At 36.3% G+C, this 57,671-nt stretch carries 52 protein-coding genes (2 of these 52 only partly in view); 40 read left to right on the top strand and 12 right to left on the bottom strand.

Translation table 11 applies throughout. The features are described 5' to 3' along the window. The 8 genes from B3D94_RS02340 to B3D94_RS02375 form a co-directional block, all read left to right on the top strand. A protein-coding gene (locus B3D94_RS02340) for a methyl-accepting chemotaxis protein (protein WP_069482887.1) crosses the window boundary here: on the top strand, window positions 1–1,443 show its 3' portion. Its footprint begins 306 nt before the window's first position; only the last 1,443 of its 1,749 coding nucleotides appear in the window; its start codon lies beyond the left edge, outside the window; it ends in the stop codon at window positions 1,441–1,443. A 215-nt stretch (window positions 1,444–1,658) separates the two neighbouring features. Beyond that, complete coding sequence (locus B3D94_RS02345) at window positions 1,659–3,401, top strand: methyl-accepting chemotaxis protein (RefSeq protein WP_069482886.1); 1,743 nt, start codon at window positions 1,659–1,661, stop codon at window positions 3,399–3,401. Between the two features lie 78 nt (window positions 3,402–3,479). Beyond that, complete coding sequence (locus B3D94_RS02350; protein ID WP_291754266.1) at window positions 3,480–4,055, top strand: YdcF family protein; 576 nt, start codon at window positions 3,480–3,482, stop codon at window positions 4,053–4,055. Window positions 4,056–4,132: 77 nt separating this feature from the next. After that, window positions 4,133–5,830 carry a M3 family oligoendopeptidase gene (locus tag B3D94_RS02355; protein WP_291754268.1) on the top strand — a complete coding sequence of 566 codons (1,698 nt, stop codon included), beginning with the start codon at window positions 4,133–4,135 and terminating at the stop codon, window positions 5,828–5,830. A gap of 209 nt (window positions 5,831–6,039) precedes the next feature. Next, the gene (locus tag B3D94_RS02360; RefSeq protein WP_008175205.1) at window positions 6,040–7,137 is read left to right on the top strand and encodes an AI-2E family transporter; all 1,098 of its coding nucleotides are present in this window, start codon (window positions 6,040–6,042) and stop codon (window positions 7,135–7,137) included. 11 nt (window positions 7,138–7,148) lie between these two features. Next, window positions 7,149–7,772 (top strand): NUDIX hydrolase, encoded by a 624-nt coding sequence (locus tag B3D94_RS02365; protein WP_069482883.1) that lies wholly within the window; start codon window positions 7,149–7,151, stop codon window positions 7,770–7,772. A 130-nt stretch (window positions 7,773–7,902) separates the two neighbouring features. Then, window positions 7,903–8,364 carry a hypothetical protein gene (locus B3D94_RS02370; protein ID WP_069482882.1) on the top strand — a complete coding sequence of 154 codons (462 nt, stop codon included), beginning with the start codon at window positions 7,903–7,905 and terminating at the stop codon, window positions 8,362–8,364. Between the two features lie 233 nt (window positions 8,365–8,597). Next, a complete protein-coding gene (locus B3D94_RS02375; RefSeq protein ID WP_069482881.1) occupies window positions 8,598–9,206 on the top strand; it encodes an alpha/beta hydrolase in 609 nt (202 codons plus the stop codon). 41 nt (window positions 9,207–9,247) lie between these two features. Here B3D94_RS02375 and B3D94_RS02380 read toward each other — a convergent pair whose 3' ends face one another. From B3D94_RS02380 to B3D94_RS02390, 3 genes are all read right to left on the bottom strand, one after another. After that, window positions 9,248–11,359, bottom strand: a complete 2,112-nt coding sequence (locus B3D94_RS02380) for an MMPL family transporter (RefSeq protein WP_291754275.1) — start codon at window positions 11,357–11,359, stop codon at window positions 9,248–9,250. A 105-nt stretch (window positions 11,360–11,464) separates the two neighbouring features. Further along, window positions 11,465–12,481, bottom strand: coding sequence for an inorganic phosphate transporter (locus B3D94_RS02385; RefSeq protein ID WP_036121178.1), 1,017 nt, complete (start codon window positions 12,479–12,481; stop codon window positions 11,465–11,467). A 21-nt stretch (window positions 12,482–12,502) separates the two neighbouring features. After that, complete coding sequence (locus B3D94_RS02390) at window positions 12,503–13,123, bottom strand: DUF47 domain-containing protein (RefSeq protein WP_008175190.1); 621 nt, start codon at window positions 13,121–13,123, stop codon at window positions 12,503–12,505. 422 nt (window positions 13,124–13,545) lie between these two features. Here B3D94_RS02390 and B3D94_RS02395 point away from each other — a divergent pair, with 422 nt between their 5' ends. Further along, entirely contained in the window at window positions 13,546–14,232 is a 687-nt protein-coding gene (locus B3D94_RS02395; protein ID WP_069482879.1) for an ABC transporter ATP-binding protein, read from the top strand. A 1-nt stretch (window position 14,233) separates the two neighbouring features. Beyond that, window positions 14,234–15,553, top strand: a complete 1,320-nt coding sequence (locus B3D94_RS02400) for an ABC transporter permease (protein WP_193833272.1) — start codon at window positions 14,234–14,236, stop codon at window positions 15,551–15,553. A gap of 265 nt (window positions 15,554–15,818) precedes the next feature. On the opposite strand, the gene B3D94_RS02405 is transcribed toward B3D94_RS02400, so the two are convergent. Further along, a complete protein-coding gene (locus tag B3D94_RS02405) occupies window positions 15,819–16,979 on the bottom strand; it encodes a class I SAM-dependent methyltransferase (protein WP_069482877.1) in 1,161 nt (386 codons plus the stop codon). A gap of 189 nt (window positions 16,980–17,168) precedes the next feature. Between B3D94_RS02405 and putP the strand changes: the two genes are divergently transcribed. The 12 genes from putP to B3D94_RS02465 all read left to right on the top strand — a co-directional run bounded on the left by putP (window position 17,169) and on the right by B3D94_RS02465 (window position 30,725). Next, window positions 17,169–18,656 carry a sodium/proline symporter PutP gene (putP, locus tag B3D94_RS02410; RefSeq protein ID WP_069482876.1) on the top strand — a complete coding sequence of 496 codons (1,488 nt, stop codon included), beginning with the start codon at window positions 17,169–17,171 and terminating at the stop codon, window positions 18,654–18,656. 137 nt (window positions 18,657–18,793) lie between these two features. Next, entirely contained in the window at window positions 18,794–20,080 is a 1,287-nt protein-coding gene (hflX, locus tag B3D94_RS02415; protein WP_069482875.1) for a GTPase HflX, read from the top strand. Window positions 20,081–20,498: 418 nt separating this feature from the next. Further along, entirely contained in the window at window positions 20,499–21,986 is a 1,488-nt protein-coding gene (locus tag B3D94_RS02420; protein ID WP_069482874.1) for a peptide MFS transporter, read from the top strand. A 207-nt stretch (window positions 21,987–22,193) separates the two neighbouring features. Beyond that, on the top strand, window positions 22,194–23,339 hold the full coding sequence (locus B3D94_RS02425) for a M20 peptidase aminoacylase family protein (protein ID WP_036121158.1): 1,146 nt from the start codon (window positions 22,194–22,196) through the stop codon (window positions 23,337–23,339). After that, a complete protein-coding gene (locus B3D94_RS02430; protein ID WP_069482873.1) occupies window positions 23,339–24,163 on the top strand; it encodes a GNAT family N-acetyltransferase in 825 nt (274 codons plus the stop codon). Before B3D94_RS02425 ends, B3D94_RS02430 begins: the two co-directional genes overlap by 1 nt. A gap of 21 nt (window positions 24,164–24,184) precedes the next feature. After that, window positions 24,185–25,291 carry an o-succinylbenzoate synthase gene (gene menC, locus B3D94_RS02435; protein WP_069482872.1) on the top strand — a complete coding sequence of 369 codons (1,107 nt, stop codon included), beginning with the start codon at window positions 24,185–24,187 and terminating at the stop codon, window positions 25,289–25,291. Between the two features lie 40 nt (window positions 25,292–25,331). Then, a complete protein-coding gene (locus B3D94_RS02440; protein WP_069482871.1) occupies window positions 25,332–26,384 on the top strand; it encodes a hypothetical protein in 1,053 nt (350 codons plus the stop codon). A gap of 285 nt (window positions 26,385–26,669) precedes the next feature. Continuing rightward, entirely contained in the window at window positions 26,670–27,620 is a 951-nt protein-coding gene (locus tag B3D94_RS02445; RefSeq protein ID WP_069482870.1) for an ABC transporter permease, read from the top strand. Further along, window positions 27,613–28,566, top strand: a complete 954-nt coding sequence (locus B3D94_RS02450) for an iron chelate uptake ABC transporter family permease subunit (protein WP_069482869.1) — start codon at window positions 27,613–27,615, stop codon at window positions 28,564–28,566. The genes B3D94_RS02445 and B3D94_RS02450 overlap by 8 nt, the downstream gene beginning before the upstream one ends. Continuing rightward, on the top strand, window positions 28,563–29,324 hold the full coding sequence (locus B3D94_RS02455; protein ID WP_069482868.1) for an ABC transporter ATP-binding protein: 762 nt from the start codon (window positions 28,563–28,565) through the stop codon (window positions 29,322–29,324). The genes B3D94_RS02450 and B3D94_RS02455 overlap by 4 nt, the downstream gene beginning before the upstream one ends. A 65-nt stretch (window positions 29,325–29,389) precedes the next feature. Then, the gene (locus B3D94_RS02460) at window positions 29,390–30,409 is read left to right on the top strand and encodes a siderophore ABC transporter substrate-binding protein (protein ID WP_291754289.1); all 1,020 of its coding nucleotides are present in this window, start codon (window positions 29,390–29,392) and stop codon (window positions 30,407–30,409) included. Between the two features lies 1 nt (window position 30,410). Next, on the top strand, window positions 30,411–30,725 hold the full coding sequence (locus B3D94_RS02465) for an antibiotic biosynthesis monooxygenase family protein (protein ID WP_069482866.1): 315 nt from the start codon (window positions 30,411–30,413) through the stop codon (window positions 30,723–30,725). Window positions 30,726–30,828: 103 nt separating this feature from the next. On the opposite strand, the gene B3D94_RS02470 is transcribed toward B3D94_RS02465, so the two are convergent. Further along, window positions 30,829–31,368, bottom strand: a complete 540-nt coding sequence (locus B3D94_RS02470; RefSeq protein ID WP_069482865.1) for a hypothetical protein — start codon at window positions 31,366–31,368, stop codon at window positions 30,829–30,831. Between the two features lie 339 nt (window positions 31,369–31,707). Here B3D94_RS02470 and B3D94_RS02475 point away from each other — a divergent pair, with 339 nt between their 5' ends. The 8 genes from B3D94_RS02475 to zupT all read left to right on the top strand — a co-directional run bounded on the left by B3D94_RS02475 (window position 31,708) and on the right by zupT (window position 38,807). Beyond that, a complete protein-coding gene (locus B3D94_RS02475; protein ID WP_291754292.1) occupies window positions 31,708–32,610 on the top strand; it encodes a polyprenyl synthetase family protein in 903 nt (300 codons plus the stop codon). A 14-nt stretch (window positions 32,611–32,624) separates the two neighbouring features. Beyond that, window positions 32,625–32,783, top strand: a complete 159-nt coding sequence (gene comX, locus B3D94_RS02480) for a competence pheromone ComX (protein WP_069482864.1) — start codon at window positions 32,625–32,627, stop codon at window positions 32,781–32,783. Between the two features lie 71 nt (window positions 32,784–32,854). Further along, window positions 32,855–35,077 carry a sensor histidine kinase gene (locus tag B3D94_RS02485; RefSeq protein ID WP_291754443.1) on the top strand — a complete coding sequence of 741 codons (2,223 nt, stop codon included), beginning with the start codon at window positions 32,855–32,857 and terminating at the stop codon, window positions 35,075–35,077. After that, entirely contained in the window at window positions 35,052–35,672 is a 621-nt protein-coding gene (locus B3D94_RS02490; protein ID WP_008175164.1) for a response regulator transcription factor, read from the top strand. Before B3D94_RS02485 ends, B3D94_RS02490 begins: the two co-directional genes overlap by 26 nt. A 412-nt stretch (window positions 35,673–36,084) precedes the next feature. Further along, a complete protein-coding gene (locus B3D94_RS02495) occupies window positions 36,085–36,984 on the top strand; it encodes a hypothetical protein (protein WP_069482862.1) in 900 nt (299 codons plus the stop codon). Window positions 36,985–37,010: 26 nt separating this feature from the next. Continuing rightward, window positions 37,011–37,175, top strand: coding sequence for a hypothetical protein (locus B3D94_RS02500; protein ID WP_291754297.1), 165 nt, complete (start codon window positions 37,011–37,013; stop codon window positions 37,173–37,175). A gap of 48 nt (window positions 37,176–37,223) precedes the next feature. Further along, window positions 37,224–37,832, top strand: a complete 609-nt coding sequence (locus tag B3D94_RS02505; protein WP_291754299.1) for a phosphatase PAP2 family protein — start codon at window positions 37,224–37,226, stop codon at window positions 37,830–37,832. A gap of 165 nt (window positions 37,833–37,997) precedes the next feature. Beyond that, a complete protein-coding gene (zupT, locus tag B3D94_RS02510; protein ID WP_008175159.1) occupies window positions 37,998–38,807 on the top strand; it encodes a zinc transporter ZupT in 810 nt (269 codons plus the stop codon). Between the two features lie 52 nt (window positions 38,808–38,859). Here the strand turns inward: zupT and B3D94_RS02515 are convergent, their stop codons facing one another. The 3 genes from B3D94_RS02515 to thrC form a co-directional block, all read right to left on the bottom strand. Continuing rightward, window positions 38,860–39,546: an MtnX-like HAD-IB family phosphatase gene (locus tag B3D94_RS02515; RefSeq protein ID WP_291754301.1), complete on the bottom strand. Its 687-nt coding sequence runs from the start codon at window positions 39,544–39,546 to the stop codon at window positions 38,860–38,862. A gap of 121 nt (window positions 39,547–39,667) precedes the next feature. Then, a complete protein-coding gene (thrB, locus tag B3D94_RS02520; RefSeq protein WP_069482859.1) occupies window positions 39,668–40,582 on the bottom strand; it encodes a homoserine kinase in 915 nt (304 codons plus the stop codon). Then, window positions 40,579–41,631, bottom strand: coding sequence for a threonine synthase (thrC, locus tag B3D94_RS02525; protein ID WP_069482858.1), 1,053 nt, complete (start codon window positions 41,629–41,631; stop codon window positions 40,579–40,581). The genes thrB and thrC overlap by 4 nt, the downstream gene beginning before the upstream one ends. A 204-nt stretch (window positions 41,632–41,835) precedes the next feature. Here thrC and B3D94_RS02530 point away from each other — a divergent pair, with 204 nt between their 5' ends. Continuing rightward, window positions 41,836–43,065: an MFS transporter gene (locus B3D94_RS02530; protein ID WP_069482857.1), complete on the top strand. Its 1,230-nt coding sequence runs from the start codon at window positions 41,836–41,838 to the stop codon at window positions 43,063–43,065. 307 nt (window positions 43,066–43,372) lie between these two features. Then, on the top strand, window positions 43,373–44,239 hold the full coding sequence (locus B3D94_RS02535) for a MurR/RpiR family transcriptional regulator (protein ID WP_069482856.1): 867 nt from the start codon (window positions 43,373–43,375) through the stop codon (window positions 44,237–44,239). A gap of 103 nt (window positions 44,240–44,342) precedes the next feature. On the opposite strand, the gene B3D94_RS02540 is transcribed toward B3D94_RS02535, so the two are convergent. After that, complete coding sequence (locus B3D94_RS02540) at window positions 44,343–45,146, bottom strand: GNAT family N-acetyltransferase (RefSeq protein ID WP_254664335.1); 804 nt, start codon at window positions 45,144–45,146, stop codon at window positions 44,343–44,345. 396 nt (window positions 45,147–45,542) lie between these two features. Between B3D94_RS02540 and B3D94_RS02545 the strand changes: the two genes are divergently transcribed. Next, window positions 45,543–46,469, top strand: a complete 927-nt coding sequence (locus tag B3D94_RS02545; protein WP_291754306.1) for a manganese-dependent inorganic pyrophosphatase — start codon at window positions 45,543–45,545, stop codon at window positions 46,467–46,469. A gap of 469 nt (window positions 46,470–46,938) precedes the next feature. Here B3D94_RS02545 and B3D94_RS02550 read toward each other — a convergent pair whose 3' ends face one another. Further along, entirely contained in the window at window positions 46,939–48,318 is a 1,380-nt protein-coding gene (locus B3D94_RS02550; protein ID WP_069482853.1) for an FAD-dependent oxidoreductase, read from the bottom strand. A gap of 125 nt (window positions 48,319–48,443) precedes the next feature. Here B3D94_RS02550 and B3D94_RS02555 point away from each other — a divergent pair, with 125 nt between their 5' ends. The 3 genes from B3D94_RS02555 (at window position 48,444) to B3D94_RS02565 (ending at window position 52,638) form a co-directional block, all read left to right on the top strand. Further along, window positions 48,444–49,151 (top strand): DsbA family oxidoreductase, encoded by a 708-nt coding sequence (locus tag B3D94_RS02555; RefSeq protein ID WP_291754310.1) that lies wholly within the window; start codon window positions 48,444–48,446, stop codon window positions 49,149–49,151. A gap of 195 nt (window positions 49,152–49,346) precedes the next feature. Continuing rightward, complete coding sequence (locus B3D94_RS02560; protein WP_036121103.1) at window positions 49,347–49,973, top strand: FMN-dependent NADH-azoreductase; 627 nt, start codon at window positions 49,347–49,349, stop codon at window positions 49,971–49,973. 304 nt (window positions 49,974–50,277) lie between these two features. Then, entirely contained in the window at window positions 50,278–52,638 is a 2,361-nt protein-coding gene (locus B3D94_RS02565; protein WP_069482851.1) for a bifunctional 2',3'-cyclic-nucleotide 2'-phosphodiesterase/3'-nucleotidase, read from the top strand. Between the two features lie 39 nt (window positions 52,639–52,677). On the opposite strand, the gene B3D94_RS02570 is transcribed toward B3D94_RS02565, so the two are convergent. Together B3D94_RS02570 and B3D94_RS02575 are read right to left on the bottom strand one after the other, a co-directional pair. Further along, window positions 52,678–53,031, bottom strand: a complete 354-nt coding sequence (locus tag B3D94_RS02570) for a DUF2500 domain-containing protein (RefSeq protein WP_069482850.1) — start codon at window positions 53,029–53,031, stop codon at window positions 52,678–52,680. 36 nt (window positions 53,032–53,067) lie between these two features. After that, entirely contained in the window at window positions 53,068–53,595 is a 528-nt protein-coding gene (locus B3D94_RS02575) for a YceI family protein (RefSeq protein ID WP_069482849.1), read from the bottom strand. Between the two features lie 355 nt (window positions 53,596–53,950). Here B3D94_RS02575 and B3D94_RS02580 point away from each other — a divergent pair, with 355 nt between their 5' ends. The 4 genes from B3D94_RS02580 to B3D94_RS02595 all read left to right on the top strand — a co-directional run. Further along, window positions 53,951–54,256 (top strand): winged helix-turn-helix transcriptional regulator, encoded by a 306-nt coding sequence (locus tag B3D94_RS02580; RefSeq protein ID WP_004231981.1) that lies wholly within the window; start codon window positions 53,951–53,953, stop codon window positions 54,254–54,256. Window positions 54,257–54,464: 208 nt separating this feature from the next. After that, on the top strand, window positions 54,465–55,379 hold the full coding sequence (gene murB, locus B3D94_RS02585; RefSeq protein ID WP_069482848.1) for a UDP-N-acetylmuramate dehydrogenase: 915 nt from the start codon (window positions 54,465–54,467) through the stop codon (window positions 55,377–55,379). Window positions 55,380–55,432: 53 nt separating this feature from the next. After that, entirely contained in the window at window positions 55,433–56,188 is a 756-nt protein-coding gene (locus B3D94_RS02590; protein ID WP_291754330.1) for an exodeoxyribonuclease III, read from the top strand. A gap of 321 nt (window positions 56,189–56,509) precedes the next feature. Then, window positions 56,510–57,671, top strand: the start of a protein-coding gene (locus tag B3D94_RS02595) for a penicillin acylase family protein (RefSeq protein ID WP_291754333.1). Its footprint extends 1,208 nt past the window's final position; only the first 1,162 of its 2,370 coding nucleotides appear in the window; its start codon is at window positions 56,510–56,512; its stop codon lies beyond the right edge, outside the window.

Consider the following 57,671-nt stretch of genomic DNA (forward strand, 5'->3'; position numbering starts at 1 on the left):
GATCAAAAAGTTCGATTTTTAGTGGATGGTATGCCAGCAGATGACCAAGAAAATGCAGGTGTTATAGGAGAGGAGTCTTCTTCTACATTATATAAAGATATTGAAAAAGTAATGAATACAGGAAGTTATTACTCTAATATTTTACATAGCGGTTTTGGGGATTATTTGTCTGGTACAGTACCATTAAAGGATGCATCAGGAAATATTGTGGCGTTTATAGGGGTAGATATAGAGGCTAACGAGGTAAGTGCTGTAACGAATGCTGTATTGACAGCCATTTTGCCAGCATTAATTATAGTAATGTTAGTTTTAACAGGAATTGTTATGTTTATAATGTACCGTTACATAAATCAAGCACTAAAGCCATTGGCAAATTTAGGGGAAGCGGTGTCAAGTTTTGCACAAGGGGATATCGCGAAGGCAACAATGGAGGTTGAAAAAATCCAGCTAAGAGGGAAAAATGAAATTTCTATTTTTGCACGAGCCTTTCAGGAGTCCTTACAAAAATTAAAAGAAACATTCCAAACCATTCAGCAACAAACATTCGCCTTACAAAGTGTTGTGAAAAAGATTGATGAAACTACACAACATGTTGAAACATCAAATGCTCAAATTGCTGATCGTATAGTTGAAATCGCTGCTGGCAGTGAGCAGCAACAGCAAAACAATCAAGAAGTTGTCTTAACGATGAATGAAATGTCGATAGGTATTCAACGACTGGCTGATACAACTTCTGAGATTGCTGAATCATCCTCAACTATGACAGGTCTAGTGGAAACTAGCGTGAATCATTCTCAAGAAGTCATATCTCAAATTCAAAACGTGGAATCCTCCGTTTTACGAACGGCTAAACATGTTGAGGAAATGGGAGATCGATTCGGCTCTATTGAAGAGATGGTAACAATTATTACGAGCATTGCTGACCAAACCAACTTACTGGCATTAAATGCGGCGATAGAAGCGGCGAGGGCAGGGGAAGCTGGTAAGGGGTTTGCAGTCGTTGCAGATGAAGTACGGAAGCTTGCTGAACTGTCGAAAGCATCAGCGGATGAAATACATACACATCTGAAAAGCTTTAAGACCATTACAAAACGAGCATTACATGAAATGTCTGGTAGCGCGGTAGATGTACAAGCGGGTAATAGGGCTGTACAACGTATTGGTGAAAGCCTAGAACAAATATTAGAATCAGTTGTTGAGGTAAATAATAAGATTCAGGATGATTCAGCTGTGATTGAAGAAATGTCAGCGGGCTCTGAAGAAATATTAGCTACTACAGAACAGATGAATGATATTGCTCAGCATAGTGTGCAAGGAACAAAAGAAGTAGCAATGGCTTCTGACTTACAAGTAACAATGGTTTCAGAATTAAATGAAGTTGTAGCGATGTTAGATCAAACATCTAAAGAGGTAACTGAAACAATCAATACGTTCAAATTATGAGCATTGTAAACTATTTTTCTATGAGAAGAAGTCTTGTAGAAAAATAGTTTTTTTACGCTAGTTGCAGAAAAATAAAAATATAATGAGCATGTATTTGTCGAAATAAACCAAATAGGGGAATTAATTTGCGTTTTATCCATTGCGGAAACTTCCAAATCATAACATAATATAAGTTAATATACTCTTTGAACGAGAAGAATAAGGGGGGCTAAAGTATGAGGTTTTTACGTTCGATACAGGGGAAACTAGTCGTTATTTCATTGGCACTACTAATTATTCCAAGTTTAATAATTGGCGTGGTTAGTTATAGTAAGGCGAAGAATGGTATGGAGGATATAGGAGAGCAAGTAATTTATAATAGTGTTCAATCTGCTTTGCAAATAATTGAACTCGCCAATGAAAGTGTCGAAAAGGGAGATATACCTTTAGATGTAGCACAGGAACGGGTACGCGAGGCTTTCTTGGGACCTAAGGATAGTGAAGGGAAGCGGCCAATTAATTATCCAGGTGACTTGGGGGAATACGGCTATATCTATGTATTAGATGATAAGGGAACATTAACAACACACCCTACTCGAGAAGGTGATAATCTTTGGAACGATCAAGATAGTAGTGGAAATTACTTTATTCGGGAAGTAACTGACCAAGCATTGGATGGTGGAGGTTTTACTAAATACGAATTTGAGCTACCAGGCCAGAATGTATTGGCGGATAAAATTATTTATTCAGCAAAAGATCCACATTGGGGATGGATTATTGCATCAGGTACATATATGCAGGATTTTAATGCAGAGGCAAACTCGTTACTATTAGTCATTGGTTTGACGTTAGCGGGTGCTATTATCATAGGTGTTATGGTTGTTATTATAGTCTCTAGGCATTTGGCATTACCAGTCAAAAAATTATCGCAACGCGTACGTGAAGTAGCAAAGGGCAATTTAACTGTAGATATTGAGCATTTACAGCGTACAGATGAAATTGGCCAGTTAAATGAGGGCTTCAATGAAATGGTTGATCAATTAAAAACACTAATTTCAGATGTAGAAGAAGCAATTGTAGAAATTCAATCGACATCGTCAAATTTAACCGCGGTTGCTGAAGAAACAAATGCTTATGGCGATGAAATCGTTAAAGCTATTAATGAAGTATCGAATGGCGCCGTAAAACAAGCATCAGAGGCGGAAGATACAAATCGAACAGCTACTGAGTTTGCTCAACAAATTGAAGGATTGCACGATAAAAATGAATTAATGCTAGATGCATCACAACATATGCAAAAATCAAATGAAGAGGGTATCGTTAATATCGCTAGTTTAAAGAATAAGTCGCAGGAATCTTCAATGCTTATTCAGAATATTCAGTCCGTTTTTGGAAGTTTAATTGTGAAGGTACGCGAAATTGAAGGCATTGTAGGGACCATTACAGAGATTTCTGATCAAACCAATCTCCTTGCTCTAAATGCATCAATTGAGGCTGCACGAGCAGGTGAACATGGCAAAGGATTTGCTGTGGTCGCAGAGGAAGTACGAAAGCTAGCTGATCAAACATCCGTAGCAACGGAGCTAGTTCGCACTACCTTAAAGGGGATTGAGAGTGAAACAAATTTAGTCAATGATGAAATGCAGAAAACTCACGTCATTGTAAGTCAACAAAATGATTCTGTCATGGTAACAGAGTCTTCCTTCAAAGAAATCAAAATGGCTGTGGAAAAAATCATTTCAATTATTGGAGATATGACCGATGGCGTAGAATATGTAAATAGCGCTAAGAATGATATGATGAAATCCATTGAAAGTATTGCAATGATCAGTGAAAAAAATGCCGCTGCTTCTGAAGAGGTAACAGCATCGGTAGATGAGCAACAACGAGCGATTCAGCTTATTAGTGAATCTTCCAATGATTTAACAGATGAGATTACAGCGTTACAGGAATCCATTAAACGCTTTATTTTAAGATAAAATTATTAGGGGTGCTTGGTAATCAAGCATCCTTTTTTTCTGTAGTCACGTTAATAAAAGGTAAGGGAGGGTTGATTTGTGAAAAAATGGTTGATTAGAGTAGGTGTTGTTTTAATAGTTATAGCAATTGTCCTCTATATTTGGTTGGGAAAGGAAATTGAACGTGGGGTGGAAGCAAAGGCAGATGGCTCGGCTAATTATATGATCATACTGGGAGCGAAAGTAAAACCAGGAGGTGTACCATCACTTTCTTTAAAAAGTAGATTAGAGGTGGCCGTTCCATATTTAGTAAAGTATCCCCAAGCGAAGGTCATTGTGTCAGGGGGACAAGGACCAGATGAAGATCGAACGGAGGCATCTGTAATGAGAGAGTATCTCGAGCAAAATGGTATTGATGCTACAAGAATTATCGAGGAGGATCAGTCCACCTCCACGTATGAAAATTTAGTGTTTTCTAAAGAACTTTTACCAAAGGAAACAAAGAAAATTACGATTGTTTCAAATGACTTCCACCTAAAACGTGCAAAATATTTAGCCGAGTCTTTAGATTTTGAAGTAGATGTAGTGTCAGCTAAAACGCCAAAGTCGGTAGAAGCTAAACTAAAAATAAGAGAGAGAGCGGCATTACTAAAAACATATATTGTAGGTTATTAAAAAATTGTTTCTTAATAGCTAAGATTTGACATATAATAGAAATATCACGGGGTATATGACAGAAAGAGGGGACTTCAATGAAAACGTTTAAAGACTATGAGTACAACCGTCCACATGTTGCGGGGATGAAAGAGCAACAATTAGCGCTCGTCGACCAATTTAAAAAAGCGCAATCGATGGACGAACAAAGTAGCATCATTGAAAAATTAAATGCTATTAGTAATGACTTTGCTACAATGGCTAACTTAGTGTATATTCGTGCTTCGATCGATACAAACGATGAATTTTATCAAGCAGAGCGCGACTATTTCGATGAAGTTAGTCCTGAGCTAGAAGAAGTAACAACAGAATATTATAAAGCATTGATTGCCTCACCTTTCCGTGAGCAACTAGAAGAAAAATGGGGTCAACAATTATTCGATCTCGCTAACTATCAAATTAAAGGGTTCTCACCAGAAGTCATTGATTTGATGCAAAAAGAAAATAAGCTAGCTTCTGAGTATAATAAGCTTGTAGCATCTGCACAAATCGAATTTAATGGTGAGACTTTAACACTTGCTCAGCTTGGACCGTTTGCAGAGTCTACAGATAGAGCTACACGTAAAGAAGCAACAAATGCACGCTTTGGTTTCTTTGCGGAGCATGAAGAGGAATTTGATCGCTTATACGATGAACTTGTAAAAGTACGCCATGAAATTGCAGTTAAACTAGGCTATAACAACTATGTTGAGCTTGGTTATATTCGAATGAATCGTATTGATTATAATGCTGAGATGGTGAAGAAATTCCGTGATCAAGTTCGCGACTTAATTGTTCCTGTAGCGACAAAGCTGTATGAGCGTCAGGCGAAGCGTATTGGGATTGACGATTTAAAGTTCTATGATGAAGCACTGAACTTTTTATCAGGCAATGCGACGCCAAAGGGTGATCCAGAATGGATTGTGGCAAATGGTAAAAAGATGTATGAGGAGCTATCACCTGAAACAGGAGAGTTTTTCAATTTTATGATCGATCATGACCTTATGGACCTAGTGGCGAAGAAAGGAAAAGAGAGTGGCGGGTATTGTACATTTATCGAAAACTATCATTCTCCGTACATTTTCTCGAATTTTAACGGCACTTCAGGTGACATCGATGTGTTAACTCATGAAGCGGGACATGCCTTCCAAGTTTATTCAAGCCGTAACATCGGCATTCCTGAATACTTATGGCCAACTTACGAATCTTGTGAAATCCATTCGATGAGTATGGAATTTTTCACATGGCCATGGATGGAGCTATTCTTTAAAGAAGATACAGAAAAATATAAATTTACACATTTAAGTAGTGGTCTTTTATTCTTACCATATGGTGTTGCAGTTGATGAATTCCAACATATTATTTATGAAAATCCTACAATGACACCAGCTGAGCGTAAGGCAGCATGGAAGAAAATTGAGGAAACATATTTGCCACATCGTGACTATGATCACAATAGCTACCTCGAAGCAGGTGGGATTTGGCAACGTCAGGGTCACATTTATGCTAGTCCGTTCTACTATATTGATTACACGCTAGCACAAATTTGTGCCTTCCAATTCTGGAAGCGTTCACGTGAAGAATTTGAGGCGGCTTGGAAAGACTATATTCATCTATGTGGTTTAGGTGGATCCATGTCATTTACAAAGCTTGTAAAAGAGGCAGGCTTAATTTCACCATTTGAAGATGGCTGTGTCGAATCAGTTATTGGTGAGATTGAGGCATACCTAAATTCTGTAGACGATTCCTCGCTATAATAAATACTGAAATTCGCTACACTTCCACGACTAGTATAGTGGAAGTGAGCGAATTTTTTAGTTTGTTTGAAGGGAACTTTATAAGTAAACGTGAAAATCTGGTATTAAATTCGCACAGAAAAAATTGATTGAGTCAAAACATACTAGGATACTTGCGAAATGGTTAATATATCAGTAGTATCTTGAGTAACGGCGATTAAAGGAAGTGAATGAAAGTGACGAGGAAGGTTTGGTTTCAAGTAGGTGTAGGGATACTACTTACACTATTAATTATTAAATATTTTATAGAGATTCATTGGATTTTTTCACCTCTAGTTATCATTTTAAAAGCCATTTTTATCCCTTTACTACTTGGGGGTGTCTTTTATTATGTGACTGAACCGATTCAGAGATTTTTAGAAAAGCGTAAATTCCCTAGATGGGCAAGCATATTGACGATTGTGTTCGGCCTCATAGGGATTGCAGGGGTTTTTGGCTGGATTATTGGGAACCCGATTGCCGAGCAGGTCAATAAATTAGTGAAGAATGCCCCTATGATTAGTTCAAGTATTAGTACGAGTATTCAGCAATTAACAGACTATGTACTACTCAATAAAGATAACTTCCCACAGCAGGTAAATGATGTAATTGAAAAAATGGCGAACTCTGTGCAAGATGTTGCAATGGTGGCGAGTAAAGGGTTTATTTCCTTTTTACAATCCATTGTGTCTGTATCATTATTAGCTGTTTTAATCCCATTCTTCTTTATTTTTATGTTGAAGGATCATGAGAAATTTGCACCATCTATTTATAAATATTTCAGTGGCGAACGTCAGCAATGGGTTAAGAAAACATTAAGTGAAATTGATGATGTTTTACGTAGTTATATTCAGGGCCAACTGCAAATTAGTTTTTTATTAGCGCTAATTATGTATGTGGGTTACTTAATTATTGGATTAGAATATTCGTTATTATTAGTAATCTTTGCATTCTTTATGAATATGATTCCATTTATTGGGCCTTGGATCGCATTTACGCCAGCCCTAATTGTAGCGGTTATTCAGGACCCTATTTTAGTTGTTTGGGTATCCGTTGTGACGCTTGTTGCTCAACAAATTGATAGCAACTTTATTACACCTAACGTGATGGGAAAATCGCTCGATATCCATCCACTAACTGTTATTACAATTATTCTAGCAGCAGGGAATATTGCAGGCTTTATAGGAATTATTATTGCTGTACCATTTTATGCAGTATTGAAAGTTATCGTATCCAATATTTATGATCAACGTAATGCAATTAAGAAAAAAGCGACGAAATCAGTATAGGAGTCGAAACAATGGAACAAGAAATTGTAAAGGTATTTAATGAACGGCATGAGGAAATTGGGACAGCTACGCGGTCGGAAGTACATGAAAAAGGGCTTTGGCATGAGACATTTCATTGCTGGCTTGTCAATGAGGACTATATTTATTTTCAAGTACGAAGCTCGCAGAAAAAGGATTATCCAGGTTTACTCGATATTACAGCAGCAGGCCATCTTCTAGCTGTTGAAACAGTGGAATCAGGTATACGAGAAGTAAAAGAAGAATTAGGGCTCCAAATAGATGTCCAAGATGTTGTCAAAATGGGCATGACCTCTTGTAGTATCGTTTCTGAAAATATGATTGATAATGAATTTTGCCATGTCTACATATATCCTTTCGAGCATGATTGGAATTCCTTTGCTTTACAATATGAGGAAGTATCAGGTGTAGTAAGAGCAAGACTGAATGAGGCCGAAGCTTTCTTCTTGGGAGAAACGACAACACTGAATATTGAAGGATACGAATACTTCCCTGATGGTCAACGTATGAAAATTGTCAGACCAGTTGGAACGGCACAATTTGTTCCTTATCGTGAATTGTATGTTGCACATGTGATTAAATTTGCGCGTGAGAAAATATTTAATCAAACATCCTAATTTGGGTAGGATAAGCTAGAAAATAGCTTATCCTATTTTCTTTGTAAAAATGATGAGAATGTACACAATATAACAGGAAAAAATAAGTTATACTGTTAGATAGATTGTAAAGAAAAGGAGCATTTTTTATATGCTAACATTTGAACAAAAACAAGCAATTATTGAATCATTTTCTGAACTAACGAAAAAGGAAATATCATTAAAACGCTTAAATTATCACTTTATGGACAGTCTTTATGAAAAGACAATTGTAGTTGAAAAGCTACATCCGAATGGCAATGGCTTTATCTTTGTTGGAGATTTATTGCGCTATGAGCAAGAGGCTAATAAAGGATTAGTAAATATCCGTGATTATGATGAGCAACAACTTCGTGAGATTATTGCGGATGCTATTCAATATCTATCTGAAGAGGTAGAGACGGAAGAACCGATTATCGAGATTTGGCATAGTCGAGAGGGTGATCAATTACAGCTAGTATTTGAACAACGTTCTTGGAATGTCTACCATGGGGAAAATCTTGAAGAGGCGTTTGGTACGTATGATGCAGCAAAAGAATATTTGCTAGAAGAAGGCTTTCGTAAAAAGAAATAATAAATACGGGGGATTATCATAGAATGAACGGGAAAAAACTAGTGGGAATTGTTATTGTTGTTGTGATTGTGGCGTGTTTACTATCAGTTTTTACTATAACTAATTTTTATAAAAACCATGAGGAACAACCCAATCGTGAAAATCGCGAAATTAATAAGTCAAAGAGCTTGAATTTAATTTTGCCACAGGCTACAATTATCTCGAATTCAAGATAATTGAGAGGTGGACTGTCAATGAAACACATTTTTTATAAAGGAACAGACGAAACAAAACCAACTCTATTGTTGTTGCATGGCACGGGTGGTAATGAAGAAAGCTTAATTGGACTTGCCAAGGAAATTGATGATACAGCCAATATATTAAGTGTACGAGGCAATGTACTAGAACATGGAATGCCAAGGTTTTTCCGTCGACTAGCGGAAGGTGTCTTTGATATAGAGGATTTAATCATTCGTACAAATGAACTGAATGAATTTTTGAACGAGGCGTCACAGCAATATGGCTTTGATCGTCAACGAATTGTAGCTATCGGTTATTCAAACGGTGCTAATATTGCGGCTAGCTTATTATTCCACTACGAGGACGTTTTAGCAGGAGCTATATTACATCATCCAATGGTGCCGAGACGAGGGATAGAGCTACCTAAGCTATCTGCTATCCCTGTTTTTATAGGTGCAGGTACAAATGATCCGATGTGTACAGCACAAGAATCAGAGGATTTAGAGGCTCTTTTAAGTTCGGCGGGTGCGACTGTGACGACGAACTGGTTTGATTTCGGACATCAGCTAACGATTCCTGAAGTTCACGCAGCAAAAGAGTGGTATAACAGTATTTATGCATAGAGAAAAAATCCGCTTCCTTGAACAAGGAGGCGGATTTTTTATTATTTATTTTTCTTTGCGAAAGGAAGCCACCAGTTCCAATCACCAAATAGTTTCATGAGACTTGGTACAAGCATAAGACGAATGATTGTGGCATCAATAGCAACAGCAATGGCTATACCAACACCAATTTGTTTCACAGGCATGACATCTGTGAAGGCAAACGCTCCTGTAATAACAATCATAATGAGCGCTGCTGAAGTAATAATCCGACTTGTGGATGTCAGTCCCTCTATTGTAGCGTGTGTATTGTTGGCGCCTTTTAAATATTCCTCTTGGATACGAGAAATTAAAAAGACTTCGTAGTCCATACTTAAGCCAAAAACAAGACAGAAAACAATAACTGGGATAATCAAAACAATCGATCCTGCCTCAATGCCAAAATGTCCGTATTGGAAAATATAGACGAGTATTCCGAAGGCAGAGGAAAGCCCAATAATGTTCATAATAATGGCCTTTAACGGAATTAATACTGAACGGAATGCCAGCATTAAAATAAAGAAAGTGGACACGATGATTATGGCTATCGCTAAAACAATTTTATTAGCGATCTCATCAAATATCTCTTGGTTAAATTTTGCGGGTCCTCCAAGTGCAAAGTGTACACCTAAATCTTTATCCATCCAAGTTCGTGCAAATTTTTGGGCAGTAGTGGAAGAACCAGCTGCATCAATGGTAATTGGGATGAATAGCTTTGTATCTTTTGAAAAGGTTTGAATAACCGGTTTTAATTGCTCCGCCACCTGTGGGATTGCTAAAGAAGCAGAGAGTTCCTTAGGTGTTGGAATGTTTGCGGCTGTATAGATAGTTGAAACATTAGTAACAAGTGGATCTTTTAATAACTTTTCTTGAATAGTGTAAATCAGCTCCCTAGCTTCAGCATCCTCCCAGCCTTCTTTACGTTCAGCTAACAAATATAAAGTAGATGTTTCACCGAGTCCAAACGTTTCATCTAATTTATCGTACGCTACACGTGCATCATATTTTGTCGGTAGGGAATCTACTTGAGGAATCGTTAATTGGATGTCCTTTAATGGGGGCATTCCGATACCAAGTATTAATAATGCAGCAATTACGATTGTGACTGGATGTTTCATGACAAAACCTGCAAAGCTCCGCCAACGATTTGCGCCTCCTGGTTTAACACGTAATAGACGCCATTTATTGAGTCGGTCGCCTAAAAGCATCATCGTCGCAGGGAGTAAGGTTAAGCCGGAAAGAACAGCTAATAGAACTACTATGGTGCCTCCTAGAGCGATATTATGGAATATTTCTACATCAATGACGATCATTGCACCTAAACCAATCATGACACATACTGCAGAAAAGATGATGGAGCGTCCAGCTGTCTGGATGGCAATTTGAATAGCTTGTGCAATGGATGTGTGAGCACGCTCTTCACGGTAACGATTAATAAACAATAGTGCGAAATCAATACTTAAAGCAAGACCAAGCATTGGAACAATATTTAAAACGAAAATGGATAGATTCACGCTACCGCTAAGTAATGTCATAATACCAAAGGCGGTTACAACTGTAACAACCCCAATGATAATTGGTAAAATAGAAGCAATAACCGTACCAAAAGCCAATAATAGGACGATAATGGCAATAGGTAACCCTATGGCCTCAGCAGATGCTAAATCCTTTTGGCTGGCTGTATTAATGTCAGCGGAAATAACTGGTCCACCCGTAATATGAACTCCGTCTTCTTCAATTAATGAACGGACATCCTCAACGATTTCAGAAAGGTTTTCAGCATCGTTTTTTAAATGGACCATAGCATAGGCAATCCCATCTTTACGTAAAGAAGAGTCCTCTAAAGGTGACTGGATGGAATGTATTTCCTTTATGTGATCAAGTTTATTTAAAGTATCTTCAATTTTCTTATCCTGAGCTGGATCGAACACAACCAAGATTGTATTGGTTGGTATATCGAATGTTTTTGCTAGCTCTTTTGTGACATAGTTATGATCCGCTTCAACAAAAAAGCCATCCCCTTGAAGTTTACCAGGAAGCTGTAAAGCAAAATAAGCCATGGCTAGAAAAATAATAATCCACAGAGCTACGATTGCTTTTGCATGTGTGGTAATAAAAGTTGAAAAAGTTTTCATAGTTGTTTATGTATCCCCCTTTTCAATTAGTTTAAAGGATGTGTCACATTTTGTCGTGTGACAAACTAAAGACTCCTGTCTATTTATTAGACAGGAGCCTTGTTATTAAAAGAATAATGATAGGACGAAATAAATAACGGATGCCATTACGGCTGAAATAGGCATTGTAATAACCCAAGTAGTAACAATCTTGCGGGCCATTCCCCAGTTAACGCCACGTACACGCTGTGCAGAACCAACACCCATAATCGATGAAGAAATAACATGTGTTGTAGATACAGGTAGATGGATTAACGTCGCACCAAAAATAACTGTTGCTGACGCTAAGTCTGCCGCTACCCCATTAACAGGACGAATTTTCATAATCTTACCGCCAACGGTTTTAATAATTTTATAACCACCAATAGATGTACCTAGACCCATAGCTGTGGCAGCAGCAGCACGTACCCAGAAAGGTATTTCATCACCGCTATGCAACCCTCCAGCGATTAAAGCCATTGTCATAATCCCCATTGCTTTTTGCGCATCGTTCGTACCATGTGTGAACGATTGAATGGCTGCGGTGAAAATTTGCATCGTACGGAAACCTTTATTAGTGCGATATAAGTTAAGGTTTTTAAACCATAATTTAAATAGTGTCATCATAATAAAACCAGCACAAATAGCCAGTATTGGAGAAAACACTAACGCCATAAGGATTTTAGTAAAGCCGCCATAGTTTAATACATCGAAGCCAGCAGATGCGACAGCAGCACCTGCTATAGAGCCAATCAATGTGTGGGAAGAACTTGATGGAATACCGAAATACCATGTAAGTAAATTCCAAATAATAGCTGAAATTAGTGCGGCCAAAATAACGACTGAACCGGTTGTGTCTCCTTCAAAGGCATTTAAAGAAAACGGATCTACAATGTCTTTTGTTAAAGCTTTAGCAACCCCTACAAAAGTGATAGCGCCGATAAAGTTCATGGTTGCGGCCATGATGATCGCTACACGAGGTGGCAATGCTCGAGTGGAAACCGACGTTGCAATAGCATTTGCAGTATCATGGAAGCCGTTGATAAAGTCAAATGTTAGGGCAAAGATGACGACCAGTACGGTTAGTATAATGATTGTATTCATTGTAAAGTGCCCATCTCCTAATTATGCGTTACGCATGATAATTGTTTCCATAGTATTAGCTACGTTTTGACAATGATCAGCGATATCTTCAAGTTGTTCATATATATCTTTAAATTTAATGAGGCGAATCGGATCTTTTTCGTTTAAAAACAGTTGTTTAATGGAAGAACGTTGTACTTCATCACATTCACGTTCATAGTCTTTAATTAGAATAGCGTGAGGGCGCATACCAATTAGATTCTTTTTCTTTAACTCTTCAGTTGCTTTGACAATTTCATCCACACTTTTAGAAATATAGCCTAGGAAAGTGCGCATGGATTCATCAATTTCTGTGAGTGAAAACATTTCAAAATGGGCAATACAATGTTCTGTACCATCTAAAATATCATCCATACGAATGGCAAACTCTAAAATATCTTCACGCTCAATAGGTGTCATAAATGATTTGTTTAGCATTACGATCAGTTCATGAATGAGCTTATCGCCAGCAGTTTCGTAATTTTTCATTGTAATGCTAATCTCTTTTAGGTCAGCTACACTGTTAATACGAAAATCATTTGCGTAATGCACAGCCTCTCTCATATTTTCAGCAATTTTATGCAATGCAATAAAGAAAGGGTCTTGTTTTTTTGAGTTAAGCATGTAAATCGAATCCTCCTGGATATAAATAAATTAATCGACCTCTAAACTTTACTATCATAACAAAATCTTTAATTTATCTACATAAAAATTTTATATTCGACATAAAAATTTACATTGCTGTAATATACAATTCGTTCACAAAATAAAGGGAGATTAAACTGTGTTTGTTCTTAATAGTACAGGTAAATCCCTTTATTACTTGGTTTTTTGCAACTACTAACAGTGTTTAGTACAGATTTTTTTGTGATTTACTATGAAAATCAGTGAAAATACTACTTGAATTGTAAAGGGAGTGTAAATTCAATTTGTTTTAGTAGGAGTCTCTCCTTATTCTTAAGAATATCTTCATTTTTATCCTTCCTCTTTATTAAGAATTGTTTTCTACAATGAGAAATGAGTGAGAAAGGAGTGTTTATTAACAAATGATTCAAGTTGAAAACTTACAACATACATTTTTAATCGGAAAAAAAGGAAAGGAAAAGCAGGTTCCCGTTTTAAAAGGCGTGAACTTTGAGGTTAATAAAGGAGAGATTGTAGCAATTGTCGGAAAAAGTGGCTCTGGAAAGTCAACTTTATTACAAGTTTTAGCTGGATTTATGAAGGTTGAGCAGGGTTCTATTAAAGTGAATGGTAAAGAAACAGCACAACTAAATGAAACAGAAAGTGCAGCATTTCGCTTGAGACAATTCGGTTTTATCTTTCAAAACTTTCAACTAATGCCTGGCTTGACGGCATTCGAAAATATTGAGTTACCCTTGAAGCTACAAGGATCGCGCAAAGCAATGAGAAAAGAAAAAGTGAAAAAAATAATGGACAAGGTTGGTCTAACAGAAGTTGCCGATCATTACCCAAATGAATTATCAGGTGGGCAGCAACAGCGTGTAAGTATTGCAAGAGCGCTCATCACGAATCCTCCTATATTGCTGGCAGATGAGCCAACAGGAAGTTTGGATTCAGAAACAGAGCAAGATATTTTAATGCTTATTCAAAGTTTAAACCGTGAGTTTGGGTTAACCTTTGTCATTATTACTCATGATGAAGAAGTGGCGACGATCGCACATAGACGCTTCCGTATGTATGATGGCGAACTGGTAAAGGAGGAAGCTTAATATGTTATTTAAGGATCAATTAGACTTTGTCACGCAGCATATAAAGAAAAATAAATTGAGAGTTTTTATGACGGTTCTAGCTGCAACGATGGGCTGCGCTTTCCTCATTGTATTAGCATCGGTAGGTTTTGGATTACAGGAATCTTTACGTAATGAAATTCTTTCAAATGAAACAGTTACGAAAATTCAAGTGTATGGGGATAAACAATTTACAGAGGATCAGGTCCAAGAAATTAAAAAGATAGATCATGTGGAAACAGTACTTGAAACGGTGGGCATGAATGCCTCTGCACATTCTTTTTTAGGTGATCGTGATACAACTTCTAGTTTAGTTTTGAACGATATGAAGGATTTTGAGCAGGTGAATGGCAAGCTTGCGGAAGGTGCTTATCCATCAAAACCAAATGAAATAGTGGTAGGCTATCATTTTGCACAAACATTATTGAATGAGGCAGATCGCAATGTGATTAAAGAAAAAAGCAAAAAGGCTGAAGCAGACGGTACCTATTATAATGGAAGTGATGAGGGCTATAAAAATTCGTTAATTGGACAGAACATTAACATATCACTATTGCCTAACACTGGTAACAATGAGGAAACAGAAAAAATGACCTATACAGTTGTTGGTGTAATGGAGAAACCTTCGTATGATTGGATGATTGATAATACTATTCATATGGACATAGCACAAAAGCCAGCATTACTTGAGAATTTTTCTGCTCTTGGTGATACAACCGAGGAGGAGTTGTTTTACTCAGAATTCAATATTTTTGCTGATACAATGGAAAACGTAAAGCCAATTTTAGAAAAACTCAAAGATAATGGCTACAGTGTCTATTCAGTGACGGAGCAATTAGATCAAATGAATGTATTTTTCTTAGTATTAAAAATCGGTTTGATATTTGTTGGTACAATTGCGGTGCTTATTGCTTCCATCGGTATTTTCAATACGATGACAATGGCGGTGACAGAGCGAACTCGTGAAATAGGTGTATTAAAAGCGATCGGTGCAAGTCCGAAACTAATCCAACGTTTATTTTTAATGGAAAGTACGTTTATTGGGCTTTTAGGTACCTTAATTGCGGTTATCATTTCATATGCCATTAGTTTTGCGGCAAATGCAGTGCTACCTTTGATTCTAAAAGCAGCGACGGGAGAAGATGCATTTGCTACTAATGATATTACATTCTCTCTTATTCCATGGCAGTTAGTCGTTATTGCAGCAGCTATTAGTATTGGAGTAGCGATGATCTCAGGTTATCGTCCTGCTCGTAAGGCGACGAAAATTGATGTCATCCATGCTTTGCGACAAGAGCTATAGTAAGGTTGGCTTGCTTGCCTTAGACTGTAGACAAAACCATCGAGAAGTTTTCACTCTCGATGGTTTTTTTCATTATTGGTGACAACGAATATGCTCTACGCTTGTAGCCTGTTCAAAGGTAAACATGGACGGAGTGAATATTTTCGCTGGACGTTTTCCGTGGAAAACAACAGCTTTCCTTCATTACACTGTAAAAGAAAAAAGACTATAGCCACACTTAAATTTTGTCTATAGTCCGAGGTGGTCCGATTGCCATTTTTGTATGTTATAAATAATCTTTTAACTCATTTTGTAAAAATGGTGTTGCATGTAATAAATTTAAGAAAGCATCATAGTTAGCACGTTGCACTACACTTGCTTTTTTTCCTGTTCGGTATGCTCGGATTAAAATATTTTTAGGCGTATTTTCCATATCAATAAATTCAAGAAGCTGTGCTTCATAGCCCACAAGGGACAAGATTTCAGCTCGAATGGAATCAGTAGCAAGGGCGGCGAAACGCTCTCTGACAAGACCGTGTTGTAACATAATGTCCAATGAAGGGGTATTTAGTTGTCGATTCAATTCATGTTGGCAGCAAGGTACACTTAATATGACGCTTGCGCCCCATTTCACGGCACGGGCTAAAGCCATATCTGTGGCAACATCGCACGCATGCAGTGTTACGACCATGTCTACAGCGGATTCTTCATTATAATCATTAATATCTCCTACAAGAAATTCAAGCTGGTCATAGCCTAGATCCTGTGCTATTCTTGAACACTCTTCAATAACTTCCTTTTTCAAATCTAAGCCTGTTACACGTATATCTAGACCTTTTTCGATTTTTAAATAATGATACAACGCAAACGTTAAATACGATTTGCCTGATCCAAAATCTAAAATACGAACTTGCCGATTTTTGGGTAAGTAGGATAAAGCATCGTCAATAAATTCAATAAAGCGGTTAATTTGCTTAAATTTATCGTATTTTTGTTTTTTAACTTTTCCATCCTCTGTTTGCACGCCAAGCCGAATTAAAAACGGGTAAGGTTGATCATCCGAAAGTAAGTAATTTTTTTTACGATTATGTGCCAAATTAACTTGCTTAGGCGTAGCCGATTGATCGGATTTCCAAAGTACTTTATTCTTTTTTGATAATTGTACTTGTACTTTTTCATCAATAAAATCAACATGGGCTTGGCGATAATCTTCGAAAATAGCCTCCATCTTAACGGGAAATTCGGTCAATTGAATATTTTCATGTTTTAAAATTCGTTCATATTGGTATTCAATTTGTATATGATAACTATTCTTTAACATTAAGGGCTTTAACTTAATGCGTTTAACTTCATTAGATTTCATGCGAGGTTGACTGATTGTGGCAGTAACTAGCTGTTGCTGTAAAATTCTTTCTATGAGATGAACTTTCATTTCTTCAAATGTCATACATTTTCGCCTACTTTATTGTGTAATAGATGGCACTAGTTTAACACATTTTATAACGAACAATGTTTTTGAAAAAAATTTCACAAAAATTCTGAGTAATTATAGGTAGAATTGTATGTTCATGGTATCTTTATGTATAGTATTTCTTTATGAATTGGTGATACTAAAGACTGAATAGGAGGAAAAAGTATGTCAGATAATATGTATCAATTATTAGCAATTATTATTTATATGGTCGCCATGCTAGCGATAGGCTGGTATGCATTCGTTAAAACATCCAATTTAACAGATTATATGCTTGGTGGTCGTTCCTTAGGTCCGGCTGTAACGGCTCTAAGTGCGGGTGCGGCAGATATGTCTGGCTGGCTTTTAATGGGCTTACCTGGTGCCATTTTTTTATCAGGTCTTGTTGAGGCTTGGATTGCCATTGGGTTAACAGTAGGCGCTTATTTAAACTGGTTATTAGTAGCGCCACGGTTACGCGTTTATACACAGGTTACCAATGATTCCATTACAATACCGAGTTATTTGGATAATCGATTACGAGATCATACGAAGTTAATCAGAATTGCTTCAGGTATCATTATTTTAATATTTTTTACATTTTATGTATCTTCAGGGATGGTAGCAGGGGGCAAATTTTTCGATAGCTCATTTGGTTATGATTATCATAAAGGTTTGTTAATTGTTTCGGCAGTAGTAGTAGCCTATACATTGTTCGGTGGATTTTTAGCAGTAAGTTATACTGATTTTTTACAAGGACTTATCATGTTTATAGCACTTATTACTGTACCACTATTCGGTCTTTTTGTAACAGGTGGGATAGGGGATACAATTACTTCTATTAAAGCAGTTAGCCCAGATCTTCTAAACATGTTACCTGCCACTGCAACAGCTGCCGGTATTATTTCCTCACTTGCTTGGGGATTAGGTTATTTTGGGCAGCCACATATTATAGTGCGCTTTATGGCCATCAGCTCTGTAAAGGAAACAAAGCAGGCTCGTCGTATTGGTATTGGCTGGATGATGTTAAGTTTATTTGGCGCCATTGGGACAGCGTTAGTAGGGGTAGCTTATTATGAACAAAATGCAGGTGAGCTAAAAGACGCTGAAACAGTATTTATTGTACTTGGACAAATTTTGTTCCATCCATTTATAGCTGGAATTATGCTAGCGGCCATTTTAGCTGCTGTTATGAGTACCATTTCATCGCAATTAATCGTTACCTCTTCGGCACTTGTAGAGGATATTTATAAAGCATTGTTTAACAAAACAGCAACTGATAAACATTATGTTTTTGTTGGGCGTATGGCTGTTTTAGTTGTTGCGATTATTGCAGCAATTTTAGCCTGGAATCCAGATAGCTCGATCTTAAGTTTAGTTGGTTTTGCATGGGCAGGATTCGGTGCAGCATTTGGGCCAGTCATTTTACTTTCTTTATATTGGAGAAAGTTAACGAATTACGGAGCTTTAAGTGGCATGGTAACGGGTGCTGCAACAGCATTTATTTGGGGGAAAGTTGAATCATTATCAAGTGCCCTATATGAAATTGTGCCAGGCTTCTTTGTATGTTTAATCGTTGCGGTTATTGTTAGTCTATTGACGTATAGACATAATGAAGAAATTGAAGAAGAGTTTAACCGTTCGGAAGTATTATTAAAAGAAGAAAGAAAATAAAGGAAATGCGCCTTTTCTAAGAGGCGCATTTTTTGAAACGTTTTTCATAACGTTCCGAACATACGGACAGGTGTAATTTATGGTAAGATGAAGAAAATTTGTCGTAGGGTCACCGAGGCTTTGGTGGGAGGTTTCTAATGGATAGAATTAAGGAAGTTGATGTATTAATTGAAAAGGCCATTCTCGTTGGCGTAAATTTACGGAATGATGCGCACTTTGATTATTCAATGGAAGAGCTTCAAAATTTAGCAGAGGCTCTCAATGTGGAGGTTGTAGGGGTAGTTACGCAAAATTTAGAGCGCGTGACACCTTCCCATTATGTTGGTACAGGTAAAATAGAAGAAATCAAAAATTTCTATGAAGAAGCACAAGCAAATCTCGTTATTTTTAATGATGAGCTATCACCGTCACAAATTCGTAATTTAGAGCGTGATCTAGCAACGAAAGTTATAGATCGAACAATGCTCATTTTAGATATTTTTGGCCGACGTGCGAAAACACGAGAGGCACAAATGCAGGTAGAACTAGCACAGCTTCAATATATGCTCCCACGCTTAGTGGGCTTACATGCCTCTTTAAGCCGTCAAGGTGGAGGTACGGGTGGTGGCTTCAAAAACCGAGGTGCTGGGGAAACAAAGCTAGAATTGGATCGTCGAAAAATTGAAGATCAAATAGCGAAAATCAAAAAGGATCTAGAGCAGGTCAAGGATCAACGAGAAACGCAGCGTAAACAGCGTCGAAAAAATGCCCTTCCGGTAGTGTCTATTGTCGGCTATACAAATGCTGGAAAGTCAACGATTATGAATCAGTTGCTGGTAGAGATAGGACAAGAAGAGCATAAACAAGTCTTTGAGAAGGATATGCTTTTTGCTACGCTTGAAACCTCAGTTCGTCAGATAGAGCTACCTGATAAAAAGACATTTTTATTAACGGATACAGTTGGATTTGTAAGCAAATTGCCTCATCATCTAGTAAAAGCGTTCCGCTCCACATTAGAAGAGGCACGAGATGCAGATCTTTTATTACATGTCGTAGATGTTTCTAATTCAGAGCATGGTTTTATGATGGACGTTACAAATGAAACGTTAAAAGCGGTAGGAGTTGAAGGTATCCCAACCATCTATGTTTACAATAAAGCTGATCTTGCCCAAGTGCCTTACCCTGTTGTAAGTGGGGATAATATTTGGGTTTCAGCAAAACAAGGGGTAGGGTTAGAAGAATTAATTCAATTAGTTCGTCAACACATTTTCTCCGATTATGTGACGTGTGAAATGCTCATACCTTATGACCAAGGGAATATTGTTTCTTATTTAAATGAACATGCCTCTGTTTCTAATACAGCATACGAAGAGGGCGGTACTTTATTATCGCTTGAAGTTAAAGAAGCCGATTATGCAAAATATCAGCAATACGTTGTAAATTAATAAAATGAAAAAATACCCTGAAGCATGCCAAAAAAATTTTGGCATGCTTTTTGTGATTAAGGGGAATATAGAATCTAGAACAACAGCATGTGCGTATTTTAATAATTTTTAGAAAAGATAGTTTAAATTTGGATAAAAAGTTATAAATCTGAATTTTAAATATTTTAGAATAATTTAATGTTCAGAAAACAAGTTTGCACTATGGAAGTGTGAGAAAACTTAGATATATCAAAGGATTTAATAATTATCAAAACGAACAGTCAGAATTTAAAGAAAAATGATAAATTTTCAACATTTTTTAAAACTCTTGCTAAAGTTAAAAAAACACTTTAGTATGATGAAACACAGTTTTTTAATCCTTATTTTAGGGTAATAATGTTTTTTCAAGAGAATATTTTTAATTGGGAGAGGGTATTGTATGTCTAGTAAAGATGAAGTTGTAAAATCTGTCCCTCAAAATGGCTTTGTTGGACACCCTAAAGGGCTCTTTACTTTGTTTTTCACAGAATTTTGGGAACGTTTCTCGTATTATGGTATGCGAGCAATTCTCATCTTCTTTATGTATTACGAATTGAATCAGGGTGGATTAGGTCTAGACCGCGGTACAGCGAACTCTATTATGGCCATTTATGGTTCCCTCGTTTATATGTCAGGTATTATAGGTGGATGGATTGCTGACCGAGTATTAGGAACACGTAGAACTATTTTTTATGGTGGCGTGTTAATTATGATTGGTCACTTATTGCTAGCACTGCCTGGCGGTGTAACGATGCTATTTGCTTCAATGGCATTTATCGTAATGGGGACTGGGTTATTAAAACCAAACGTTTCAAGTATTGTTGGGGATATTTACGCTGAAACAGATAGCCGTCGTGATGCAGGCTTCTCTATTTTTTATATGGGTATTAATATGGGGGCATTCATTGCACCATTTATTGTCGGAACAATTGGACAAAAGTATAGCTTCCACTTAGGCTTTGGTTTAGCTGGTTTAGGGATGTTCATTGGGTTAATTGTTTATAAGTTGACAGAGAAAAAATACTTAGGCTTAGCGGGTTTACAAGTTAATAACCCATTAAAGCCTGAAGAACGTAAAAAAGTCTTTGCGCAATTTGGTATTATTGCTTTACTGATTATTATTCTTGGTGCTATTGGTATTAAAACGGGTACTTTAACAATGAATGTATTCAGTTTAATCATTACAGCTCTAGGTGTATTAATTCCAACATTCTTCTTTATTTATATGTATCGTAGTAAAAAGACAACAAAAGATGAAAAATCTCGACTTCTTGCCTATATTCCATTATTCTTGTCAGCCGTTATGTTCTGGGCGATTCAAGAACAAGGGGCAACAATTCTGGCTACGTATGCAGACGAACGTACACAACTAAGTATTGGTAGCATTCAGCTTCAATCTTCGTGGTTCCAGTCATTAAACCCGCTATTTGTTATAACAATGGCACCATTATTTGCGATGTTATGGCTTAAATGGGGAGACAAGCAGCCAACTACACCACGTAAGTTTTCTTACGCCTTATTCTTTGCAGGTCTATCATTCCTTGTCATGATGATTCCAGCACATTTATCTGGCGGAGAAACATTAGTTAGTCCTTGGTGGTTAGTACTGTCATTCTTCTTAGTAGTTGTAGGTGAATTATTATTATCACCAGTTGGTTTATCTGCTACGACGAAATTGGCACCACAAGCATTTGCTGCACAAACAATGTCTTTATGGTTTTTAACAAGTGCGGCAGCACAAGCAATTAATGCGCAGTTAGTAAAGGTTTATGAAGTTGTAAGCGAATTCACATACTTTGGCTTCTTAGGTTCGCTTTCAATTGTCATTGGTATATTATTGTTAGTTTTATCGCCGATTATTTCAAAGGCAATGAAAGGTATTAACTAAATTAAAGATGTAAATATAGTCTGACTAATGGGCTGTATTTACATCTTTTTTTGTTATCTAAATAAATGTCCATTTATGAAGTCTAGCGCGAAATATATTATCTTAAGTAGTAATTTTATTGAGTATGGGTATAAGTTTCTATGTAGAAGATCATTATTTTCGCTATAATAATCATAATTATAAGAAAATTTTAAGGGGTTGGATGTTATGAAAGAAGAATTGGACCGTTTGAGGTCAAGATTAATGGAGATTTTTACGTATTTACACGCCAATCCGGAAATTAGCTGGCATGAGGTAGAAACAACTAATTATATAGTAGACTTATTAACTGAAGAAGGATTTTCGCCAATTCGTTTTAAAAATTCTACAGGTCTTTATGTGGATGTGGGTCATGGTAGTCCTAAAGTAGGTTTACGAACAGATATAGACGCATTATGGCAGGAGGTTGATGGCCATTTCCGTGCCAACCATTCCTGTGGGCATGATGGACATATGACAATGGCTATTGGTGCACTCTTATTATTAAAAGAACAACAGCCATCATTTAATGGTACAATCCGTGTCATTTTCCAACCGGCTGAAGAAAAAGGGACTGGAGCATTAGCGGTCTTAGAAGAAGGGGTAATTGATGAGCTCGACTATTTATTTGGAGTTCATGTAAGACCAGTCCATGAGCTAGAGGATGGTACATACTGTGCTGCCTTGTATCATGGTGCCTCTCGTTTACTTGAAGGGGAGATCATTGGGGAAGATGCACATGCTGCAAGACCACACCTTGGCATTAATGCAATCGAAGTAGGGGCTACCATCATTGAAGATTTACGAACCATTCATACCGATCCAATGGTACCTGTTTCGGTGAAAATGACAAAGTTTCATGCAGGGGGAGAATCAGGCAATATTATACCTGGTAATGCCTCATTTACGATTGATATTCGAGCCCAACAAAATAATGTTATGGACGATTTAGCGCAAGGGGTCAAACGTGTTATTGATTCCTCTAAGTTATTGCATAAGGTGCAGATTGAATTACGTACTGTTGCCAATATTGTAGCCGCAGAAGTTGATACGAGTGCACAATATATTATGGAACAAGCAATTATACAAGCTGCCGGATTATCAAATTTAAGAAAGCCGGTACACACACCTGGTGGAGAGGATTTTCATCATTATGCGGTAAAACGACCACACTTAAAAACAACAATGTTGGGCTTAGGATGTGGGTTATCACCAGGGTTACACCATCCCAAAATGAAGTTTAAACAAGCAAGACTTGTTACGGGCGTGGAGATTCTTACGAGAGCAGTTTTGTTAGCATTGGAATCAACGGATACAAAGGAGGCGTCAGCATAATGTTAGAGCAAGTGCATATTCGCAAAGTAAAGACACCTATAGAAATTGCAGAGGTCCAAAAGTTGAATGCTGAAATATGGGGAAGCCAAGCAATACCCTCTCATCAATTACTAGCAGCTGTACAAAATGGCGGATTAGTTTTAGGTGCTTATTTAGAAGAAAAGCTAATTGGCTTCAACTATTGTTTTGTGGGCTATCATGATAGAGAAATATACTTACATTCACACATGATTGGTGTAAAGAAAGCATATCGTGAACAAGGTGTAGGTGAGTTATTAAAGCACGCTCAGCAAGAATATGCAAAAGAAAATGGATTTCAGCTGGTTCGATGGTTATTTGAGCCTTTGGAGGTGAGTTTAGCAAATTTAGCATTTTTAAAGCTAAATTCTTTCAGTTATCAATACGAAAATGATTATTACGGCGCTCTTCAAGATGACTTTAATGAAGGATTACCATCAGATAGGCTAGTTGTAGAGTGGTGGATAGAGCGAGAACAAATGGCGGATAGCATTGACGAATTAGAAGAGATCGCAGATGAAATCGTACCGTGGACACTAACTGTCGATGGCTTGCCAGTCCTAGACGTAGATAATACATTTCAAATGGAACAATCCTTTCATCAGGATGCCTATCTGTTACCGATTCCTCAATATTTGCAGAAAGTGAAAGTTGAAAGTCCTAAACTAGCTGAGGATTGGCGCTATAAAATTAGAACAATCTTAACAACTTTATTCAATCAAGACTATGCAATTGTACGCGTCAAGAAGCAACCAGAATATGTCCATAGCTATCTGTTAGTCAGACGCTCCTTATTAGCCTTATAATAATTATAAGGAGTGAAGTTTGTGAGAGTAGAAAAGATAACGTTAAGACATATTAAAATGCCGATGAAAGCACCATTTACAACAAGCTTTGGCACAATCAATGAAAAAGAACTGTTATTAATAGAAGCACAAGATGAATCTGGGATTACTGGATGGGGAGAAACGGTAGCTTTTGTAGCGCCTTGGTATACAGAGGAGACTTTAAAGACGACATGGCATATGCTGAAAGATTTTCTAATACCCATCTTGCTACATAAAGAGATTGGGCATCCTGATGAGGTGACTACATTGTTTGCTCCTATTCGTAGAAATTGCATGGCGAAAGCTTCGATAGAGGGTGCTATTTGGGATATTTATTCCCAACAAACAAAGCAATCACTTGCAAGTGCTGTAGGTGGGCAAAAACAACGTATTGAAGTTGGGGTCAGCGTAGGTATTCAAGCTTCAACAGCTCAATTAATAGAAGTAATAAAAAGCCATATGGAAAAGGGCTACAAAAGGGTGAAAGTGAAAATTAAGCCTGGCTATGATGTAGAAGTGGTGCGTGCAATCCGTGCAGAATTACCAGATTTACCTTTAATGGTCGATGCGAACTCAGCTTATACGTTGGATGATATCGCCGTATTCCAACAGCTAGATGATTGCAACTTATTAATGATCGAACAACCATTAGCTACTGATGATATAGTGGATCATGCAACCCTACAGAAAAACATAAAAACACCAGTATGTTTAGATGAAAGTGTCACATCGTTTGAAGATGCTCGTAAAGCAATTGAGCTAGGGAGCTGTGGTGTAATCAATATTAAAATTGGACGAGTTGGCGGTTTAACAGAGGCGAAACGGATTCATGACCTCTGTAAGGAGAATCAAATTCCCGTTTGGTGTGGAGGAATGTTAGAGGCAGGAATCGGACGAGCACATAATATTGCCTTAACTTCGCTTAGTCATTTTATTTTGCCTGGAGATACTGCAGGCTCTAGTCATTATTGGTATGAGGATATTATTATGCCAGAAGTCGTTGTCAAAAATGGATATATTGATGTACCTCAAGAAATCGGCATTGGTTATACACCTAATAGGGCTGTTATTGATAAGCTAACGATTAGCAAAGAGGTCTATCAATAAAAATCATTTGCAATAAAGGAAAAAACGAGGAGAGAACTGATTGAAAAAAAGCTTGCAAATCGGCGGTGCCTATGTAGGAATTATCGTTGGTGCAGGATTTGCATCTGGACAGGAAATTGTCCTCTATTTTACAAGCTATGGCTTTAAAGGGGTTTATGGTGCCCTTTTAGCGATGGTTGGTTTCTCTATTGTTGGTATGTGTGTAGCCCAGGTTAGCTCAAGATTACGCACTGCATCCCACAAGGATTTGATTTATCAGATTTCTGGTAATGCTGTTGGTCTTGTATTGGATTATTTATTATCACTGTTTTTATTTGGCGTGGCTGTTATTATGTTTGCTGGTGCGGGTGCAACATTACAGCAAATGTTTGGACTACCTATTTGGCTAGGGAGTATATGTATGATACTGCTAACCATAGCCACAGTGATGATGGATGTTAAAAGTATTATTAATATTATTGCACTAGCAACTCCGTACTTATTAGCTATTGTTTCTATTATTGCTATCTATGCCATTGCTACGATGGATCTTACCTTTGTCGAACAAGCGGTAATTGCCCAGCAGGCACAAATAAGTTCGAAAAGTTGGTGGGTGACCGCTTTGTTATATATGTCATTTAATATTGGGGTAAGTTTCTCATTATTAACGGTGATGTGCGGCTCGGTGCGCAATGATAAGATAGCTGGAATGGGGGGCATAATTGGCGGAATTCTATTAGGCGCTTTAATTCTGCTTATTAATTTTTCTCTTCTTGCAAAAATGAACGTTGTTATAGGATTAGATATTCCTATGCTAGCTTTAGCAAATGAAATTCATCCATTGGTTGGGCTATTAATGACATTCTCTCTATTAGGAATGATTTACAATACTGCAGTAGGGATGCTCTATTCTTTTATGGTAAGATTCTTTAAGCCTGATAGACCTAGCTTTAAAGTAGCGGTTGTTTTTATAGGAATTTTAGGCTTTTTAGCCAGTCTCGCTGGATTTACGACGCTTGTAGCTAAGCTCTATGCAGTAATGGGATATGTAGGTTTGGTATTAATCATATTCATTATTTCAGCATGGTTAAGAAAAGTGAGACGAATAATATAACGAATAAAAATGGTAATTGAGACGAAGGGATGTTCTCAATTACCATTTTGTTTGGATAAAAAAATTGTAGAAATAGTGAATTATTTAAGGTATAAAATTTGCCGAAAACACTAATATTTCATTAATTAGACACGTTTTCTAGTTCCTTTAAAATAAACCGAGAATAATTCTCATTTGCAGGTTGACTGAGAATGAAAACATGACTATAATGGAAATCGTGAGTAATGATAATCATTTTCACTACACATTTATTACACACAAAATTGAAATCTACCGGGGATTACTATGAAAATAAGATATCTTTTAACAGCAACTGTTGTGTTGTCTATAGTCTCGCTATTTATCGGAGTAGTAGATATTAAACCAAGTGATCTATTAGACTTCCAATCAGAAGAAACTAGACTATTTTTAATTAGTCGTGTACCTAGACTTGTTGCTATTTTGCTAGCAGGTGCAGGTATGAGTATTGCTGGTTTAATTATGCAAAGCTTAAGTAGGAATAAGTTCGTATCACCAACGACAGCAGGTACATTAGATGCCACTCGACTGGGTGTATTGATTTCCATGATGTTTTTCACAAATGTCACGTATTTCCAAAAAATTTCCTTCGCTTTCATATTTGCTTTAGCCGGCACATTATTATTTATGCAAATATTAAATCGAATTAAGTTTAAAGATGCGATTTTTATACCGCTTATTGGCTTAATGTATGGTAATATCCTGTCTTCTGTAACAACGTTCTTTGCTTATAAGGCAAATATTATCCAAAACATTTCTGCATGGTTACAAGGGGATTTCTCATTAATCATGAAAGGCCGTTATGAACTGTTATACATAAGTGTACCAGTACTTATTTTAGCTTATATTTATGCCAATCGTTTTACAGTAGCTGGTATGGGTGAGGATTTTGCTAAAAATCTTGGTCTATCCTATAAGTTTGTGGTGAATTTAGGCTTAGTATTGGTGGCTCTTATCTCCACAACAGTGGTGCTAACAGTGGGTGTCATTCCATTCCTTGGCTTGATCGTACCGAATATTATTTCACTGTTTAAAGGTGATAATTTGGCAAAAACATTGCCGCATACAGCATTACTTGGTATGTCATTCTTATTATTCTGCGATATTTTAGGACGCGTACTGATTTTCCCTTATGAGATTCCAATTAGTATGACTGTTGGTGTAATTGGAAGTGCCATCTTCCTAGTCATGTTGTTTAGGGGGAGAGCATATGCGTAATCGTACAAGAATGTTCATTTTACTAGGTCTTGCCGTGATAGCTATCTTATTGTATCTGTTTTGGGAGTTAAATGGGAATTATCACTATGCTTTTCCGAGACGTGTTATAAAAGTTATAGCGATGGCACTAACGGGTATAGCTATTGCCTATTCAACAGTGGTTTTCCAAACCATTACCCATAATCGGATTTTAACGCCAAGTGTTATGGGATTAGATGCTTTGTATATGTTGATTCAAACATTCATCTACTTTTTCTTTGGCTCTACTTCTATTTTAGTTATCAATATTTACTATAATTTTACTCTTGCTATTGTATCAATGATTGTTTTCGCTTTAATTTTTTATCGAGTTTTGTTTAAAGAAGGAAAGCGACCAATATATTTCTTACTACTTGTTGGTATGATTGTCGGTACTTTTTTAGGAAGTATCACAACATTCTTCCAAGTCTTGATTGACCCTAATGAGTTTTTAGGCTTACAAAGTAAAATGTTTGCTAGTTTTAACAATGTTAATTCAGATTTAGTTTGGCTTGCTGGTGTGATCATTTTACTAACGTTTATATATGGTTGGCGCCATATGAATCAATTAGACGTCATGTCTTTAGGACGAGATACAGCAATTAATTTAGGTGTACCATACGATAAACTGGTACAACGCATGTTAATTTTAGCTTCTATCTTGATTTCTGTTTCGACAGCGCTAGTTGGGCCAATTACATTCTTTGGATTAATTGTTGCAAATTTATCGTATCAGTATTTTAAAACATACAAGCATTCCGTCTTAATTGCTGGTTCTTGTGTAATGAGTATTATTGCTTTAATCGGTGGGCAGTGGATGGTTGAGCGAGTATTCACTTTCAGTACTACACTAAGCGTCATTATTAATTTCGTGGGTGGGGTATACTTCATCTACTTATTATTAAGAGAAAGTAGGTCAGCAGGATGATACAAGTCAAAGAAATTACGAAGTTTTTCGGGAAAAAACCTGTCGTTCAAGATGTAAGTGTTGACATTGTTTCAGGGAAAATAACATCTTTTATTGGACCAAATGGTGCAGGAAAGTCCACGCTACTTTCAATGGTGAGCCGTTTGCTGAATGCAGATACTGGTGAAGTGCTACTCGACAAAGCAGATGTAAGACGCTGGAAATCAGATGATTTTGCCAAGCGCGTCTCTATATTAAAGCAATCTAACTTTATGAATGTCCGCTTATCGATTCGTGAGCTTGTATCCTTTGGTCGTTTCCCTTATTCAAAAGGAAATTTAAAACCCGAAGATGAAGCAAAAGTGGATGAAGCTATTCAATATATGAATTTAGAAGATATTCAACATAATTACTTAGATGAATTATCAGGCGGTCAACGTCAGCGTGCTTTTATCGCAATGGTTATTGCTCAGGATACAGAATACATCTTACTGGACGAGCCATTGAATAATTTAGATATGAAACATTCTGTTCAGATTATGAAGATTTTACGTAAGCTAGTGGATGAGTTAGGAAAAACAGTTGTAATAGTACTACATGATATTAATTTTGCGTCAGTATACTCAGATAATATTGTTGCATTAAAAGATGGCCGTGTTGTGAAAAATGGTTCTACCAACGACATTATTAACTCGGACGCGCTGAAGGAAATCTATGATATGGATATCCCTGTTCAAGAGCAGGATGGCTGCCGAATTTGTGTTTATTTTAATTCTTAGAAATAGTAACAGATGGTTTAACCAACCATTAACTATAAAATAAATTTTAAAGGAGAAATTTTAAAATGAAAAAATGGAAATTACTAACGGTATTAATGGCGATGATGCTATTAGTTCTAGCTGCTTGCGGCTCAAAAGACGAAGCAAAAGAAGAAGATAAAGGTACATCAACTGACAAACCGGCAGAAGAGCAAAACGAGGCGTCTTCAGCATATCCACTAACTATTCCAGGTAGCACAATTGAAGGACGCGATGGTAATACTACGTTTGAAGAAGTAAAGCTTGATAAGATCCCAGAAAAAGTTGTTGTTTTTGATAATGGTTTCCTAGATACTCTAGATGCATTAGGTGTTAATCCTACTGCAGTAGTACAAGATTCATTACCATCTTACTTAAGTAAATATAAAGATAGCACTTATGTAAACGCTGGTACTTTATTCGAGCCTGATTATGAAAAATTATCTGAAATCAACCCAGATATTATTTTCATCTCTGGTCGTGCGTCAGCAGCATATGCTGAGTTATCTAAAATTGCACCAACAGTTTACATTGGTGTAGATAACAAAAACTTCCTAGAATCATTCAATGCTAATACAGAATTAGCTGGTAAAATTTTCGGTAAAGAAAAAGAAGCAGCAGATGCGATCGCTGCATATGAAGCAAAAGTTGAAGAAGTAAAAGGCAAAGCAACTGCATCAGAAGAGAAAGCTTTAATCGTATTAGGTAGCGAAGGCGCGTTATCAGCATATGGTTCTGGTTCACGTTTCGGTGTTATCCATGATGTATTTGGTGTGAAAGCTGCTGATGAGAAAGTTAAAGTTGGAACACATGGTGATAATGTAAGTTTTGAATATGTTCGTGATACGAACCCTGATATTCTATTTGTAGTTGACCGTGATGCAGTAGTCAATGAAAACGGCGCGTCAGGTACTAAAGCTGCAATTGAAAACGAAATCGTAAGTGCAACTAATGCTGTGAAGAACGATAAAGTGTTCTACTTAGATCCAGAAGTTTGGTACCTTTCAGGTGGCGGTTTACAATCTGAAACGTTAAAAGTTGAAGATGTATTAAAGGCGTTTAACTAATATGTTTGTACAAATTAAACGTATCGTTGTGACGGAAGGGAATTCGGATAAAGTGGTGGAACGTTTTGGTGCTAATCCAAACGGACCATCATTACTTGAACAACAACCTGGTTTCATTGATAAACAGGTACTTGTTAAGAAAGTTCGCCGTGGTGATGAGGAAGTGCTAGTAATGGTTCGTTGGGAATCAGAAGAAGCATGGAAGAATTGGGAGAAGAGCCCCGAGCATATTGCTGGTCATAAGGCAAGCGCAGGTAAGCCAAAGCCTGATCATGTCATTGAAAGCGGACAAGAAGTTTATTATGTAAAAGGTTAATATCCTACTGGTGCCTCAAGCGATTGAGGCACCTTTTTGTTGTTCATAAAAGCAGATAACAATGGATCGAAAAAGGGATGCCATTGCTATCTGCTTATTCAAACTAATGGGTTATCGGTGTTTTTATTGAACTACAAAATGTAGCATCCATATTAAATGAAATGGTGCTTTCATTAATGGAAAGCCCGGAGATACTTGTATTTTCATCTAGTTTATGAGTATTAGATGATTCTGTCACCGCGGCCAGCCCTCTAGCATTAATAATCGTGTAATTTGCTGTCATGTAAACGGTAGATGACGCTATATTTAACCCAAAGGTTAATGGATTGACGGATGGCATACAAGATAAGTTGTCATTCGATATTTTAATAATGCCATATTGCTGAATATAGTAATCTCTTTTTTGCTGAAATGTATCTTCAAATCCAGGAACATCACTAATTAAGTTTGAAAGGGTTGAAAGCTTTTTATAGACCTTTAGGGTTTCTTGATAAGCTTTTAACTCAGATTGAATAATAATCTGTTCAATTCGTAGTTGCTCCTCGGTAGGCTTTTTAATTGTAATTTCTTCAGCTGAGACAGAGATATTACATGAAAAAGTAGCCGTAAGTATGAAAACAGTTTCGTTAAATCCATTTTTCATTTTTAAAACACTCCCAGTACAAAAAAATTCATGTTCATCAATCTATCAGGACAATGAGAAAATCAATTTATATTAATATAAGCGTAACATTTGTCATAACGCCATTTCAATGGTGGGTTTACGCCAATTTTATGGCGGTACATAGTTCTCTACCGCCATATTATAACTATTATTTAACAAAAAAATGGCGTGGTTTGGATAATTAACGCCATTTTTTGGCGGGATTCTTCTTTATATAAGAAACTATGGAATTATATGTATAAAATATTGGCTCTGCTAGTATTAATTCCCACTAATATATATAATATTTATTAATATATCTGAAGGGAGAGAGGACTATTGAACGGGTTGGATGAGTGTATTAATAAATCATTAGACATTCTTATTGAAAATGAAACATTTCTTAGTCATGAGCTAAAATCGCTGTTTAAAAACTTTAAAGAAGAAAAAACAGAAGTAGGTTTTTCGTTTGGTAAATTATGCTATTGGCATTATGAGGCATTTTCAGATAGTGTAAATGACGACATTTACAAAATCGCTGCAGCGGTTGAACTCTTAATACTGTCTTTTGATATTATTGATGATCTTCAAGATAAGGATTCAGATAATAGTTGGAGTAGGACGCCAGAACTTTCTTTAAATGTTGCTCTAGCTATGCTGATTATGGCTTCAAAAACAATTGACGAAACTTCCTTTGAACACAAAAGAGCTGCTATAACAATACTTGAAGAAAGCGCATTAAAAAGTATTAGTGGTCAGCAATTGGACTTATTAAATAATTGCCGGGATGAAGATTCTTATGTACAAATGATTACGCTTAAATCTGGTTCCTTAACAGCGATGAGTTGCTTAATAGGAGAGGTTCTTGCCAAAGGAGAAGTATCCAAAGAAGTAGGGGCTTATGGAACTTACATAGGCATTATTCAACAAATTAAAAATGATATCCAAAGTTTGAAAGCATGGGGACCTAAAAATGACCTACTAAATAAAAGATTCTCCTTGCCAATTATTTATCTTTTATCACAGAAAAATGATGTTTCAAAATCTGTAGCTGACTATTATAATGATGATATAGTTACAATTTTGGATCATAAAGAAGCAGAAAATGAGTTGACAAATGGCGGAGCAATACGCTATGCAGTTACTGTGAAAAATGTCTATAAATTTAAGGCAATAAATGATCTTGAAAATATAGAATTAAATGATTTAGCTAAAGACTACCTACAAAAATTAATAAAGTGATGAGGAGTGATTGGATGATTAATGTAATTCAGTACTTAGAACAAAACCCAAGCCTAGTTGCATTATTAAAAGAACAAAGAGCCTCATTAATTGGAATTTCATCTATAGAACAAATGGCAATTTTAGAAGCATTTATTGATGAAATGAATATAGAAAGTGAAATTTGGAACTAAAAACTTTGCCTAACAAGTTTTTTTGGCCCGCTATAGTCCTTTATATAGTGTTAGGTTTATATTTGAATTTTGTGAATTATAGCGCGCCATATATTGAAATTGGGGTAGAAGAAAAAGATGGTAAATGGCTAGTATCTCAACTATATTATAAAGATTGGGCTAAGGGGCAGAATATATCCATTGGTGATACTATTTTAAACGTAGATGATGGCCCGATTGCTGAGCTAAATCAATTGAAATATAAATCAAAAATATTATCTGCCAATGACCTTACAATTATGAAGCCAGATGGGAAAATAATAAATATACATATTAAACATTTAGATATTCCTCAGCAGTTTTTTTATGTATTAATAGTCCCAGCTTGCTATTATTTATTAACGTTATTTGTTGCTTTTTATTTATATTTCAAGCAAAGAAATACTAGGTTAACAGATTTACTAATTCTTTTTATATTAACTGTCTCGTTAGCTTATGTAAGTAGTGGAGTGTCGGGTAGGTTAGATGGGATAGGGATTATTGTAAATCGTACTACTATGTTATTATGTTTAGTGATTTTATTACATTTTTTAAGAAATTATTTTTCATTTATGAAAACAAAATGGATGTTTACTAATAATATCCTTTTCTTTTATTTAATGCCTTCGATTGGTTTTATTTTGGCTTGTATTGGAACTGTTTTCCCTGCTTCTAATGATATACTTTCGAATGTTGTTTTATTTTTATTCCTTATTCTGCTTATCATTATCTTAAGTATTTTATTAATAAGCTATTGCAAATATAGCTCACCTCAGTTGAAAATATTACTAGGTAGTATAATGATTCCATTTTTACCATTTCTATTTTTATATGTACTTCCAAAAATCCTTTTTCATACGTATATCCTTTCATCTGAGATTAGCTCCTTATTTTTATTACTGATACCTTTTAGCTTCATTTTTACACAATTAGCAGAACGACTATTTGATATCGAGTATCATATTACTAGATTGCGCTACTATGTTATTTTTTCTTTACTATTTACCTTATGGTTCACAGTTGGCTTGTACTTCATTGCGGGTCAATATTTAAGAATAACTGTCATGTCAGGCGTATCCTTCTTTACATTTTCTTCGTTAGTAATACTCTTTTATGTAAAAGAAAAAGTTGACTATCGTAAACGGAAAATATTATTTTCAACAAAAGGTGATTATATTCATCAGCTGTACACGGCTGTAGATAAAATTGGGAAAACTATTAAAATTGATGAGCTTTTAGAGAAATTTGCATATGAGGTTTCTGTTCATTTGGAGCTAGAGGATGTTTTTGTTTTAACTTATAACTATGATACGAATGAATTTCTTACAAATAGTGGGGAAAGAATTTTGATACATCCAGATACAATGGATGATATAAGATTAGGAGAAATACGTAAGATTGATAAAATATATTTAGCATTTCTCCATCAGGATGCACATTATAAACGAGCATTAGTGTTGGGGCATAACAATACAATTCATTTAAAAGATGAGGAGCTACTATGGCTCGAATTGCTCCTATTGTATGTAAATAATTTTATTGAAAATACAAAGTTGGTAGAAGAACTATTAGAGGAATTGAAGCATATGAAGCAAGCTGATGACGGTCAATTGCCGTGGCTTAATAAGCTATTATGGTTGAGATTCGAAGAAGAAAAATATCAGTTAGCCCAAGAGTTACACGACACCAATTTGCAGGAACAACTTCATATTGCAAGAGAGGTGGATGTTCTTGTTAATACAAAGGATACAACAGACATTCAGGAGAAACTTGCGAAAATTCATAAGCAAATGGTTGACTCTCTACATGAATTACGAACATACTGTGAGAATTTAAAGCCTCCATTACTGGATACATTAGGTTTAAATGCTGCATTAGAAAAGTTAATTCGGAAGGTTCAAGAAAGAGCTAATTTTGTGCTAATTTATTCAATAGATCGCCTGTATTTAGAAGATGAGCGTATGAATTTAATGATTTATCGATTATTTCAAGAGGTACTGAATAACGCCTTAAAACATTCATATGCAACAGCTGTTGAAATCCATCTAAAGGAAATGAATGATGGTTTTGAAATCATTTATAGTGACGATGGTGTAGGGTGTCATGTAGAGGAAATTATCGTAGCAGAGTCAATGGGCATCCGAGGTATGCAGGAGCGTGTAAAAGCCTTTAATGGTCATTTTTATATTGACTCACAACTAAACCAAGGGATGTCTATTAGAATAGCAGTTAAAGAAGGGAGTGAAACACATGATTACCATGCTCATAGTGGATGATCACCCTATAGTTTTAGAGGGAACTAAAAATTTATTTCACGAAAATGAAGATATTATAATTGATACTGAAAGTGATGCCACATGTGTCATTCAAAGAATAAAAAATAAACCATACGCTATTTACCTGATTGATATTAACATGCCATTGGAAAACGGTATTAATTTAGCCCGTCATATTAAGTCTATTCAGTCTGATGCTTCCGTTATCCTTTATACAGGAGACGATATAACAGATTATTATCCACTCATTTTAGAGAGAAAAATAGAAGGCATTTTAGCGAAAACAGCCTCTAAGGAGCAGATCATACGGACAGTTAGAGCGATTGCAAATGGTGAATTTGTTTTACCGAAAAATTTCTTAGATTTTCTTGATGATAAATTTAAATTGCAAAGTGCTAAAGATATTCATTTAAATGAAAAAGAAAAGAAAATTTTAAGACTGATTGCAGAAGGTCATACAAATAAAGCCATAGCTATTGAACTGAATATTCCTCAGCGAACTACTGAGAGATATTTAACACAGCTCTTTTCTTTGCTAAATGTAGATTCAAGAACAGAGGCTGTCAATCTTGCTGAAAGAATGAATTTACTCTAAGAAAATTTCATGCTATACTGTTGGTGTATTTTTCTATTAAAAGGTACTTTATTACAAAATTTCTTTTCATATAATTTTATGTAAAAATGCACCTTATTCTTATGCTGTATTTACTATAAATTTTTCAAACACCGCCAAAAAAGTGGCGGTGTTTTTTATGTCCGCCAAATCACGCCATATTTCCGTATGAATCACGCCAAAAAATTGGCGTAAACCCGAAGTTGAAATATCGGTATAAGTACTGGTACGCTTAAATTACCGTGGTTAAGTAGATTTGCTATAGTGAGTAATAAAACGAATGATTTTCTTCAAAATAAAGTAACCTGACTATCTAAGTAAAAGGTAGATTATAGAATGGTAACTAGCAGTCAATATACTTCACCATAAAACTTTATAAAGGTAGGCGTGTATTGTGAAAGTAGAACTCGAAAATTTGTTTTCTATAGATGAATCTAGTCAAGATCAAGTGATTAACGTTTATAATCGTCATGGTATTGCTATTGGTGCGCCTGAAATTAGAAAGAGAAATTTAAAAACAAAATTTAATCCTATTTTTACATTAAATGAAGACGTAACATATGAGAAAGTAGCTGCCGTATACGAGTCATTAGAACGTGAATTTGGCATTGTCTCAATAGGAGAACGTTTCTACTTTGAATTTTCTGATTTGGAATATGAACGGGCACCATTGTTTACTTTAAATTCAACAGGAAATTCACCCGAAATGTTTCTAGAGGATAAAGGGACATTATTTTCTTTAAGTACTCATTGTAAGAATTGCGGACTTATGGATAAAGAGCAATTATCTCCTATAGTTATTGATACTTCACACATGAATGGACGCCATTTAGTTCATGTAAGTGGATATTGGGTAGCTTCAGAGGAACTGGTAGCATTATTGAAAAATGAAAAACTAGAAGGCTTTGAATTTTTAGAGGTAATCCATCAGGGACCTGAGCAAGGAAAACAGCAAGCTTATCAAATTATTCCTACACAAATTCTACCTGCATGTAGCCAAGATAGTGTGAAATTATACTTTGCAACTGAACAACCTCCATGTAGCTGTGGTTTAAATGGAGTTATCAAAGGGCCAGATATTTATCATCAGGAGAATTTAGCAGCGTTAAAAGGCGATGTCTTTTACTCAGCTGAATGGAGTCATGATGGAAGATATCTTTATAAAAAAACTTTATTTAGTAAAAGATTTAGAGAAGTGATTATAAAGCATGGAATCTCCCGTGAAGTAAGAGGAGAAAAAGATCGAAACTTTGGTCCAAAGGATTGGCTATTTGATCCAGTACTCATCAAATAATGTAGATGTGGAACAGAGGTGTGTTGATGATATTTAGAAAAATTCTACCTATCGTGGCCATTTTATTCATTGTTGCATTGGTCGTCTCTAATTATTTTAACAAGCCTAATGAACAGTCCATGATTGTCACTGAAGAATGTAAGGATGTATTTATAAAAATTAATGCTTCTCTCCCTCTAGTTCGGACATAATTATGTTATGATGTGAAGATCATAGCAGTATGTTTTTGAGGTGAACGTATGAAAAAATGGGCCTATCCTTTGGCAATCATCACACTAATTATTTTTATTTTTTTAAAATTTACTTTTCAAAGTGACTGGATGAATAAATTTGATGCGAAAATGGCAGATGTCTTTTTTGGAAATCAATTTATTGAAGTCTTCCATTATATAGGAGAACCTATATTTGTTGTCATTGTAGCAGTAATTTTGATTGTATATTTAGCATGGAAGACAAAAAATTATCGAGGCATGCTATTTGTTGTTTTAACATTTGCTGCAGGGAATGTGTTAAATCAAGTATTAAAAAAGTGGATCCAACGAGTACGACCTGAAATTGAAGATCAATTAACATCTTATAGCTTTCCATCTGGACATGCTATGACGGGGATTCTGTATTTGTTTGCAACTGCATATATATTAGCTGAAAATAACAGTAAAAGTCGTAAAAACCTATTGTGGGTTGGGGCTACGATCCTGATGGTGCTTATAGGATTATCTCGTATAGCTGGTGCTAGACATTTTGCTACGGATGTACTCGCAGGCTGGAGTATAGGATATACTTGGTTTATCATTTGTGTCATCTGGTATGAACGTCGAAAAAGAACATTCCAATCGAATCATAAATAGATAGTGAGAGCAGTATCAAAATTCATCGGAATTGATACTGCTTTTTTGTGTGCAAAAGGATAAAGGAAGAGCAACGTTGATATTTACCTTGTAAAAAAGAATTGCTCTTAGGAAACTTCTGCGTTAAGATGAGTACAATAAAAAAAAGGGAAAAGGAAGAAGGGTATGGACGGAAACGTTTTACTAGCATTTGGACTGACTCTATTTGCAGGGCTTGCAACTGGGGTAGGTAGTTTAATAGCGTTTTTTACATCACGAACAAATACAAAATTTTTATCGCTAGCATTAGGTTTTTCTGCAGGCGTTATGATTTATGTCTCACTTGTTGAGATTTTCGTTAAGGCTAAAGATGCTTTAACGAATGCATTAGGGACTACGAATGGCTATTGGATGACAATTGCCGGATTCTTCGGTGGCATGTTATTCATTGCTTTAATCGATAAATTCATTCCAAAATCAACAAATCCTCATGAAGTAAAGCTAGTGGAAGATGTGAATGCAATAAAGCCACAGGTCAATGAAGATCATTTGATGAAGATGGGTATTTTTACAGCTCTAGCAATTGGAATTCATAACTTTCCGGAAGGGATAGCTACATTTATGTCAGCTATTAATGACCCAAATGTAGGAATTGCCATTGCTATAGCAGTAGCGATTCATAATATTCCGGAGGGGATAGCAGTGTCTGTCCCGATTTTCTTTGCCACGGGTAATCGTCGAAAGGCTTTTAAATTATCATTTTTATCGGGGTTAGCAGAGCCCGTCGGTGCATTAGTAGCATTTTTGCTCCTTATGCCATTTTTAACAGACGTTATGTTTGGCATCATTTTTGCTGGAGTGGCAGGCATAATGGTCTTTATTTCATTAGATGAATTATTACCAGCAGCACAGAGGTATGATGAAACTCATTTATCTATGTATGGTTTGGTAGCAGGAATGGCTGTCATGGCCATCAGCCTCGTGCTATTAGTATAAGTCTATAAAAAAGGGAGCCATTCATGTGGTTCCCTTTTTTTATTTTCGCGCATTAAGTTGCTTGTACAGTATGTTTGGTTTCCATAAGTTCTTGTACAATTTTTAAACAGTCGTGAAATGTGATAAATGGTTTGTATGGAACATGAAGCTCTTCACAGTGTTGAATGAGATGGTCTCTAGCCAGAACAATATCAGCTTGTTTGGCAGCTTCAAAATCTGAAAGAGAATCACCGATAACGATTTTGAAATGATCTTCATTCGTCACTTTCCGCATAACGCTAGGTTTGCAGCAACCACACCCTTGAATGCTATATTTTGCGCATTCCTCATCACAGCTATTGGAATAAATTAGTTTAATTTGTTCACCAGAAAAGTCAGCTTTGTTGCAGTAAATGCCTGAGAAAGGACCGTATTTATCTACTAAAGGCTCAATAAAAAAATCGACCCCTCCACTTACGATGTAAAATGGAATGCCATGATCTTGAGCATATCGAACAAAATCTCCAAAACCTTCACGAATGATAGCTGTATCCATAAGATATTGAATGACTTCATCTTTTTGTTGTGTAGAAAGTAAATGAAACATGGCAGAGAGCCCATCTTTAAAAGAAATGGTTTGCTCCATCATAGCTTTTGCAATTTTCTCAGACTCTTGTGGAGCAAATTCTGTCATCAGAGAAAAGATATTATCAGTTTCTGTTATTGTGCCATCGAAATCACAGAATATAATTGGCTTCAAGATAGTTCCTCCTTAGAAATGTACACATCCTAGTTGTTAATAATAGGTGTTTCAAGGCAAATCATATACTTCTATAATATTAGTTTTATCCACACTTGCTTTCAAGAAAAAACGCCTACTTTTATAGTAGACGTTTCATATATTCACGTACTTGTATACCTTGTTCATCAGCTTTTGTTAAAATCACTTGATGTTCAGGAAATTGATTTTTTATAGTTTGAACGAAATCATATGCAATGGTAGAAGGAATGATAGAAATCAATGTAGGGCCAGCTCCACTTAAAGCTGTACCATACGCACCAATCGCCTTTGCAGCTGTACGAATTTCTGTATACTCGGGTATTAGCTTTGCACGAAATGGTTCATGGAATAGATCTTCTTCCATATAACGACCAGCACGCTGGAAATCACGGGCCATTAGTGAAGCTGCTAGCATATTAGCATTTGCTGAAGCATGAACAGCATAGGCTCTATCAAATTGCTCTGGCAATACAGATCGAGATTCGCTCGTTTTTAATTCGACATTTGGTACATATACCACAAAGGAAGCATCAATTTCATTGATATGAAAAGTATCAACATTACCTTTTTCATCCATAGAAGAAATGGTTAAACCTCCTAAAACAGATGCGGTTGCGTTATCTGGGTGTCCCTCAATTTGGGATGATAAGTTAAGTTTATCTTGTATTGTTAAGTTAAGTCCACATACTTGATTGGCTAGTTCAATACCTGCAACTATCACAGCAGCACTGCTTCCAAGGCCACGTGCTAATGGTAGTTCGCTAGCCATCTCCACACGACATGCAGGTAATTGTTGACCATATTGATCAGCCACTTTTTTTGCAATGACGTATAGTAAATGTTCTTCAAGCTCAAACTCTTTAGGACCGTTATCATCAAGATGGATAATATCCCATGTATCTTGTAAAGTAACTGTTAATTGTAAGTATAGAGACAAGCCGAGCCCTATGGAATCAAAGCCAGGCCCTAGATTGGCTGTGCTTCCTGGAACTGAGATTTGCCATGCTTTACTCATAGTACTCCCTCGATATATTCTCGAATTTCGTTTTCGTCATTTTTAAGGGATACTACTTCGACTGTGGATACATCCATGGCTGTATCGGGATCTTTTAGTCCATTACCTGTGAAGATTGTCACTACCTTTGAACCCTTTGGAATTTTTCCGTTCTCCACTGATTTAATAACACCTGCTAATGATGCGGCAGAGCCTGGTTCAACGAAAATACCTTCTGTATTTGCAATTAATTTATAAGCAGCAATAATTTCTTGATCTGTTACCGAGTCAATCATACCTCCAGATTCATCTCGGGCTGCTTCTGCCAATTTCCAGCTAGCTGGGTTACCAATTCGAATAGCAGTAGCAACTGTCTCCGGATTTGCAATAGGCTCTCCTTTGACGATTGCTGCTGCGCCTTCTGCTTCAAAGCCATACATCTTTGGTAGACCAGAATCTTTAGCAGCATGATATTCTTTAAAGCCTTTCCAGTAAGCAGTAATATTCCCTGCATTACCAACCGGGATGCATAGATAATCGGGAGCTGAGCCTAAGGCATCTACAATCTCAAATGATGCAGTTTTTTGACCTTCAATGCGGTATGGATTGACGGAGTTCACAAGCGCGACAGGAGTTGTTTCACTTACTTGGCGAACAATGCTTAAAGCATCATCAAAATTACCGTCAATCTCAATGATTTTTGCACCATACATAGTTGCTTGTGCAAGCTTACCAAGGGCAACTTTTCCTTTAGGAATTACAACGATGGATTGAATACCAGCTCTTGTAGCATAAGCCGCTGCAGCAGCAGATGTATTCCCTGTTGAGGCACAAATAACACACTTACTACCATCTTCAATAGCTTTTGCCACTGCAAATACCATACCACGGTCTTTAAAAGAGCCAGTTGGATTTGCACCCTCAATTTTACCGTAAAGCTCAATGCCTAATTTCTTGGATAAATTCACTAAATGTATAAGAGGCGTATTGCCTTCATTTAAAGTTAATGCAGGTGTATTCTCTGTTACAGGTAAAAATTGTTTATATTCTTCAATAAGGCCTTTCCACATAAAGATACGATCTCCTTTTGTTCTCTTAGAAAGAACAGTTGTTTTTGTATAAAAGACATTTTAACGCAAATCACACTAATATTTCAATAGCATTTCATAAATTGTCGAAACTATTCGGTAATTTGAATTTTGCTTGTCACTTTCTTGAAACAACTGTATAGTAATCTTGTAATGTAAAGTCAAGTGTAAAGACAGGTGGTTTGAATGGCGATAAATACTGTAGAATCAAATAAATCCCAGCATACTATTTCTAGAAATAGACTATTGGGCGTTGCAGGGATTGGGTGGCTTTTCGATGCAATGGATGTTGGAATATTATCGTTTGTCATCGCAGCATTGGCAGCTGATTGGGGACTGACACCAAGTCAATCTGGCTGGATTGGTAGTATTAACTCAATTGGAATGGCTGTAGGAGCCCTTGTATTCGGGGTTTTTGCCGACAAAGTAGGGAGAAAGCAAATTTTTATGTGGACACTAGTCCTATTTTCCATTGCAAGTGGTCTATCCGCTTTTACGACGACATTAACGGCATTTTTAATGCTACGTTTTTTAGTAGGGATGGGTCTAGGGGGAGAGCTACCTGTTGCATCAACTTTAGTATCTGAAAGCGTGGCAGCAAAAGAAAGAGGACGCGTAGTTGTTTTATTGGAAAGTTTTTGGGCAGCTGGATGGCTCATTGCCGCATTAATATCCTATTTTGTTATTCCAACGTGGGGTTGGAGAGTAGCGCTCATCATAACAGCACTCCCAGCATTTTATGCTATTTATCTTCGATGGCATCTCCCGGATTCACCACAGTTTACGGTGAAGCAAGAGGCCAAAACACGTAGCATCCTTCAAAATATAAAGGAAGTTTGGTCAAAAAAATATGCGCGTTCCACATTGATGCTTTGGGTGCTTTGGTTTACAGTTGTATTTTCGTATTACGGTATGTTCTTATGGCTTCCAAGTGTCATGGTTGGTAAGGGCTTTGATATGATTACGAGCTTTAAGTATGTTCTCATTATGACCTTAGCTCAATTGCCTGGTTATTTTACTGCAGCCTGGTTTATTGAAAAATTTGGACGGAAATTTGTGCTTGTTTCCTATCTAATTGGTACTGCAGCGAGTGCGTTCATTTTCGGGAATGCTGAAACACTTGTAGTGCTATTATTGTCAGGCATGTTTTTATCTTTCTTTAACTTAGGAGCATGGGGGGCGCTATATGCTTATACACCCGAGCAATACCCTTCCATTATTCGTGGTACTGGTGCAGGGATGGCAGCAGCTGCTGGACGAATTGGTGGTATTTTCGGACCGCTACTAGTTGGTTCTTTATTAACAGCTGGTTATGATATAGGCTTCATTTTTGCCATTTTCTGTGGAGCCATTATTATAGGTGTTATTGGTGTCATTTTCCTTGGGAAGGAAACCAAGCAGCTAGAATTAGAATAATAACTAAAAAATGTCCTGGATAAGAGTAATCAATCCAGGACATTTTTATCTTTATTCGCTAGTGTATTACATAAAAATTAGAAATTATTAATTTTTATTCACCTTTACTAATAAATTTGGTAAAATGACAAACCAGTATAAAAAATATAAAAAGCCGTTATATTAGCAGGTTAATGCGATGAAGATTTTTCAGAAAAGTCATTGTATTCAAATTGCAATCGTGATACTGTATTTTTAATCGAATTTTGAGTAAGTAGGAAACAATCTCCCATTCGTGCTAAGGTCATTGAAAGAAAGGTTGTTAGGAATGTGCATTCATGAGGATATAAAGAAAAGGTTTGTAAGACTGTCAAAGGGGCAGCGTAAAGTAGCACAATTTGTAATGGATAATCCCAATACAGTAATTGCTAATGGAGCAGCAGAAGTAGGCAGACTGGCTAATGTAAGTGAATCAACGGTTATTCGCTTTTGCTATGCCATGGATTTATCAGGATATGTGGAACTACAAGAAGAAATAAGGGGCTATGTCATGTCCCAAGATGTAGGAACAAATCTACAATCTACCTATACAGGTAAAGTGCTAACTAATTCAAATTTTAGTAAGATAATGCAGCGGGATAGCCGAAACATTCAGGAAACAATTCAATTAATTAGCGATCAACAAATTCAAAAAAGTTCAAAATGGATGCATGAAGCAGATAATATCTATATTCTAGGTACTCGTCAGGCTGCATCTGTAGCAAATTGGTTATCCAACACATTAAAAACACTACGCTCTAATATTAAGCAGCTTCTTATAGATTCGGATGAAATGATGAATCAAATTAATAACATGGGAGAGCGTACGACATTAATTGTTATATCGTTTGATAAACAGTTAAAGGATATTCAAACGATTGTTGAAATTGCAAGGATGAAGAAAGTAAAAATTATTGCTATTACTGGAACTGCGTTTTCACCCGTTCGTGAATATGCTAATATTTTGTTTGCACTTGGAACAAACAAGCATTCCTCGCTAGATATAGTGCCCGTTTTGTTTTCTTTCTTACATGCTTTATTGGAGGAAATGATTGGCCTAGACAAGGGGCAGTATGAAAAATATCAGAAATCCTATGAGCATGTAGATAGTAATATATTATTTCTGGATGCTGCTAGAGAGAAACAGGTATTTTAATGTTATGCATAGAAAAGTGTTATTTTACTTTTCTATGCATTTTTTATAGTCAAAATATATAAAAAGATGTCCAAATACGCTTTAGACATCTAGGCAAAGTGATTTATAAAATTTTACTCAAGTTATACTCGTTAATGTAAGTATCATTTAATTTAATAGCATTTTGTCGAATGCCTTCTTGTTTGAACCCTATTTTCGTAAAGAGGTGTAAAGCAATATTGTTATGTTCCATAACTGATAATTCTAATCTGGATATGTCACGCTGTTTTGACCAACCTTCCACAGCCTTCATTAGCGCAGAGCCAATGCCTTTTTGTTGGTACTCTTCCTTCACAGCTAAGCGAACAGAGGCAACATGTTTAGCTTTCGTTTGTTTATACCCATGTACAACTGCATAGCCTGCAAAAATACCATTTAATACGCAAAGTAATATAGTACGATTTTTTAGTTGTTTCCAATAGGTTAAATTTTTACGAAGTTGTTGGACAGTTAGATCTAACTCATTTTGAACATTATACATGAAGTCGGTTTGTTGAAAAATTTCCTCCTGTAAAAGAATAAATGATCTAGCATCCGATGCTTCAATCCCTCGAATTATGTATGCAGATGGGTTCTCTTCATTTTTTGAAAGATTGTTTACTGTTGTCTTAGTTTGCGTGCATGAGAAAGTTATACTAGTACCTAGTCTAACATCAATGACATGATAACCTGCATTTGTCCATGACAAATAGTGTGATAGAGGGGGCTTGGTTTTTTTCCACCAGCTCTTATTTAAGTAGGCGGCATTCGGTAAGGCTTGTCCCATAATGTTTTCTAATTCACTAAAGGATAAAGTGATTTCTTGTTGTAAAGCTACTTCAAAATAATTTGCTAAAGGAATGTACTTTTTTTCCATCTTCTTTGTCATCGTAATCCCCATTTCCTGAATATCCAAAAATATAGACTATCTGATAATAGCATAAAATTATGCTTACATAAATATGAAAATCCAACTAAATATCTACGTAAAATAATTAATATTAGAAAAAGATGCGCTTTTACTATTGAATGTTAAAAATAGGATGGTAAAAAAAGATAATGTAAACAAAGAGGTTGTGTGCACAAAATATATGTATGTGACAGTTTGAAGGTCTATTATTCTTAATTCATATTTGTATAGTTGGTTATTGGAAGTGGGTAATTATTATTGTATATTAAATGAATGAGCATAGTTTACTTAATGTTTCAATTTATCATTTGTTAGTCCATAAGATATGATAAAATAAAAGATAAATGTAAGGTCATTTTAGGAGGAATAAATTCAATGAGTAAAGTATTAGTTTTTGGACATAAAAACCCAGATACAGACACAATCACATCTGCAATTGTATATGCTTATTTAAAACAACAAATTGGAGAAGAAGCCGAGGCTGTGCGTCTTGGAGATGTTAATAATGAAACACAGTTTGCTTTAGATAAATTTGGCTTTGAAGCGCCACGTTTAATCTCATCTGTAGTTGGAGAAGCGGACAAAGTTATTCTAGTAGATCACAATGAATTCCAGCAATCGGCTGATGGTATTGAGGAAGTGCAAATTGCTGAGGTAATTGATCACCACCGCATCGCTAACTTCCAAACAGCTGATCCGCTATATTATCGTGCAGAACCAGTAGGCTGTACAGCTACAATTCTAAAGAAAATTTTTAACGAAAACGGTTTAGACATACCAGCGAATATTGCTGGTTTAATGTTATCAGCAATCGTTTCAGATACACTATTATTCAAATCACCAACTTGCACAGAGCAAGATGTAAAAGCCGGCGAAGAACTAGCGAAAATTGCTAATGTTGACGTTGCAGAATATGGTTTAGCTATGCTAAAAGCAGGTGCAGACCTATCTGATAAATCTTTAGAAGATCTGTTATCATTAGATGCTAAGGAGTTCCAATTCGGTGAGTACAAATCTGTAGTTGCACAGGTTAATGCGGTTGATATTAATGATGTACTTAATCGACAAGAGGAATTAGAGATTTTATTAAATAAAAATGTTGCTGAAAATGGTTTAGATTTATTCTTCTTCGTTGTGACAGATATTCTAAATAACGATTCTACAGCTGTAGCAATTGGACAAGTAGCACAAGCTGCAGCAAAAGGATTCGGTGCTGTTCTTATCAACAACCGTGTTGTGTTACCAGGCGTTGTTTCTCGTAAAAAGCAAATTGTACCAGTATTAACAGAAGCTCTAAAGTAATTTACACATGAAGACAGCCACTTAGACTGTAGATAATAGCCATCGAAAAGTTCACACTCTCGATGGCTTTTGTTATTTTCCTTTAATTTATAATATTAGGTAAATATCTGCCGAATCCAACATACTCTTCGAGCATAGTTGATCTCTTAAGATACTCCACGTTAAGTAGACAGTTTTTTAAATCCAGGACAGCAAAAGTAAGCATCGCTTTATGGGCAATTTTTAGGATCTCTACAGGTTGTCCATCACAGACCATGCATTTCCTTTGCGCTTTGCATAGATTTTTTACTTTTTATCAACATATGAAAAAGGAGTTTTTTATGTAGAAAGTTGATTGGAACGAAGCGCAACCGCGCTGGCGGAAAGCTTTCCCTCGTAGTGGACATCAACGGCTTTACTTTTATTTCATTGTAAAAAAAGACTGTAGGCAAACTCAAAATTTATTGAGAGTTTGTCTACAGCCTCTTTTTTAATCTAAATTCAAAGGTTGTACTGCTGGTCCTTCCAGTACTTCTCCTTGAGCATTGAAGCGGGAGCCATGGCAAGGACAATCCCATGTTTCATCCGCTTCATTCCATTTCGTCTTACAGCCCAAGTGAGTACATGTTGGAGCACTGGCATGTCTCATATACCCAGTAATAAATTCTTTTGCGACAAAGCCGCCAACTTTAAGCATTTGCATAAACTGAGCACCGAATTTTGTACGTGATGGCGAATAGAGTGCAATGGCACCATCCTCACTTCTTGATCCAGTAATCAGGCTGGATAAAATGTCACCGGCAACAAAGGAATTAGAAATGCCCCACTTTCTATAGCCAGTAGCAATGAATACGTTTGGCAATGAGTTTGTAATTCTTCCTACATAAGGAACGATGTCAGGAGTTTCGATATCCTGGGCAGACCATCGATAAATGGGCTCTTGCTCAAAATGTTCTTTCATTTCATTTGAAATGGCATCATAGTACGGTTCAGTATTGACTGTTTCCCCAGCGATGTGATTCGCTCCACCAAGTACTAAAAAATGCTCGTTGTTAATTGTAGCTGTGCGAATGGAACGAGAAGGGAAATCAACGGATAGATATTGCCCCTGCATCGTTTCTGAAATTTTACTAGCTACCATGTAAGAACGACTATTTGACAGTTTGAACAGCTTTAGTCCTTTAAAAGCCTCAATGGGGTAATGTGAACACAAAATAAGCTTCTTATATTGAACCGACATATTCTTTTCGGTATGTAAGTTATTTTGAGCTATGTTTAATTGCTGAACTCTCGTATTTGTATAAAGCTTGGCTCCCATCGCCTGTGCTTCTTTGGCAAGAAAATTACTTACCTCTACAGGATTTATTTGAGCTTGCTTGGACATACACAAAGCTTTTGTAATGGGGAAGGGAAGCTCTGTTTCTGTGGTGATTTTTGATTGTATATTTAACACCTTATAAGCGTTCCATTCTTTTAATAATTGCGCATACCCTTCTTTTGTTTGAGCATACAATAGTGAATCTACTTGCTTTACACTACCTTTGGGAAATAATTGTGTTGCCTTGTCAATGGCTTGTTGATTGAGTTGGTAATAGAGCTGTGCCTCATCAACGGATAGTTTTTCTAAAAGGTTAGCATAAACGATACTATGCTGGGCAGTTAATTTACCTGTGGAGTGGCCAGTAGTACCATGACCAAAATGGGTGTTCGCTTCAAGTAAGAGTACATCAACACCTGCTTTTGCCAAGACGTAAGCTGTATAAAGACCGGTTAAACCTCCTCCGACTATACATACATCACATGTTGTTGATGAAGTAAGTGAAGATAGTGAGACAGATTCGGAAGTAGCGAGCCAAAGAGATTGAGTCATAGATAAACCTCACAATGTTTTTATGTTCAGTATGTAGATGTATTGGAGAATTTATGCGATGAAGCATAAAAATTGCCTTGCGATTTAATCTATCGCTACAATGTATCAAAAGGAGAGTGTGAGTAATGAAAATTGAAATATGGTCTGACTATGTATGTCCATTTTGTTATATTGGTAAAAAACAATTAGAACAAGCGATTGAAGATACTGGCTTTGGTGGGCAAGTGGAGCTTGTTTATAGAAGTTATCAACTTGATCCTAATACCCCAGTAGATTCGAATATTACTGTGTATGAATCATTAGCGAAGAAATATGGTATGACTTTAGAAAAGGCTAAAGAAATGACATTAGGCGTTACTGCCCGTGCGAAAGAAGTAGGCTTAAACTATGACTTTAGTAATCTAATGGAAGAGAATACGTTAAAGGCACATCGACTTGTTAAATGGGCTGAGCAGCAGGGAGATGTTACAGCATTAGTTGAAGCTCTACTGCACAGTCATTTTATAGAGGGAAAACGTATTGGACAAGAAGATGTTTTACTAGATATAGCCGAACAAGTAGGATTGCAACGCGCGGAAGTGGCAAAAATTCTTGCTGTGGATGAATTTAAAAATGAGGTGGAAGCGGATATTCAAGAAGGATTGCAGCTTGGAGTTCGTGGGGTACCATTCTTTGTCTTAAACCGCAAATATGGTATTTCTGGTGCCCAGCCACAAGAAGTATTCGAAGATACACTACGTAAAGTGGCTGAGGAAGAGGGCTTACAACCTGGTCTAAAAATGGCTGGCACGGGTGACGTTGGTGTTTGTACAGATGATAACTGTAAATTATAGCGCTAAAATTACTCTAATTACTGAGGGGCTTGACATAACAAGCCTCTTTATTCGTTTTAATTAAAAGTTTTATCAAATATTTCAGTCAAAAGTCTGAGGAAAGTATCGTTGACTTTTTAGAAGAATTTTTTTAAGATAAGTTTATATCTTGAATTCGAGATAATAGACTATGAGATATAAGGGAGATTTTATATAATGAACGTTTTAGTAGTAAAAGCAAACAACCGTCCAGACGGTATTTCAACAAAAATGTACGATACATTTATGGAAAATGTACAAGGTGTAAACGTTACAACTTTTGACGTATTTGCAGAAGATATGCCATACTTTGGGCAAGATCTTTTCAATGCATTTGGTAAAGTACAAAATGGTGGAGAGTTAACAGACATCGAATCACGTCTTTTAGCTGCTAAACAAAAAGCGATGGATGCATTAACAGCAGCTGATTTAGTAGTATTTGCTTTCCCACTTTGGAACTTAACTATTCCAGCACCTTTACAAACATTTATTGACTATGTGTACCAAGCAGGTTTCACATTCAAATATGGTGAAGATGGCCAAATGGTTAGCTTAATGACTGATAAAAAAGCGATTATTTTAAATGCTCGTGGTGGCTACTACTCACTACCAGAAACACAGCCGATGGAAATGTCAGTAAACTACATTAAAAATGTAGCGGGCGGTGTGTTCGGTATGGAAATTATCGAAGAAGTAATTATTGAAGGTCACAATGCATCACCTGATAAAGCACAAGAAATTATTGCAAATGGCCTAGAAGAAGTGAAAAAAGTAGCTCAATCACTTCAAACAGTAAACGCGTAAAAAATATTTTTTAATAAAAGACCTCTCGAATTTGAGAGGTCTTTTTTTATTTTGCGAGCAGAGGTATGTTGTGGTATAGAAGTCGGATATATTGGTATTAACTATTTATTCGGAATTTACATTTCCTAACATTCTATTGGTGGTATAAAAATAAAAATGATAGAAAAATGTGATTTTATAGGAAAGTAATAACCCATTCTTTTAAAAATACATATAATTAGGACTAATTATTCAGTAAAAAATAGAGTTAGTTTAATATAATAGTATCTGTAGGAAAATACTAGATGAATAAGGAGGTTGTTGTATGAACAAGAAATTAATAACTAAATTTTTAGCCATGCTACTAGTTTTATTCGCGTTGATACCATTTGGATTCACTGCTAATGCTGCTTCCAATGAAGTTACACGCGCTAATTATGTAAAAGAATTAGTAGAAAGCTTAGATGTCGAATTAGGTGATGGATCTTCCCTTACTTTTACGGATGTCTCCAAGGATTTAGCACCGTATGTAGAAAAGGCTGTACAGTTAAAACTTATAAAAGGAAAAACAGCAACTACATTTGGTCCAAACGATAAATTAACACGTCAACAAGCATTTGTTATATCTGCTCGTGGACTTGTTAGTGAAAACGCTTCCCTTGCGGTCTTAGACCAATTTAAGGATGCTGATCAAATTGCTGAAGCTTATAAACAAGATTTAGCTAATGCTGTTGCAGCAAATATTCTTCAAGCGTATGAGGATAATACGATCCGTCCTCTTGACTATGTAACACATGAGCAAATGGAAAGTATTGTAGAGCGCTTTATAGCAGAATACAAGGCACCATCTAATGGAGTGTCAGTAGATCTTCAAATTTTAGGAACTACAGATATTCATACAAATTTAGCTAATTATAATTACTATTTAGATGCTCCATCATCTGAGGTTGGTTTAGCTAATACAGCTACATTAATTGAACAAGCTCGTACTAAAAACCCTAACACATTACTATTCGATAATGGAGATTTAATTCAAGGTACGCCACTCGGCTCTTATAAAGCGTTAGAAAGTGTATTAAAGCCAGGGGAAGTACATCCGGCTATTGCAGCTCTTAACGCTTTAAAATATGATGGTGGAACTTTAGGAAACCATGAATTCAACTATGGTCTAGATTTCTTAACTGAAGTCTTAAATGATGCCAAATATCCAGTCGTAAATGCTAATACTTACGATGCTAAAACAAAAAAGCGTATGTTTACACCTTATGTCATTCTTGATAAAGAAGTAGTGGACAATGCAGGTAAGAAGCATACACTGAAAGTTGGTGTGACAGGGATTGTACCAACAAAAATTGTTGAATGGGATGCCATTCATTTAGCTGGTAAAGTTGACATGCAAGAACCTGTTGAAGCAGTAAAAGAAGTAGTACCTGAAATGCAGAAGGCTGGAGCAGACGTAGTTGTTGTTCTTTCCCATTCAGGTATTGGTGAGGACACTTACGTGGAAGGCGCTGAAAATGTTGGCTATCAACTAGCTGGAATTGAAGGAATTGATGCTTTGATTACAGGGCACTCTCACTTAACATTCCCAGGTGACTACAAAGATTTGAAAGATGTAGATCAAGAGAAGGGAACGATTCACGGTGTTCCAACAGTTATGGCAGGTAGCTATGGTAGCCATCTTGGTGTCATTGATCTAAAATTAGAACAACAAGGATCAGAGTGGGTTGTAGTAGATGGTAGTGGGTCATTGCAATCAATCAAGCAAGAAGGTTTACAACCATCCACTATGGTATTAGAAGCTGTTAAACAAGCACATGAAGGCACTTTAACTTATATTCGCCAGCCTGTTGGTGAAACAACTGCGCCAATCCATAGTTATTTCTCGATGGTGCAAGATGATCCTTCTATTCAAATCGTAACACAAGCACAAAAATGGTTTATTGAACAGGAATTAAAGGGGACGGCTGATGAAAAAACTCCGATTCTCTCTGCTGGAGCTCCTTTTAAAGCAGGTTCACGAAATAATCCATTAGATTATACAAACATTCCAGTTGGTCCACTTGCCATCAAAAATATGGCGGACATTTATCATTACGATAATACTGTAGCAACAATTAAAGTAACAGGTGCACAAGCCGTTGAGTGGTTAGAGATGGCTGCAGGTATTTTTGCAACGATTGATCCGAATAAGACGGAAGAGCAAAATATCATTGATTCAGAAGCACGCTCCTATAATTTTGACGTATTAGATGGCTTAACCTATCAAATTGATGTGACATCTCCATCTAAATATGACCGACGTGGTAATCTTGTTGATGAAAAGGCGAACCGTATTAAAAACGTACAGTATAATGGTAAACCAATTGATTTAAAACAAGAATTCATTATCATTACAAATAATTATCGTGTTGGTGGTTCGTATGGAGCGACATTTAAAAATACGGACGGTTCGAATATAACTAACTATGCATATGAAAATCGTCAAGCTGTAGTTGATTATATTATGGCAAATAAAACAATTAACCCTGCTGCGGATAATAACTGGTCATTTGTACCATTCCCAGCCAAGACGAAAGTTGTTTATCTATCTGCGAAAGATGCACAAAAATTTATCTCAGCAGATAGCAACATTGAATATTTAGAAGATACAGAGGCAGGATTTGCAAAATATTTAATTAAATAAAACTAAAAGGGAGAGTACGATTAAATCGCTACTCTCCCTTTATTGTCTTTCGAATGTATGAAAACGTGTGCCCTGATACGTTAGAAGACCAATGTCACCTTCTACTAGCTGTCCAAAATCACGACCATTCACTTTTAATTCCTGACGCTCCCCATTTCGTTCTTCAAATGTGATGAAATAGGAAGTATATGCCGCAGTATTATTAGAGCCTCCCCGAATATTCGTGCGTTTTGTCACAACCTTAGCGGGTACAGTTAAGGTTTGTGAGTGGTTGTTTTTAGACCAAATGACAATAGCTTTAATAAGGCTGAAGGCGATGCTACCAAAAACAATAAAAAAGACCATTGTAATAAAGCTCGATTCAAATGTAATTCCGTTATCAAACCATAGCATTTAAAGTTTCCTCTTTCCTTAAGGGTAAATCAATAGCTAAAGGGGGCTTAACTCGACATCTACCACAATGTCAATCTCATCACTGATTAATACGCCGCCTGTTTCTAAAATTGTATTATAGACTAAATTAAAATCGCGACGATCAATTTGTGCCTTTGCCTGAAAACCATATACTTCTTGTGCCCAAGGGTTAACACCGTTTCCTGTATATACTGTTGTAAATACGATAGGTTTTGTTATGTTTTTAATCGTTAAATCCCCATGTATCAAAAAAGTTTTATCATCTTGTGTATCAATATATGTAGAGGTAAAAACTATTTTTGGATAGATGTCTGCATCAAAAAAATCTGGAGAAACAAGGTGTACATCACGGTCATGATTTTTTGTGGATACACTAGCCACTGCAATGGTAATAGAGATACTTGCATCCTGCATTTGCTCAATATTGGCTGCAGCAATTTCAGCATTGTACGATTCGAAAGTACCGTGAATTCTAGATATCATCATATGTCGTACAGAAAAACTTAGTGTGGAATGACTGATATCAATAGTGTATTTTTTCATTTGAAAACCCCCTAAAACAGCATTCTACAACGAATAATAAAGTAAACAATTACCATATTCAATGGGTTTTTCATAAATAGGAAAGGATAATCACTAATAAAAGTTTAAACTGTGAACATTTACAAGACTTAAAATAAATAGTTAGTCATATTACTGATGTATAGGGCATTTTATTATTAGGAGGACGGATGGTTAACGATGGAAGTTTCCACCGTATTTGAAAAAGACTGAAAATCAAAGTTACTATTTGTAATTAAGTGTATAAAAGTATATTAATTATGTTATGTAAATAAGTTACTCTAAATTTACATTCCCTGCAATAATCGTTACAATAGTTACATAGAGGTGAAGAAATATGAATGAGACAACTTTATGTCCTCGTTTAGCTAAAGCAATGGATTTAATCGGAAAACGATGGACGGGTTTAATATTATATCAATTATTAGATGGACCACAGCGTTTTAATGAAATAGAGTCTGCATTACCTGTTAGTGGGCGTTTATTATCAGAACGTTTAAAGGAATTGGAAAAAGAAGGACTTGTTGAACGTAAAGTGTATTCTGAGGTCCCAGTACGAGTTGAATATTCATTAACAGATAAAGGGCAAGCACTAGAGGGCGCTATCCGTAATATTGAAACATGGGCAAGTAGCTGGCTTTAAAGTGCATGGCTTGTTCTTTAGGTAGTATTGTGCCAAAAACGACACTTGGAATGACTGTCAATTTTCTTTATAATATTCATCATCTCTGCACAGGACTTACCTGTCTTTTTATGTGTGATAAAAATACCCTTCATTTTACTTGTCAAATTGGGGTTCTAAATCCATACTGGTGTAGAGTAAGAAGGACGTTAGAAAGGAATTAGCTCTCATGACAAAACAACAATGGGCAAAGGATTTAGCGAAGAGCATTAATCCTGCCAATATTAAGTTAGATGAATCATTACAACAATATACAATGACAAAATTAGGTGGCAAAGCAGATGTTTTTGTTCTTCCTGATACAGAAGAAGCAGCAGCATTTGTAATTCGCTATGCATATATAAATAATATTCCTTTATTAATGTTAGGTAACGGATCTAATATGGTTGTTCGTGATGGTGGTCATAGAGGAATCGTTGTAACATTTTCAAATTTAGATGAGATTCGTATTAATGGTGAACATGTTTATGCCCAAGGTGGAGCGTTGATTAAAGATGTGTCGAAACTATCTGCAAAAGCATCTTTAACAGGCTTCGAGTTTGCCTGTGGTATCCCTGGATCAATTGGTGGTGCAATGGCTATGAACGCAGGTGCTTATGGCGGTGAGATTAAAGATATAATAGTTTCATCTAAAGTGTTAACAAAAGAGGGAGAAATTTTAACCTTGTCAAAGGAAGAGCTTGAGCTTGGTTATCGTAAAAGCGTTATTGCGAAGAAAGGCTATTACGTGTTATCCTCTGAGTTTCAATTAGCTCCTGGCGTACAGGAGCTAATTGATGCGAAGATTGCTGACTTAACATTTCAGCGAGAATCTAAGCAACCATTAGAATATCCATCTGCGGGAAGTGTTTTTAAACGCCCACCAGGTCATTTTGCAGGTAAGCTTATTCAAGATAGTGGCTTACAAGGCAAAGGGGTAGGCGGGGCAGAGGTCTCTACGAAGCATGCTGGTTTTATTGTCAATAAAGGAAATGCTACTGCTTCTGATTATATTGCAACTATTCAAATGGTACAGCGGATTGTGAAAGAAAAATTTGGTATTGAGTTAGAAACGGAAGTTAAAATTGTTGGTGATGATCTATAATGTGACGCTCTTCGCTTGAGTCGAAGGGCGTTTTTTTAAGGAGTGAGAATGAGATGAAATTTATATCATGGAATGTTAATGGAATTAGAGCTTGTCTGGGGAAAGGCTTTCTAGATTTCTTTCATCAAATAGAGGCAGATTTTTTTTGTATCCAGGAAACGAAATGTCAGGCGGGACAAGTAGAGCTTGCACTAGATGGTTATGAACAATATTGGAACTATGCTCAAAAGAAAGGCTACTCGGGAACGGCTATATTTACAAAGCATAGACCATTGTCTGTTAAGTATGGAGTTGGCAATGAAGACTCTCAGGATGAGGGTAGAATTATTACTTTAGAATATCAAGATTTCTATTTAGTAAATGTTTATACCCCCAATGCACAGCGAGATCTAGCAAGATTACCACTTCGTCTAACTTGGGAAGATCATTTAGCCAGCTATTTACAAGACCTGAATGCCAAGAAGCCTGTTGTCTATTGTGGTGATCTAAATGTTGCACACACTGAAATAGATTTGAAAAATGCTAAATCGAATATGGGAAATTCCGGATTTACATATGAGGAGCGTGCGAAATTTTCGGAGCTTTTAGCCAGTGGTTTTGTAGATTCTTTCAGATACAAGCATCCTAATGAAACTGACCATTTTACATGGTGGTCCTATATGAATAAAGTACGGGAACGAAATATTGGTTGGCGCATCGACTACTTTATTGTTTCGGAGCAATTAAAAAATCAAATTGATCAAGCGACTATTCACCCACACATCATGGGCAGCGACCATTGTCCCATTGAATTACAACTACATGTCTAGCATTAAAAAACGTATTTTCTATTTGGAAAATACGTTTTTTTTATTTTTGAAATAATAATAGAATTAAGTAATTCATTCAAAAAAGGAAAACTAATTAAAGGAAAGCCATTTATCTATGAAATTCGTTTTTTAACAATGCTTTGTAGCCTTCGAATAGCCAATTGTTTATACTAATCTAATAGCGAATGATGACAAAATTCTGTATTTAAAGATGGATTTACTTACATAAAACACGGATATTCGCTCGGAGTAATCTTTTAGTCCTTGTTTTAAGGATTTTAAGAGGTAGTAAAGAATATAGTGCACAGAGGGGGTAATGAGGTGGAAAAGAGAAAGTTCAAATGGAGAAAGTGGCTCATCGTCCTTACTGGAATCGTAGCGACTTTAGCTATCGTAGCTTTTATCGGATTTACATGGTTTATGAATAAATCTAAGCCGATGATTGATGATGAATTGGCTGTCAATATTTTAGAGCAGGATGTGTCGGTTACAAGGGATGACAAAGGGGTTCCTCATATTTTTGCAAAGACAGATGCTGATTTATATCGTGCACAAGGTTATGTTCAGGCACAAGATCGATTATTCCAAATGGATTTAGCGCGAAGACAGGCGAGTGGTCGATTATCAGAAATTATTGGGGAAGCAACGATAAATACGGACAAACACTTTCGTACATTTAGCTTACGTGATGCCGCTGAGAAATCACTCGCAGCCTATGATGAGGAAAGCAAGCAAGTACTGGAGTGGTATGCAGAAGGGGTAAATGCATTTATTGCGCAAGCTAAGGAAAATAAAACTTTAAGCTACGAATTTTCATTATTGGGCTACGAGCCAGAGGAATGGACAGTCGTGGATTCTTTAACGATTGGGAAGTATATGGCATATGATTTGGGAGGGAATTGGAATACACTTGCCTTCCGTCACTGGGCTTTACAAAATTTTGATGAAGAAAAGGCGAAAGAATTATTTATTAAATATCCTGAAAATGCCTCTTCTATTATCGAGGCAAATATTAAAAATCCTGTAGTGGTAGCAGGACAATTTAATGCAGATCTATTGCCTAATGAATTTAACGGCAGTAATAACTGGGTTGTTTCTGGTGATAAAACTAAATCAGGTACACCTATTTTGGCGGATGATCCTCACCTAGGATTAAGTACTCCATCTATTTGGTATCAGATGCATCTGCAATCTCCACAACAAAATGTTAGTGGTGTCATTTTTGCAGGAATCCCAGGTATTATTTTAGGTCATAATGATGATATAGCATGGGGTGTGACGAATGTTGGCCCAGATGTACAAGATTTATATATTGAAATACCTAATCCCGATAATCCAACGCAATACCGCTACGATGGAAAGTGGGAGCAGGCCGAGGTTCGTGATGAATCTATTAAGGTGAAGGACGGGGAAACCGTAGACTTTGAAGTGGTGGTGACACGCCATGGTCCAATTATGACGGATCTAGCATTCAAAGATACTG

The organism is Lysinibacillus sp. UBA5990, from assembly GCF_002429815.1.
Classification (GTDB): Bacteria; Bacillota; Bacilli; order Bacillales_A; family Planococcaceae; genus Lysinibacillus; species Lysinibacillus fusiformis.

Coding starts and splice junctions, on each gene's coding strand:
- B3D94_RS02455 (WP_069482868.1), top strand. CDS start 28,563: ATGATACAAGTCAAAGAAATTACGAAGTTTTTCGGGAAAAAACCTGTC.
- B3D94_RS02580 (WP_004231981.1), top strand. CDS start 53,951: ATGAATGAGACAACTTTATGTCCTCGTTTAGCTAAAGCAATGGATTTA.
- B3D94_RS02445 (WP_069482870.1), top strand. CDS start 26,670: ATGAAAATAAGATATCTTTTAACAGCAACTGTTGTGTTGTCTATAGTC.
- B3D94_RS02590 (WP_291754330.1), top strand. CDS start 55,433: ATGAAATTTATATCATGGAATGTTAATGGAATTAGAGCTTGTCTGGGG.
- B3D94_RS02530 (WP_069482857.1), top strand. CDS start 41,836: ATGGCGATAAATACTGTAGAATCAAATAAATCCCAGCATACTATTTCT.
- B3D94_RS02395 (WP_069482879.1), top strand. CDS start 13,546: ATGATTCAAGTTGAAAACTTACAACATACATTTTTAATCGGAAAAAAA.
- B3D94_RS02370 (WP_069482882.1), top strand. CDS start 7,903: ATGCTAACATTTGAACAAAAACAAGCAATTATTGAATCATTTTCTGAA.
- B3D94_RS02460 (WP_291754289.1), top strand. CDS start 29,390: ATGAAAAAATGGAAATTACTAACGGTATTAATGGCGATGATGCTATTA.
- B3D94_RS02540 (WP_254664335.1), bottom strand. CDS start 45,146: ATGACAAAGAAGATGGAAAAAAAGTACATTCCTTTAGCAAATTATTTT.
- B3D94_RS02490 (WP_008175164.1), top strand. CDS start 35,052: ATGATTACCATGCTCATAGTGGATGATCACCCTATAGTTTTAGAGGGA.
- B3D94_RS02430 (WP_069482873.1), top strand. CDS start 23,339: ATGTTAGAGCAAGTGCATATTCGCAAAGTAAAGACACCTATAGAAATT.
- thrC (WP_069482858.1), bottom strand. CDS start 41,631: ATGTGGAAAGGCCTTATTGAAGAATATAAACAATTTTTACCTGTAACA.
- B3D94_RS02465 (WP_069482866.1), top strand. CDS start 30,411: ATGTTTGTACAAATTAAACGTATCGTTGTGACGGAAGGGAATTCGGAT.
- murB (WP_069482848.1), top strand. CDS start 54,465: ATGACAAAACAACAATGGGCAAAGGATTTAGCGAAGAGCATTAATCCT.
- B3D94_RS02560 (WP_036121103.1), top strand. CDS start 49,347: ATGAACGTTTTAGTAGTAAAAGCAAACAACCGTCCAGACGGTATTTCA.
- B3D94_RS02470 (WP_069482865.1), bottom strand. CDS start 31,368: ATGAAAAATGGATTTAACGAAACTGTTTTCATACTTACGGCTACTTTT.
- B3D94_RS02500 (WP_291754297.1), top strand. CDS start 37,011: ATGATATTTAGAAAAATTCTACCTATCGTGGCCATTTTATTCATTGTT.
- B3D94_RS02405 (WP_069482877.1), bottom strand. CDS start 16,979: ATGACATTTGAAGAAATGAAAGTTCATCTCATAGAAAGAATTTTACAG.
- comX (WP_069482864.1), top strand. CDS start 32,625: ATGATTAATGTAATTCAGTACTTAGAACAAAACCCAAGCCTAGTTGCA.
- B3D94_RS02555 (WP_291754310.1), top strand. CDS start 48,444: ATGAAAATTGAAATATGGTCTGACTATGTATGTCCATTTTGTTATATT.
- B3D94_RS02345 (WP_069482886.1), top strand. CDS start 1,659: ATGAGGTTTTTACGTTCGATACAGGGGAAACTAGTCGTTATTTCATTG.
- B3D94_RS02355 (WP_291754268.1), top strand. CDS start 4,133: ATGAAAACGTTTAAAGACTATGAGTACAACCGTCCACATGTTGCGGGG.
- B3D94_RS02505 (WP_291754299.1), top strand. CDS start 37,224: ATGAAAAAATGGGCCTATCCTTTGGCAATCATCACACTAATTATTTTT.
- thrB (WP_069482859.1), bottom strand. CDS start 40,582: ATGAGTAAAGCATGGCAAATCTCAGTTCCAGGAAGCACAGCCAATCTA.
- B3D94_RS02400 (WP_193833272.1), top strand. CDS start 14,234: ATGTTATTTAAGGATCAATTAGACTTTGTCACGCAGCATATAAAGAAA.
- B3D94_RS02365 (WP_069482883.1), top strand. CDS start 7,149: ATGGAACAAGAAATTGTAAAGGTATTTAATGAACGGCATGAGGAAATT.
- B3D94_RS02570 (WP_069482850.1), bottom strand. CDS start 53,031: ATGCTATGGTTTGATAACGGAATTACATTTGAATCGAGCTTTATTACA.
- B3D94_RS02450 (WP_069482869.1), top strand. CDS start 27,613: ATGCGTAATCGTACAAGAATGTTCATTTTACTAGGTCTTGCCGTGATA.
- B3D94_RS02545 (WP_291754306.1), top strand. CDS start 45,543: ATGAGTAAAGTATTAGTTTTTGGACATAAAAACCCAGATACAGACACA.
- B3D94_RS02360 (WP_008175205.1), top strand. CDS start 6,040: ATGAAAGTGACGAGGAAGGTTTGGTTTCAAGTAGGTGTAGGGATACTA.
- B3D94_RS02385 (WP_036121178.1), bottom strand. CDS start 12,481: ATGAATACAATCATTATACTAACCGTACTGGTCGTCATCTTTGCCCTA.
- B3D94_RS02425 (WP_036121158.1), top strand. CDS start 22,194: ATGAAAGAAGAATTGGACCGTTTGAGGTCAAGATTAATGGAGATTTTT.
- B3D94_RS02550 (WP_069482853.1), bottom strand. CDS start 48,318: ATGACTCAATCTCTTTGGCTCGCTACTTCCGAATCTGTCTCACTATCT.
- B3D94_RS02375 (WP_069482881.1), top strand. CDS start 8,598: ATGAAACACATTTTTTATAAAGGAACAGACGAAACAAAACCAACTCTA.
- hflX (WP_069482875.1), top strand. CDS start 18,794: ATGGATAGAATTAAGGAAGTTGATGTATTAATTGAAAAGGCCATTCTC.
- B3D94_RS02575 (WP_069482849.1), bottom strand. CDS start 53,595: ATGAAAAAATACACTATTGATATCAGTCATTCCACACTAAGTTTTTCT.
- B3D94_RS02380 (WP_291754275.1), bottom strand. CDS start 11,359: ATGAAAACTTTTTCAACTTTTATTACCACACATGCAAAAGCAATCGTA.
- putP (WP_069482876.1), top strand. CDS start 17,169: ATGTCAGATAATATGTATCAATTATTAGCAATTATTATTTATATGGTC.
- B3D94_RS02535 (WP_069482856.1), top strand. CDS start 43,373: ATGTGCATTCATGAGGATATAAAGAAAAGGTTTGTAAGACTGTCAAAG.
- B3D94_RS02390 (WP_008175190.1), bottom strand. CDS start 13,123: ATGCTTAACTCAAAAAAACAAGACCCTTTCTTTATTGCATTGCATAAA.
- zupT (WP_008175159.1), top strand. CDS start 37,998: ATGGACGGAAACGTTTTACTAGCATTTGGACTGACTCTATTTGCAGGG.
- B3D94_RS02565 (WP_069482851.1), top strand. CDS start 50,278: ATGAACAAGAAATTAATAACTAAATTTTTAGCCATGCTACTAGTTTTA.
- B3D94_RS02420 (WP_069482874.1), top strand. CDS start 20,499: ATGTCTAGTAAAGATGAAGTTGTAAAATCTGTCCCTCAAAATGGCTTT.